At 73.8% G+C, this 57,049-nt stretch carries 48 protein-coding genes and 1 pseudogene (1 of these 49 running past the window's edge); 38 read left to right on the top strand and 11 right to left on the bottom strand.

Going from position 1 to position 57,049, the window contains the following annotated elements; translation table 11 throughout:
* The 8 genes from ACZ6EJ_RS15250 to ACZ6EJ_RS15215 all read left to right on the top strand — a co-directional run.
* Window positions 1-37: the 3' portion of a class I SAM-dependent methyltransferase gene (locus ACZ6EJ_RS15250; protein ID WP_469267480.1), read on the top strand. It extends 845 nt beyond the left edge of the window; the window shows 37 of its 882 coding nt (coding positions 846-882); its start codon lies off the left edge, out of view; its stop codon occupies window positions 35-37.
* A gap of 44 nt (window positions 38-81) precedes the next feature.
* Window positions 82-996 carry a carboxymuconolactone decarboxylase family protein gene (locus tag ACZ6EJ_RS15245; RefSeq protein ID WP_469267479.1) on the top strand — a complete coding sequence of 305 codons (915 nt, stop codon included), beginning with the start codon at window positions 82-84 and terminating at the stop codon, window positions 994-996.
* An 80-nt stretch (window positions 997-1,076) separates the two neighbouring features.
* Window positions 1,077-2,321 (top strand): cytochrome P450 family protein, encoded by a 1,245-nt coding sequence (locus ACZ6EJ_RS15240; RefSeq protein WP_469267477.1) that lies wholly within the window; start codon window positions 1,077-1,079, stop codon window positions 2,319-2,321.
* Between the two features lie 115 nt (window positions 2,322-2,436).
* Window positions 2,437-2,631: a hypothetical protein gene (locus tag ACZ6EJ_RS15235; RefSeq protein ID WP_469267475.1), complete on the top strand. Its 195-nt coding sequence runs from the start codon at window positions 2,437-2,439 to the stop codon at window positions 2,629-2,631.
* Between the two features lie 80 nt (window positions 2,632-2,711).
* A complete protein-coding gene (locus ACZ6EJ_RS15230) occupies window positions 2,712-4,958 on the top strand; it encodes a TOMM precursor leader peptide-binding protein (RefSeq protein WP_469267519.1) in 2,247 nt (748 codons plus the stop codon).
* A gap of 84 nt (window positions 4,959-5,042) precedes the next feature.
* Complete coding sequence (locus ACZ6EJ_RS15225; RefSeq protein ID WP_469267473.1) at window positions 5,043-6,272, top strand: sensor histidine kinase; 1,230 nt, start codon at window positions 5,043-5,045, stop codon at window positions 6,270-6,272.
* Between the two features lie 42 nt (window positions 6,273-6,314).
* Window positions 6,315-6,968 (top strand): response regulator transcription factor, encoded by a 654-nt coding sequence (locus ACZ6EJ_RS15220; protein WP_469267471.1) that lies wholly within the window; start codon window positions 6,315-6,317, stop codon window positions 6,966-6,968.
* A gap of 138 nt (window positions 6,969-7,106) precedes the next feature.
* Complete coding sequence (locus tag ACZ6EJ_RS15215) at window positions 7,107-8,828, top strand: hypothetical protein (protein ID WP_469267518.1); 1,722 nt, start codon at window positions 7,107-7,109, stop codon at window positions 8,826-8,828.
* A 29-nt stretch (window positions 8,829-8,857) separates the two neighbouring features.
* Here ACZ6EJ_RS15215 and ku read toward each other — a convergent pair whose 3' ends face one another.
* Entirely contained in the window at window positions 8,858-9,997 is a 1,140-nt protein-coding gene (gene ku / locus ACZ6EJ_RS15210) for a non-homologous end joining protein Ku (protein ID WP_469267469.1), read from the bottom strand.
* 59 nt (window positions 9,998-10,056) lie between these two features.
* On the opposite strand from ku, the gene ligD reads away from it, so the two are divergent.
* From ligD to ACZ6EJ_RS15165, 9 genes are all read left to right on the top strand, one after another.
* The gene (ligD, locus tag ACZ6EJ_RS15205; RefSeq protein WP_469267467.1) at window positions 10,057-10,947 is read left to right on the top strand and encodes a non-homologous end-joining DNA ligase; all 891 of its coding nucleotides are present in this window, start codon (window positions 10,057-10,059) and stop codon (window positions 10,945-10,947) included.
* A 218-nt stretch (window positions 10,948-11,165) separates the two neighbouring features.
* Window positions 11,166-13,364 (top strand): HEAT repeat domain-containing protein, encoded by a 2,199-nt coding sequence (locus ACZ6EJ_RS15200; RefSeq protein WP_469267466.1) that lies wholly within the window; start codon window positions 11,166-11,168, stop codon window positions 13,362-13,364.
* On the top strand, window positions 13,361-13,684 hold the full coding sequence (locus ACZ6EJ_RS15195; protein ID WP_469267464.1) for a zinc ribbon domain-containing protein: 324 nt from the start codon (window positions 13,361-13,363) through the stop codon (window positions 13,682-13,684). Before ACZ6EJ_RS15200 ends, ACZ6EJ_RS15195 begins: the two co-directional genes overlap by 4 nt.
* Window positions 13,685-13,839: 155 nt before the next feature.
* Window positions 13,840-14,547 carry a hypothetical protein gene (locus tag ACZ6EJ_RS15190; RefSeq protein WP_469267462.1) on the top strand — a complete coding sequence of 236 codons (708 nt, stop codon included), beginning with the start codon at window positions 13,840-13,842 and terminating at the stop codon, window positions 14,545-14,547.
* Window positions 14,544-15,848 (top strand): ATP-binding protein, encoded by a 1,305-nt coding sequence (locus ACZ6EJ_RS15185; RefSeq protein ID WP_469267460.1) that lies wholly within the window; start codon window positions 14,544-14,546, stop codon window positions 15,846-15,848. Before ACZ6EJ_RS15190 ends, ACZ6EJ_RS15185 begins: the two co-directional genes overlap by 4 nt.
* Window positions 15,849-16,015: 167 nt before the next feature.
* The gene (locus ACZ6EJ_RS15180; protein WP_469267458.1) at window positions 16,016-16,483 is read left to right on the top strand and encodes an SH3 domain-containing protein; all 468 of its coding nucleotides are present in this window, start codon (window positions 16,016-16,018) and stop codon (window positions 16,481-16,483) included.
* A gap of 139 nt (window positions 16,484-16,622) precedes the next feature.
* A complete protein-coding gene (locus ACZ6EJ_RS15175) occupies window positions 16,623-17,999 on the top strand; it encodes an FtsW/RodA/SpoVE family cell cycle protein (RefSeq protein WP_469267457.1) in 1,377 nt (458 codons plus the stop codon).
* A complete protein-coding gene (locus tag ACZ6EJ_RS15170) occupies window positions 17,996-19,483 on the top strand; it encodes a penicillin-binding transpeptidase domain-containing protein (protein WP_469267456.1) in 1,488 nt (495 codons plus the stop codon). Before ACZ6EJ_RS15175 ends, ACZ6EJ_RS15170 begins: the two co-directional genes overlap by 4 nt.
* A gap of 4 nt (window positions 19,484-19,487) precedes the next feature.
* Window positions 19,488-20,570: an amidase gene (locus tag ACZ6EJ_RS15165; RefSeq protein ID WP_469267455.1), complete on the top strand. Its 1,083-nt coding sequence runs from the start codon at window positions 19,488-19,490 to the stop codon at window positions 20,568-20,570.
* Between the two features lie 18 nt (window positions 20,571-20,588).
* On the opposite strand, the gene ACZ6EJ_RS15160 is transcribed toward ACZ6EJ_RS15165, so the two are convergent.
* On the bottom strand, window positions 20,589-21,701 hold the full coding sequence (locus tag ACZ6EJ_RS15160; protein WP_469267453.1) for a ferritin-like domain-containing protein: 1,113 nt from the start codon (window positions 21,699-21,701) through the stop codon (window positions 20,589-20,591).
* A gap of 216 nt (window positions 21,702-21,917) precedes the next feature.
* Here ACZ6EJ_RS15160 and ACZ6EJ_RS15155 point away from each other — a divergent pair, with 216 nt between their 5' ends.
* The 5 genes from ACZ6EJ_RS15155 (at window position 21,918) to ACZ6EJ_RS15135 (ending at window position 28,424) form a co-directional block, all read left to right on the top strand.
* The gene (locus ACZ6EJ_RS15155; RefSeq protein ID WP_469267452.1) at window positions 21,918-22,868 is read left to right on the top strand and encodes an AurF N-oxygenase family protein; all 951 of its coding nucleotides are present in this window, start codon (window positions 21,918-21,920) and stop codon (window positions 22,866-22,868) included.
* Between the two features lie 197 nt (window positions 22,869-23,065).
* Entirely contained in the window at window positions 23,066-23,842 is a 777-nt protein-coding gene (locus ACZ6EJ_RS15150) for a TetR/AcrR family transcriptional regulator (RefSeq protein WP_469267450.1), read from the top strand.
* A 4-nt stretch (window positions 23,843-23,846) separates the two neighbouring features.
* Window positions 23,847-24,122 (top strand): hypothetical protein, encoded by a 276-nt coding sequence (locus ACZ6EJ_RS15145; RefSeq protein ID WP_469267449.1) that lies wholly within the window; start codon window positions 23,847-23,849, stop codon window positions 24,120-24,122.
* 78 nt (window positions 24,123-24,200) lie between these two features.
* A complete protein-coding gene (locus tag ACZ6EJ_RS15140; protein ID WP_469267447.1) occupies window positions 24,201-27,041 on the top strand; it encodes an outer membrane protein assembly factor BamB family protein in 2,841 nt (946 codons plus the stop codon).
* A 162-nt stretch (window positions 27,042-27,203) separates the two neighbouring features.
* A complete protein-coding gene (locus ACZ6EJ_RS15135) occupies window positions 27,204-28,424 on the top strand; it encodes a C40 family peptidase (protein ID WP_469267445.1) in 1,221 nt (406 codons plus the stop codon).
* Between the two features lie 445 nt (window positions 28,425-28,869).
* Here ACZ6EJ_RS15135 and ACZ6EJ_RS15130 read toward each other — a convergent pair.
* Window positions 28,870-29,167, bottom strand: a pseudogene (locus ACZ6EJ_RS15130) (diaminobutyrate--2-oxoglutarate transaminase); the annotation flags it as partial.
* 550 nt (window positions 29,168-29,717) lie between these two features.
* On the opposite strand from ACZ6EJ_RS15130, the gene ACZ6EJ_RS15125 reads away from it, so the two are divergent.
* The 7 genes from ACZ6EJ_RS15125 (at window position 29,718) to ectA (ending at window position 34,677) form a co-directional block, all read left to right on the top strand.
* Window positions 29,718-30,965, top strand: a complete 1,248-nt coding sequence (locus ACZ6EJ_RS15125) for a type III PLP-dependent enzyme (protein WP_469267444.1) — start codon at window positions 29,718-29,720, stop codon at window positions 30,963-30,965.
* Between the two features lie 62 nt (window positions 30,966-31,027).
* Window positions 31,028-31,339 (top strand): holo-ACP synthase, encoded by a 312-nt coding sequence (gene acpS / locus ACZ6EJ_RS15120; protein ID WP_469267442.1) that lies wholly within the window; start codon window positions 31,028-31,030, stop codon window positions 31,337-31,339.
* Window positions 31,340-31,388: 49 nt separating this feature from the next.
* Window positions 31,389-31,856 (top strand): hotdog fold domain-containing protein, encoded by a 468-nt coding sequence (locus tag ACZ6EJ_RS15115; protein WP_469267441.1) that lies wholly within the window; start codon window positions 31,389-31,391, stop codon window positions 31,854-31,856.
* The gene (locus tag ACZ6EJ_RS15110; protein WP_469267440.1) at window positions 31,856-33,355 is read left to right on the top strand and encodes a class I adenylate-forming enzyme family protein; all 1,500 of its coding nucleotides are present in this window, start codon (window positions 31,856-31,858) and stop codon (window positions 33,353-33,355) included. The genes ACZ6EJ_RS15115 and ACZ6EJ_RS15110 overlap by 1 nt, the downstream gene beginning before the upstream one ends.
* 14 nt (window positions 33,356-33,369) lie before the next feature.
* On the top strand, window positions 33,370-33,639 hold the full coding sequence (locus ACZ6EJ_RS15105; protein WP_469267439.1) for an acyl carrier protein: 270 nt from the start codon (window positions 33,370-33,372) through the stop codon (window positions 33,637-33,639).
* Window positions 33,640-33,745: 106 nt separating this feature from the next.
* Complete coding sequence (locus ACZ6EJ_RS15100; RefSeq protein WP_469267438.1) at window positions 33,746-34,150, top strand: ectoine synthase; 405 nt, start codon at window positions 33,746-33,748, stop codon at window positions 34,148-34,150.
* Window positions 34,147-34,677, top strand: coding sequence for a diaminobutyrate acetyltransferase (gene ectA, locus ACZ6EJ_RS15095; RefSeq protein ID WP_469267436.1), 531 nt, complete (start codon window positions 34,147-34,149; stop codon window positions 34,675-34,677). Before ACZ6EJ_RS15100 ends, ectA begins: the two co-directional genes overlap by 4 nt.
* Before the next feature lie 36 nt (window positions 34,678-34,713).
* Here ectA and ACZ6EJ_RS15090 read toward each other — a convergent pair whose 3' ends face one another.
* Window positions 34,714-35,697 carry a GlxA family transcriptional regulator gene (locus ACZ6EJ_RS15090; RefSeq protein ID WP_469267435.1) on the bottom strand — a complete coding sequence of 328 codons (984 nt, stop codon included), beginning with the start codon at window positions 35,695-35,697 and terminating at the stop codon, window positions 34,714-34,716.
* 71 nt (window positions 35,698-35,768) lie between these two features.
* Between ACZ6EJ_RS15090 and ACZ6EJ_RS15085 the strand changes: the two genes are divergently transcribed.
* Window positions 35,769-37,079, top strand: coding sequence for an MFS transporter (locus tag ACZ6EJ_RS15085; protein ID WP_469267434.1), 1,311 nt, complete (start codon window positions 35,769-35,771; stop codon window positions 37,077-37,079).
* Window positions 37,080-37,194: 115 nt separating this feature from the next.
* Here ACZ6EJ_RS15085 and ACZ6EJ_RS15080 read toward each other — a convergent pair whose 3' ends face one another.
* From ACZ6EJ_RS15080 to ACZ6EJ_RS15060, 5 genes are read right to left on the bottom strand one after another with little or no spacing between them, the layout of a single operon-like run.
* A complete protein-coding gene (locus tag ACZ6EJ_RS15080; RefSeq protein WP_469267433.1) occupies window positions 37,195-38,430 on the bottom strand; it encodes a styrene monooxygenase/indole monooxygenase family protein in 1,236 nt (411 codons plus the stop codon).
* Between the two features lie 47 nt (window positions 38,431-38,477).
* Window positions 38,478-39,128 (bottom strand): GTP-binding protein, encoded by a 651-nt coding sequence (locus ACZ6EJ_RS15075; protein ID WP_469267431.1) that lies wholly within the window; start codon window positions 39,126-39,128, stop codon window positions 38,478-38,480.
* The gene (locus ACZ6EJ_RS15070; protein WP_469267430.1) at window positions 39,109-39,522 is read right to left on the bottom strand and encodes a DUF742 domain-containing protein; all 414 of its coding nucleotides are present in this window, start codon (window positions 39,520-39,522) and stop codon (window positions 39,109-39,111) included. The genes ACZ6EJ_RS15075 and ACZ6EJ_RS15070 overlap by 20 nt, the downstream gene beginning before the upstream one ends.
* Window positions 39,519-40,001, bottom strand: a complete 483-nt coding sequence (locus tag ACZ6EJ_RS15065) for a roadblock/LC7 domain-containing protein (protein ID WP_469267428.1) — start codon at window positions 39,999-40,001, stop codon at window positions 39,519-39,521. Before ACZ6EJ_RS15065 ends, ACZ6EJ_RS15070 begins: the two co-directional genes overlap by 4 nt.
* Complete coding sequence (locus ACZ6EJ_RS15060) at window positions 39,998-43,225, bottom strand: sensor histidine kinase (RefSeq protein ID WP_469267517.1); 3,228 nt, start codon at window positions 43,223-43,225, stop codon at window positions 39,998-40,000. The genes ACZ6EJ_RS15065 and ACZ6EJ_RS15060 overlap by 4 nt, the downstream gene beginning before the upstream one ends.
* A gap of 374 nt (window positions 43,226-43,599) precedes the next feature.
* Here ACZ6EJ_RS15060 and ACZ6EJ_RS15055 point away from each other — a divergent pair, with 374 nt between their 5' ends.
* Window positions 43,600-44,391: a hypothetical protein gene (locus tag ACZ6EJ_RS15055; RefSeq protein ID WP_469267426.1), complete on the top strand. Its 792-nt coding sequence runs from the start codon at window positions 43,600-43,602 to the stop codon at window positions 44,389-44,391.
* Window positions 44,392-44,394: 3 nt separating this feature from the next.
* On the opposite strand, the gene ACZ6EJ_RS15050 is transcribed toward ACZ6EJ_RS15055, so the two are convergent.
* Window positions 44,395-44,877 (bottom strand): MarR family winged helix-turn-helix transcriptional regulator, encoded by a 483-nt coding sequence (locus tag ACZ6EJ_RS15050; RefSeq protein WP_469267424.1) that lies wholly within the window; start codon window positions 44,875-44,877, stop codon window positions 44,395-44,397.
* 320 nt (window positions 44,878-45,197) lie between these two features.
* Between ACZ6EJ_RS15050 and ACZ6EJ_RS15045 the strand changes: the two genes are divergently transcribed.
* Both ACZ6EJ_RS15045 and ACZ6EJ_RS15040 read left to right on the top strand, forming a co-directional pair.
* Window positions 45,198-46,043 (top strand): lysozyme, encoded by an 846-nt coding sequence (locus tag ACZ6EJ_RS15045; RefSeq protein WP_469267423.1) that lies wholly within the window; start codon window positions 45,198-45,200, stop codon window positions 46,041-46,043.
* Window positions 46,044-46,219: 176 nt separating this feature from the next.
* Window positions 46,220-46,972 carry a polysaccharide deacetylase family protein gene (locus ACZ6EJ_RS15040; RefSeq protein WP_469267515.1) on the top strand — a complete coding sequence of 251 codons (753 nt, stop codon included), beginning with the start codon at window positions 46,220-46,222 and terminating at the stop codon, window positions 46,970-46,972.
* A 130-nt stretch (window positions 46,973-47,102) separates the two neighbouring features.
* On the opposite strand, the gene lon is transcribed toward ACZ6EJ_RS15040, so the two are convergent.
* Window positions 47,103-49,541: an endopeptidase La gene (gene lon / locus ACZ6EJ_RS15035; protein WP_469267421.1), complete on the bottom strand. Its 2,439-nt coding sequence runs from the start codon at window positions 49,539-49,541 to the stop codon at window positions 47,103-47,105.
* Between the two features lie 276 nt (window positions 49,542-49,817).
* On the opposite strand from lon, the gene ACZ6EJ_RS15030 reads away from it, so the two are divergent.
* The 5 genes from ACZ6EJ_RS15030 (at window position 49,818) to ACZ6EJ_RS15010 (ending at window position 56,945) form a co-directional block, all read left to right on the top strand.
* On the top strand, window positions 49,818-50,534 hold the full coding sequence (locus ACZ6EJ_RS15030) for a spermidine synthase (protein ID WP_469267419.1): 717 nt from the start codon (window positions 49,818-49,820) through the stop codon (window positions 50,532-50,534).
* Window positions 50,535-50,765: 231 nt separating this feature from the next.
* Complete coding sequence (locus ACZ6EJ_RS15025; RefSeq protein ID WP_469267418.1) at window positions 50,766-51,503, top strand: response regulator transcription factor; 738 nt, start codon at window positions 50,766-50,768, stop codon at window positions 51,501-51,503.
* Window positions 51,500-52,576, top strand: a complete 1,077-nt coding sequence (locus ACZ6EJ_RS15020) for a HAMP domain-containing sensor histidine kinase (RefSeq protein WP_469267416.1) — start codon at window positions 51,500-51,502, stop codon at window positions 52,574-52,576. The genes ACZ6EJ_RS15025 and ACZ6EJ_RS15020 overlap by 4 nt, the downstream gene beginning before the upstream one ends.
* 280 nt (window positions 52,577-52,856) lie before the next feature.
* Entirely contained in the window at window positions 52,857-56,669 is a 3,813-nt protein-coding gene (locus tag ACZ6EJ_RS15015; RefSeq protein ID WP_469267414.1) for a multifunctional oxoglutarate decarboxylase/oxoglutarate dehydrogenase thiamine pyrophosphate-binding subunit/dihydrolipoyllysine-residue succinyltransferase subunit, read from the top strand.
* Between the two features lie 90 nt (window positions 56,670-56,759).
* A complete protein-coding gene (locus ACZ6EJ_RS15010) occupies window positions 56,760-56,945 on the top strand; it encodes a DUF6104 family protein (RefSeq protein WP_003966321.1) in 186 nt (61 codons plus the stop codon).
* The last annotated feature ends 104 nt before the right edge of the window (window positions 56,946-57,049 follow it).

Genomic DNA, 57,049 nt, shown 5'->3' with positions numbered 1-57,049 from the left:
GCGCACGGCCCCCGCCCCCGCACACCGGACCGCCTGACCACCCGAGACACCCCGTTCCCCCCACCCATGGATGGAGTCACCATGACCGAGAACAGCAGGAACACCGCTCTCACCCGCCGCGCCACCCTCGCCGGGAGCGCCGCGGTCGGCATCGGCCTCGCGGCCCCCGCCGGCACGGCCGCCGCGTCCGCGGCCACCGCCGGGGCGGGCGGGAAGAACTCCCGGTACGCCCGCGGCCTGGCCGTGCTCCGCGCCACCTCGGGCGAGCGCGGGTCGGCGGTGGTCGAGTCGCTCAAGGACATCGCCCCGGACCTCGGCCGCTTCGTCGTCGAGTTCGCCTACGGCGACATCTACCCCCGCGCCGGGCTCAACCTGCGGGAGCGGGAGCTGGTGACGGTCGCGACGCTGACGGCCCAGGGCGACACCGCGCCGCAGCAGAACTTCCACATCGACGCCGCGCTCCACGTCGGCGTGCGCCCGGTGGAGGTCATCGAGTCGCTGATCCACCTGGTCCCCTTCGTCGGCTTCCCGCGGGTGCTCAACGCGATCACCGTCGCCCGGCAGGTCTTCGCGGACCGGAAGGTCGCCTTCGAGCCGCCGGTGATGCGCGACCCGCGCGACCGCTACGAGCGCGGGGTCGAGAAGCTGGTCGAGATCGACGGCCGCCACGGGCTGGAGGTCATCGAGTCGCTCAAGGACATCGCCCCGGACCTGGGGCGGTTCATCGTCGAGTTCACCTTCGGCGACGTCTACCACCGCCCCTGGCTCTCCCCGAAGCGCCGCCAGCTCGTCACCATCGCGGCCCTCGCGGCCCTCGGGGACACCGCCCCGCAACTGCGCGTGCACATCGGCGCGGGGCTGAACGTCGGCCTGAGCCCGGCGCAGATCGTGGAGGTCCTGATCCAGGTCGTGGCGTACTCCGGGTTCCCCCGCGCGCTCAACGCGATCGGCGTGGCCCGCGAGGTCTTCGAGAAGCGCGGCGTATCCGCCCTGTGAGACCCGGCGCGCCCGCTCCCCCGCGTCCGGGGGAGCGGGCGGCCGGTCGCCGACCAACCGCAGCAGGAGGGGCAGCCAGCATGGAAACGCGTGTCGCCGCGGACTTCGGGGCGCTCGGGGAGGAGTTCGTCCGCGATCCCCATCCGGTCTACGCCGCGCTGCGGGCGCGGGGCCCGGTGCACCGGGTGAGGGTGCCCGAGGGCGCGGACGCCTGGCTCGTGGTCGGCTACGACGCCTGCCGGGCCGCGCTCACCGACCCGGCGCTCTCCAAGTCCTGGGCTGACGCCTCCCCCGCCCTGCCGCTGGCCCGCCTCTCGGCCGGGGAGAACCTGCTCAGCTCCAACCCGCCGGACCACACCCGGCTGCGCCGGCTCGTGGCGCGGGAGTTCACCCCGCGCCGCGTCGCGGAGCTGGCGCCCCGCGTACGGGCCCTGACCGGCGAACTCCTCGACGCCCTCCTGGCCCGGCCGTCCGGGCGGGCCGATCTCGTCGAGGTGCTGGCCTTCCCGCTGTCCATGGGCGTCATCGGCGAACTCCTCGGCGTGCCGCGCCCCGACCGCGACGCCTTCCGCGGCTGGGCCGAACAGGCGCTGAGCAGCCCGGACGGGGAGGTCCGGGCGACCGCCACGGCCGCGATGACGGCCTACCTCACCGCCCTGGCCGACGCGTCACGGGCCCGCCCCAGCGGCGACCTGCTCAGCGCACTCGTCCGGGCCACCGGGGAGGAGGACGGCGGGCGGCTCTCCGCGGACGAGCTCATCGGCATGGCCTGGCTCCTGCTCGTCACCGGCTTCGAGACCACCGTCAACCTGATCGCCACCGGCGTGCTGGCGCTGCTCCTCCACCCCGACCAGCTCGCCGCGCTGCGCGCCGAGCCCGCGCTGATCGACGGGGCGGTCGAGGAGATGCTGCGCTACGAGGGCCCCGTGGAGACGACGACGTACCGCTTCACCACCGCGCCCGTCACCGTCGCCGGGACCACGATCCCCGGCGGCGGCGAGCTGGTGCTGGTCGCGCTGGCGGACGCCGACCGGGACCCGGCGCGCTTCCCCGACCCGGAGCGCTTCGACGTCCGCCGCCCGCCGGGCGGGCACATCGCCTTCGGCCACGGCATCCACTACTGCCTGGGGGCGCCGCTGGCCCGGCTGGAGGCCCGCACCGCCATCCTGGCGCTGCTGGAGCGCTGCCCCGACCTCTCTCTGGACGCCGACCCGGCGTCGCTGCCCTGGCGCACCGGCCTGCTCATCCGGGGTCCGCGGCGGCTGCCGGTGCGCTGGTCGCCGGAGGCTTCGACTCCGTTCGAAGGGCGCTCCGCGGCCATGTGAAAACTTCATCTCGCGGTGGTGACCACGGCACTGTCAGCGATCACGGCGTAGCTCGCACAATCGTCGAAGAACGGACCGAACCCGCTCCACGACGATGCAGAAGGAAACCACCACCATGATCAGCATGTCGGCCTTCGCCCGTGTCGGCTCCACCGAATCCGCACCGCTCGCCGTCGGAACCTCCAGATCCGGCCTGGTGATCGAGCACCTCGACGCCCCGTCCGAGACGTCCGCCGTCCTCTTCTCGGTCTGCGCCCAGACGCAGCTCACGGGTTCGGTGGCCGCGGCCGCCGGACGGCTGGAGGCGTGAGCCCCTCCGCACGGAGGCCGTCGGCAGCGTCGCCGGCGGCAGGCGAGTCGCTGGTGGGATTCAAGTCCCACCTGCGCCCGATGATCGTCCCCGGCGACGCCGCCTACCTGGTGTCGCGGCGCGGAGTCACCGCTCTCAACGGCAGCGAGGCCGAAGTCCTCGTCCCCCTCCTCGACGGCACCCGCACGTTCGGCGCGGTCCACCGGCAGGCGTCGCTGACGCTGGGCGCGGACAGCGCGGAAGCGGCCCTGCACGCCCTGGCCGACGCCGAGTTGATCCGCTTCACCCCTCCCCCGGACCCGGCGGCGGGCGACCGCGGCGCCGAGGCCGAGGCCTACTGGGACCTGGCCGGGCTGGACGGCGCGCTCGCCGCCGCCGACCTCTCCCGCGCCGGCGTCGCGATCGAGGCGCTCGGCGACCTGGACCCCGGCCCGGTGGCCGAGGCCTGCCGGGCGTCCGGCGTCACCGTCACCGACGACGCCTCCACCGCCGGACTCGTCCTGGTCCTGTGCGACGACTACCTCTCCCCCGCCCTGGCCGGGGCCGACGCCCGCCACCGCCGTACCGGCCGCCCGTGGGCGCCGGTCAAGCTCTGCGGGACGGATCCGTGGATCGGCCCCTTCTTCCAACCCGGCTCCGGCGGCCCCTGCTGGCACTGCCTGGCCGTGCGGCTGCGCGGCCACCGCCACTCCGAGCTGCCCGTGCGGCGGGCGCTCGGCCTGGCCGGCCCGGTGCCCCGGCCGCCCACCGGGCTGGCCGCCGGCCGGGCGCTGGCGGCCAACCTCGCCGCGCTGGAGGCCGCGAAGTGGCTGGCCGGACTGCGCCACCGGGAGCAGGGCCACATCCAGGCCCTGGACACCCTGCGGCTGCGCACCACCGCCCACCCGGTGAGCCGGCTCCCGCAGTGCGCCGTCTGCGGCGACCCCGGCCTGGTGGGCCGCCGGGTCGCGGCCCCCTTCGTCCCCGCGCCGCGCCCCAAGACCGCGGCGACCGGCGGGGGCGACCGCGCCCTGACCGCGGCGCAGATGCTGCGGACGTACGGGCACCTCGTCGACCCGGTGACCGGGGTGGTCAAGGAGATCCGCCGCGCGGCCGGGGCCCCCGACTTCCTCAGCGCCTACGTCTCCGGGCACAACCTGGCCATGGAGTCGGCCTCGTTCGCCGGGCTCCGCTCCGGACTGCGCGCGCTCAGCGGCGGCAAGGGGCGCACCGACGAGGAGGCCCGCGCCAGCGCGCTGTGCGAGGCGGTCGAGCGCTACAGCGGGACCCTGCACGGCGACGAGCCCAGCGTGCGGGACTCGCTGCGGGGCCTCGGGCCGGCGGCGGTGCACCCCAACGACTGCCAGTTGTACGACGACCGGCAGTACGCGGACCGGGAGCGCTGGAACGCGGGGCACTCCCGTTTCCACTACGTCTCGCCGCGGTTCGACGAGGAGCGCCCCACCGAGTGGACCCCGGTCTGGTCGCTCACCGAGGGCGCGCAGCGGCTGCTGCCCACCTCGATGCTGTACTTCGCGTGGGGCGGCGCACGGCCGGCGAGCACGCCCGCGGACGGGCTGTGGGCCGACTCCAACGGCAACGCGGCGGGCAGCAGCCCCGAGGACGCCGTGGTCCAGGGGTTCCTGGAGCTGGTGGAGCGGGACGCGGTGGCGCTGTGGTGGTACAACCGGACCCGCCAGCCCGCGGTGGACCTGGCGGCCTTCTCGGAGGACTGGATCGACCGGCTGCGCGAGGGGTTCGCCCGCGCGGGCCGGGAGGTGTGGGCCCTGGACCTCACCTCGGACCTGGGCATCCCGGTGGTGGCGGCGCTGTCCCGGCGCACCGACAAGCCCGAGCAGGACGTGATCTTCGGTTTCGGCGCGCACTTCGACCCGCGCGTGGCGCTGCGCCGGGCGCTGTCGGAGATGGGCCAACTGCTGCCGGCGGTGAGCGGCGTGGGGTCGGACGGAACGGGCTACCGGATCACCGATCCGGAGCCGCTGTCCTGGTGGCGCGGGGCGACCGTCGCCAATCAGCCGTATCTACGGCCTGATCCGGCCGCAGTTCCGCTGGTGCCGGGAGCCCGCCCCCCGGTGCGCAACGCCGACCTGCTCGACGACGTGCACCTGATCACCGAGCTGGTGCGGAGCCGGGGGATGGAGCTGCTGGTCCTCGACCAGAGCCGCCCCGACCTCGAACTGCCGGTGGTCAAGGTCATCGTGCCTGGTCTACGCCACTTCTGGGCCCGTTTCGCGCCAGGCCGACTCTTCGACGTACCCGTGCGCCTGGGACGGCTGGCGAAGCCCACCGCCTACGAGAACCTCAACCCCGTCCCTTTGTTCGTGTGAGTCCGCAACGTCAATCCCCGCGAAATGTTCCTCGCCTATGCTCACGCGTAGCCCGCACCACGGACACATAAATGGGGGATTGACATGCCTGACCGCCCCAAGTCCTCGGACGAGCCGGCGGAGGCGGTCCTGGCCGAGGGAATCCTGCGTCGGAGCCGGGACCTGCCCGCTCCGCGGATGGCCGGCGTCATCCTCATGGTGGCGATCCTCTGCTACGTGGGCCTGACCGCGCTGAACATCCTGAGCGCCGGCATCGAGGGCGCGGGGCTGGCGGCCGCCTTCGGCTGCCTGGGCGCGGTCTTCGCCCTCCAGCTCGTGCACTCGCGGGCGGGCGCGCGCCGGCTGCCGCTCGCCCGGCGGGTGCTGACGCTCGGGGCCCAGGCCCTGTTCACCTATCTCCCGCTCGTCGCGCTGAAGTCGCAGTGGGGGGCGATGGCGGGGTTCCTCGCGGGTTCCCTGCTGCTGCTCCTGCCGGCGCGCCTGGGCTGGACGCTGTACGGCTGCGTCGGCGTCAGTATGCTCCTGCCCCCGATCCTGGAGGGGCGCCCGGCGGTCGACAGCCTCTACCTGGCGCAGACCACGCTGCTGACCGGGCTGATCACCTTCGGGCTGACCCGGATGTCGGAGCTGGTCCGGGTGCTGCACGAGAGCCGCGACGAGCTGACCCGCGCCGCCGTCACCCGCGAACGGCTCCGCTTCGCGAGGGACCTGCACGACCTGCTCGGGTACAGCCTCTCCGCGATCCAGCTCAAGGGCGAGCTGATCCACCGCCTGATCCTGAGCCAGCCGGTGCGGGCGAAGGCCGAGATCGAGGACGTGCTGGCCATCTCCCGCCAGTCGCTGGCCGATGTGCGGCGGGTGGCGAGCGGCTACCGGGACATGTCGCTGAAGGAGGAGATCGTCTCGGCGCGATCGGTCCTGAGCGCCGCCGAGGTGGAGGCGGTGACCGACGTCCGCATGGGGACGGTCAGCTCCCTGGTGGACACGGTCCTGGCCACCGTGCTGCGGGAGGCCGTCACCAACGTGCTGCGCCACAGCCGCGCCGGGCGCTGCGAGATCACCGCCGTCGACGAGGACGGCCTGATGACGTTGTCGGTCGTCAACGACGGCGTGCTGGACGGGTACCGGGACAGCTCGCCGCACAGCGGCAGCGGGCTGGGGAACCTCGGTATGCGGCTGCACGCGGTGGGCGGCGAGCTGAACGTCGACCGGGGGCCGGGGCAGGTGTTCCGGCTGGTCGCGCGGGTGCCCGCCCACGTCGACGCGGCCCGGTCCGCCGCACCGGACGACGAACGGAGCTGGGCCGCGGCGTGACATGACGTACTTTCAGGACATTTATCGCGGGGCGGGGTTGATATGCTCACCGCACACGAGATCGACCGCGCGGACGGGGGGCCCACGGTGATCAGAATACTTCTGGCCGAGGACATGAACATGGTCCGCGGAGCGCTGGTCGCTCTGCTGGACCTGGAGGACGACCTGCAGGTCGTCAGCGAGTTGGAGCGGGGCGACGAGATCCTCGCCGCCGCCCTCGACGTCAAGCCGGACATCGCGATCATCGACATCGACCTGCCGGGGCTCGACGGGCTGAGCGCCGCGATGCAGATCCACGAGCACCTGCCCGAGTGCCGGACGCTGATGCTCACCAGCCTCGGCCGCCCCGGCACCCTGCGCCGGGCCCTGTCGGCGCAGGTCTCCGGATACCTCCTCAAGGACGAGTCCCCGAGGGAGCTGGCCAGTGCCGTGCGGCGGGTGGTGGCCGGGCAGCGCGTCATCGGCTCGCAGTTGGCCGTGGCCGCCTGGAGCGGACTGGAGAGCCCGCTGACCGTCCGGGAGACCGAGGTGCTGCGGATGGCCGCCCAGGGGTCGGAGGCGACGGAGATCGCCGGGGAGCTGCACCTGTCCACCGGCACCGTGCGCAACTACCTCACGACCGTCGTGGTGAAGCTGAACGCGCGCAACCGGGTCGACGCCATCCGGATCGCCCGCGACGCGGGCTGGCTGGTCTGAGCGCCGGGCGGGAAGCGGTCCGCTCCCGCCCGGAGAACGGCTGAAATACCGTACGCCCAGGGGCCGTTCGCGCGTGGACGGCGCCCGCCGCGGGTAGGGTCGCGGGGATGTGTGCGGCTCGACGGTGGGGGGACCGTGATGGAGTCCGGTGACGGGAACGCGACGGGTGGCGACGGCGCCGCGAGAGACGGCCGGGAGGCGGCGGGTCCACCGGCCCGCCCCGACTTCCCACCGCCGTCCGGACCTCCGTCCCCCGGCCCCCGACCGTCCGCGCAGCCGCCCCGGTTCGGGCCGCTGACGCCGTCCCGTACGCCGGACGCGGGGCCGCCGGTTCCCGGCGCGGCACTGCGCGCGGTCGCGGCGGCCCTGCTCAACCTGACGGGTCTCGGCCTCGGTTACGCCCTGCTGGGGCGCTGGGGTCGGGCCGCGGCGTGCTGGGCGGCCACGGCGGCGCTGCTGTGGGCGGCGCTGCCCGCCGATCCGGACGGGGCGCCCGCGGCCGTGCTCGTCGGCTACGCGGCGGTGCTCGCGGCCGCCGCCGCGGACGGGGCGCGGATCGCCCGGCGTTCGGCGCTGGGCGGGTCGTGGCGGCCGGTGGTGGCGGCCGCTTTGGGCGTGCTGCTGCTGGCCGTGCCGATGGGCGGGGCCGCGGTGTACGGCTCCGCGCGGGACGAGGCCCGCGAGCGGATGCTGCTGGACCGGTTGGCGGCCGGGGACGAACGGGTCGCGGCCGCCGCGGGCCGGCCGTTCGACGCGGCCCGCCAGGAGTACGAGCAGGCGCTCGACGTCTACCGCGCGCTCGACGAGGACCACCCCCGCTCACGGGCGGCGAAGCTCGTCCCGGACCGCCTGAAGGCGTACTACGAGGCCGTCTCCACCCCGTACCGGGCGAAGCGGCCCTGCGAGGCCGTCGAGCCGCTGACGTATCTGCGCACCCTGCCCGGCTCGGTCGACCGCGGGCTCCTGGGCTCCCTGGCCGCCTGGCCCGACGCGCCGCTCGCCGAGTCGCTGTACGGGTGCGGCGTCTCACGCCTGGGGGCCTCGGCCGGGGGCGGCGCGGAGCTGGGCGAACTGCTGCGCACCTTCCCCGGCTCGGCACGGGCCCGGCAGGTGGGCCCGGCCATCGGCGAGCGGATCAGGGCCCAGGCCGCGGCGGTGCGGGGGGACGAGCCGTGCGCGGCCACCCAGGTGCTGCGCGGCCTCGGCGCCACGGCGTCCGAGCTGCCCGCCGACGACGTGAAGGAGCTGCGCGCGGACGCCGACCGGGGCGTGGTGGACGGGGAGTACGCCTGCGGGGTCGACCAGTTCGGGGAGGGGAAGTTCGGGGCGGCGCGCACCACGCTGACCGACTTCGCCCGGAAGCACCGGGGCGACCGGAGGGTGCGGCAGGCGCGGGACATCGCCATCGCCGCGGAGATCGCCGCCGACCGCCCGGAGGCGGGCAGGCGGCTGCCGCCGTCCCGGCGGCCCGGCGGGGCCCGGATGGAGCTGGTGATCAGCAATGACGCACCGAACACGGTCGAGGTGCTCTACACCGGGCCGGTCACCGGCGCCGTCACCCTGAAGGCCTGTGCCGGCTGCGAGCGGTACGGCGCGGCGGAGGGCCCCCGCCGCGCCTGCAAGGCGACCGGCAGGGACTACCCGAAGGCGCGGCTGAGCCTGCCCGCCGGGGACTACCACTTCCTGTACAAGCACGGCACGGGCGCGTCCTCCCGTGTGGACAGCTACTCCTCCGGGTCGCGGGTGCGGCCCGGTTACGCCTACACGAGCTGCACGTACGTCGTGGGGCGCAGGGCGCCGGGGCTCGACCTGCCCTCGATACCGGGGCCGGTCGATCCGGCGTCGGCCCGGCGGGGCTGACCCCCTTCCTCCCCGGGCGGGCGGCGTGCTCAGGCGGAGGCCCGCCGGCGGGAGGAGGTCTTCTTCGCACCGCCGTCGCCGGAGGCGGCCTGCTTCTTCGTCGCGGTCTTCTTCGCCGAGGTCTTCCTCGCCGCCGTGCCGCCGCCGGTCTTCCCGGCCGCGGAGGTGGACTTCTTCGCTCCGGTGGACTTGGGGGACGCCTTTTTGGCGGCCCGCCCGGACGCCTTCTCCGTCCCCTTGCCGTCCGACGCCTTCTCCGTCCCCTTGCCGTCCGCCGCCTTCTCCGCCGCCTTCCGGGAGGACTGCCCGCTCCGCCCGGACGCCTTCCGGATCGGGTGCACGTCGGCCATGTCGTCCTCGCCGCCGCCCTCCGCCGCGGCCGCGGCCTCCCCGCGGGACTCCTTGGCGGCGCGGACGCTGTTCTCCAGGGCCGCGAGCAGGTCGATGACCTTGCCGCCGCCGCCGTCCCCGGACGCCGCGGGCGCCACCGTCCCGCCGGCGGCCTTCGCGGCGATCAGCTCCTCCACCGCCTCCCGGTAGTCGTCGTGGAGGCTGTCCATGTCCACCTCGCCGAGGGTGTCCATCAGCGCGTCCGCCAGGTCCAGTTCGGCGTCGCGGACCGTGACGTCGACCTCCGGGGCCACGCCCTCGGGGGCGCGGATCTCGTCGGGCCACAGGAGGCCGTGCATGGCGATCACGTCGTCGACGACGCGGAGCATCCCGAGCCGCTCCCGGCCGCGCAGGGCGTACTTGGCGACGGCGACCTTGTTGCTGCGCTTGAGGGCCTCGCGCAGCAGGGTGTACGGCTTGGCGGCCGGGACGCCGTTGGCGGAGAGGTAGTACGCCGCGTCCATCTGGAGCGGGTCGATCTGGTCGGCGGGGACGAAGGCGACGATCTCGATGGTCTTCGCCGTGGGCAGCGGGAGCTGGGCGAGGTCCTCGTCGGTGATCGGGATCATGGCGCCGTCGGCGTCCTCGTAGGCCTTGCCGATCTCGCCGGCCGACACCTCCTCCTCGTCCAGTTCGCAGACCTTGCGGTACCGGACCCGGCCCCCGTCGGCGAGATGGATCTGCCGGAAGTGGATCGAGTGGTTCTCCGTGGCGTTGACCAGCTTGATCGGGATGCTGACCAGCCCGAAGGAGATCGCGCCGTTCCAGATGGACCTCACCGTTCACCCCTTATGACCGTCAAGGACGCTTGGGCAGGTTTTCGTGTGATTCTTATCGTATGACGCCGATCACCGAGGTGGACGGGCGGCGGGTGCCGCTCAGCAATCTCGACAAGGTGCTGTATCCGGCCACCGGAACGACCAAGGGCGAGGTGCTGCACTACTACGCGGCCACCGTCGCGGAGGTGATCCTGCCCCATCTGCGGGACCGGCCGGTCTCCTTCCTGCGCTATCCGGACGGGCCCGGCGGGCAGCTCTTCTTCACCAAGAACCCGCCGCCCGGTACGCCCGCCTGGGTGGCCTCGGCCCCCGTCCCCCGGCACGAGGACCGGGCCGCCCGGCAGGTGGTGCTCCAGGACCTGGCCTCGCTGGTGTGGGCGGCCAACCTGGTGGTGGAGTTCCACACCCCGCAGTGGCGGACGGACGCCCCCGCCGTCGCCGACCGGCTGGTCCTCGACCTGGACCCCGGTCCCCCCGCGACGGTCGTCCAGTGCTGCGCGGTGGCGCTCTGGCTGCGGGAGCGGCTGGCGGCCGACGGGCTGGCCGCGTACGCGAAGACGTCCGGGTCCAAGGGGCTGCATCTGCTGGTCCCGCTGGAGCCGGCCCCCTCCGCCGAGGCCTCCGCGTACGCGAGGCGGCTCGCCGTCGAGGCGGAACAGGCCCTCGCGGGGCTGGCCCTGCACCGCATGACGCGCGCCCTGCGGCCGGGGAAGGTCTTCGTGGACTTCAGCCAGAACGCGGCGGCGAAGACGACCGCGACGCCCTACACCCTGCGGGCCCGGCCCGAGCCGACCGTGTCCGCGCCCGTCACCTGGGAGGAGATCGAGGACTGCCGCGACGCCGGGTCCCTGGTCTTCCGGGCGCGGGACATGGCCGCCCGGCTGGCCGCGCACGGGGATCTGCTCGCGCCGCTGAACGACCCGGAACGGGCCCGCCCCCTCCCGGCCTGACCCCCGCGCGCGCGGCGCCGCCCGGCCGGTCCGTCGCGACCCCGTCATGACCTGGTCACGGGCCGAGGAAAGGCCACAAGTGGCGGGTGGATTGTCAGACCCGTGGTGCACACTCTGCGCAGGCGCTTTCTACGGGGTGTGCCGCAGGGGTGCGGCGGACCGGCGCGCCGCGAGGGCGCGCCGGTCCCGGCGCCGCCGTGACGTGGGGAGGGGATGGCGTGTTCTCGGGGATCGATGAGGTCGACTGGGCCTCGATGGATCATGCCTACGGGCCTGCCGACGATGTGCCCGAGCTGCTGCGGGGGCTCGCCTCCGAGGACCCGACCGAGCGGGAGGCGGCGCTGGACGGCATGTACGACGCCGTGCACCACCAGGGCGACGTCTACGCCTGCACGCTCGCGTGCATCCCCTTCCTGTTCGAGCTGGCGGTGCATCCGGGCGTGCACGACCGGGGCAGCGTCGTCGAGCTGCTCACCAGCATCGGCGGCTTCGACCTCGACGAGGACGACGAGGACGAGATCGGCGAGGACGAGATCGAGGGCGCGGCCAACTACGCGATGGCGGCGGCCGCGGTCACCGCGGGCGCGGGGGTCTTCTTCGACCTGGTCGCCGACGAGGACCGCGGGGTGCGGCTCGCGGCCCCGCTGGCGCTCGCCACGCTGCACCGGCACCCGGTGCGGGTCCTGGCGCTGCTGCGGGAGCGGTTGCCGGTGGAGCCGGACGAGGAGGTGCGGCTCGCGCTCGTCGAGGCCGCCGGGCGGATCGCCCTGCGCCACCGGCCGCTGGCGGGCCGGGTCGCGCAGTGGCTGCACGGCTTGGCGGCCCGCGCGCCCGCGCCGGGCCTGCGCCTGGCGGCCCTGGCCCAACTGGCGCGCTGCTCCCCCGACGTCCTGCCCGGCGACGTCGTCCCGGTCGTCTCGGGGCTGCTGCGCGAGATGCGCTCCGCGCCGGGCGCGGACGCGGCGGACGCCGGGCAGCCCCCGGCCGACCGGGAGGCGGCGGCGGAGCCGGCCGTCGTCCCGGAGCCGGACGCGGAGGGGGCGGTCGGCCCGGTCGCGGACCCCGAGCCGGTGGCCGTCCGGGGCGACCCGATCGCCTCCCCCACGCTCGTGGGGCAGGTGCGGGCCCTGTCCGCCCAGGAGGGCGCCGGGCGCGGCTCCCCGTGGGCCGCCGATCTGCTGCGCACCCTGCACGTCGGCCTCGACGACCGGGTGGGCGACCGCACCGCGCTGCTCGCCGACCAGTTGCGCAGCCCGGACCGGTGGCAGCGCATCGACGCCGTGCGGATGAGCGGCGGGCTGATACGGGCCTGGCGCGGCTCGTACGACGAGCTGGTGGCGCTCGTCGGCGTCCAGTTGTCCGACCCCGACCCCCGGCTGGCCGAGTCCGCGTCCCATGTCCTGGAAGGGCTGTTCCGCCTCGCCGCGCCGGCCGCCGACGCGCTGGCCGCCCGGCTGGAGGCCGACCCCGCCGGCTGGGTCAGGAGCTGGGCCGGCGGCCCGCCCCGCCTCGGCTCCACCGCGAAGGCCCTGGCCCGTCTCGGCGACCCCCGCGTGGTCTCGGCGCTCGCGGCGGCGCTGGAGCTGCCCCAGGTGCCGAACGACGTGGGCTCCGCCGTCCGCCGGCTCGGGGCGGCGGCCCGTCCGCTCGCCGGGGCGCTGCGGCGCAGGCTGGCCGAGGTGCCGTTGGACGAGGGGGCGTACGACCGGGCGAACCCGCTGCTGGCCGGGTTGACCGGGCTGCGCGCGGGCGAGGCGGCGCCCGAGGTGCTGCGGGTGCTGCGCGGGGCGCCGGAGTACCGGGGCGAGTGGCTGCGCACGGCGGCCCTGCGGGCGCTGGGCTCGTTCGGGCCCGCGGCGCGGGAGGCGGTCCCGGAGCTGCTGCGGATGATCCGCCGTCCGGGGACGGCCGCGGCGACGGAGGCGGCCGTGGCGCTGTGGGCGATCGCCGGGGACGCCGAGGCGGTGCTGCCGGTGCTGATCGAGGGCCTGCACGCGGACCAGGTGCCCGACCGGCGGGCGGCGGTGGCGGCGCTGGGGGCCCTGGGCCCGCGCGCCGCGGTGGTCGCGCCCCGGCTGCGGGGGCTGCTGGCCCATGAGGAGCCGGGGCTGCGGGTGGACGCGGCGATCGCCCTGCGGGAGGTGTCCGGGCGGCCGCAGGAGGCCACCGAGGCGCTGCTGGAGGCCTGGGAGCAGACCCGCCATGTACGGCTCAAGGTGGCAGAATGCCTGGCGCGGATGGGGCCGGTCCCCGACGGATCGGCCGCGGCACACGTCCTGCACACCGAACTCGCCTCCGTGCGCCGTCACAACGCGCTGGGCGGCGGGTCCGGCAGCCATGACGTCCACGAGGACGAGAAGCTCCTGGCACTGTGCCGACAGGCACTCCGGGGGACGGGGAGAGGGAGCGCGACATGATCATTTTCGGCACCAGGGGATACCTCCACCAACTGGCCGTGCTCACGCTGGTGTGCGGTTGGTGCGGCAACCCGGCGGCGCACGCGCTGCGCAAGCGGGTCACCAAGTTCACGCTGTTCTTCGTGCCGCTGTTCCCGTTCTCCACGAAGTACGCGACGCAGTGCACGTTCTGCGGCGGGGAGCAGCAGATATCCGCGGAGCAGGCCCACGGGCTGCTCGCCCAGCAGGCGGCCGGGCCGGACGGCGCCCCGTTCGGCCCGGCCGCTCACCAGCCCGGCTTCACCCCGCCCGGCCAGGGCGGCAACCCGTACCAGCGCTGACCGCCCGCCGGAGCGCTCGGGGCACGCGGGCGGACGAAACGGGCAGGACGGGCGGTTCCCGGCCTAGGGTGTGAGGCGCCCCGCCCGTGCGGCCCGGCGCCCGTCGTGCGCGCGGCCCGGCCGTCCGCGCGGCCCCGACCGAGAGGAGGCCAGGCGTGCGCCCGCTCCGCACCCCGACGGGGGCCCGCGCCGCCGTGCGGGCCGCCGCCGCGCTCGCCCTGCTGTCCGGCTGCGGTGCGGCCGGCGGCCTGGAGAGCGCCGGGAGGACCCCGTCGGCCGTCGGGCCCGCACGCCTGTGGCCCGAGCTGCCGCCCGCCTCCTCCGCGCCGTACGACTACGGGGAGGGCCAGACGGCCCGCGTCCCCGGCGTCCGGGTGCCCGGCGGCGAGGTGCGCCGACTGGACCCGGTGGCCGTGGCGCGGGCCGCGCTGGCGGCGAGGACCGACCGGGGCGGCGTGGACGAGCTGCCCGAGGCGACGGTGCGCCGGATCCGGGCCTGCCGGACGGCGCCGGACGCCTGCCCGGTCCTCGCCCCGCACTACCGGGACCTGACCGGCGACGGCCGGGCCGAGCTGGTGCTCGGGGTCGAGATGCCCGACCGGCAGCTCGCGGTGGGCGTCTACATGCCGGACCGGGGCGGGCTGACCCGGATCATGTCCACCCGCGACGCCGTGCTCAGCGTGGAGCTGGCGGGCCGGGACGTGATCGTGCGGGCCCCGTCGGTGATCCGCGGGTACGAGTACCGCACCGCGTGGTCCTGGGACGACCGGCAGCGCGCGATGCTGCCGACGCGGGACGAGATCCTGCGGACCCCCGAGCGCCGCGGGACCCCGGCCGGGACGCCCGCCCCGGAGGCCCCGTGAGGCGGCGGCCGCGCTCCCCGGCGTGGACCGCGAGCCTCGCCTGGAAGTCCGCGGTCTTCCTGACCGCGATGTGCTGCACCCTCGCCGCCCTCCTCGGCGTCCTGGTGCACACCGCCGTCACCCGGCAGACGGTCGGCCACGCCCGCGAGAAGGCGCTGGACCGGCTGGCGGCCGTCACCGACGCGTACGAGGCCGGGGGGCCGCTGCCGCCGGGGTCCGGCATCGACCCGCCGCACCTGCCCGCCTCCCTGCGCTCGCTGGCCGTGCGCGGCGAGCGGGGCACGCTCGTGGCGGACGGCCCGCGCCGCCCGGACGGGCGCGGCGGGCCCGCCATGTGGGCGGCGGGTCCGGCGGACGGGCGGGCGCTGGCCACCTGGACGGACTACGGCCCCAGCGCCCGCACCATCGGCGGGCTCGACCGGGCGATCCTCGGCTCCTCGCTGCTGGCCATCGCCGCCACCCTGCTCGTCGGGCTGTTCGCCGTCCGGCGGGTCACCCGCAGGCTGCACCAGAGCGCGCGGGTGGCCCGCCGGATCAGCGCGGGGGATCTCGACGCCCGCGTGGACGACCCCCGTACCGCCCGCCCGGTCCGCGCGCAGGACGAGGTGGCGATCGTGGCGGGCGCGCTCGACACCATGGCCTCCACCCTCCAGAGCAAGCTCCAGGCCGAGCAGCGCTTCACCGCCGACGTGGCGCACGAGCTGCGCACCCCGCTGACGGGCCTGTCGGCCGCCGCCGAGCTGCTGCCGCCGGGCCGCCCGGCGGAGCTGGTGCGCGACCGGGTGCGGGCCATGCGGGCGCTGACCGAGGACCTGCTGGAGATCTCCCGCCTGGACGCGCGGACCGAGCGCGTCGACCTCGCCGTGCACGATCTCGCGCCGCTGGCGGAGCGGGCGGTGCTGGCCGCCGGGTCCGACGCCGAGGTGCGGGTCTCCTCCTCGGCGCGGGTGGAGACCGACCGCAGGCGGCTGGAGCGGGTGATCGGCAACCTGGTCGCCAACGCCCACCGGCACGGCGGCCCGCCGGTGGTGCTGAGGGTGGACGGCCCGGTGGTCTCCGTACGCGACCACGGCCCCGGATTCCCCGGCTATCTGCTGGAGGCCGGGCCGCAGCGGTTCCGCACGGACGGCGCGGGCCGGGGCCACGGGCTGGGGCTGACCATCGCCGCCGGGCAGGCCCGCGTCATCGGCGCGCGGCTGGAGTTCGCCAACCCGCCGGAGGGCGGAGCGCTGGCCCGCGTGACCCTTCCGGAGTACGCGGACCCCGGCGGCGGCGGGGCGGTCGGGGAATCCGGCGGATGACCTGGGCCGGGAGGCCGGGCCGGAGGCGGCACAACCACCCGAACGGCCCACACGCCGGGGGCCCTCACCCCCCGTGACTCCTTGTGGACCCTGGGTGACGGACCTAGCGTGGCCGACGCGAGCCCCGCTCGCACCCCCACGGCCCTTCCCCTTCGCATGGAGGCAGCATGTCCCCCCTGTCCCGCCCCTCGCGCTCCCGCCGGCTCGGCCTGTGCGTCGCCGCCGGAGCCCTCGCGGTGCTCACGGCCGCCGCCCCCACGGCCCTGGCCGCGGACCCCCGGCCCGCCGGGCCGCGCGCCGAGGCCGCCGCCGCGGACCCCTCGTCCGACGAGCTGTCCGCGTCGGCCCTGCAGCGCGAGCACGAGGCCCGCCAGGAGGGCCAGGCGCAGGCGCCGCGGCAGAACTACCGGGGCCGGGTCATCGCCAAGCCGTACCTCCTGCTCCGCGACCGGCCGACCCGCAGCAGCCGGATCGTCGGCTCGGTCGACTACGGCACGGTCGTCGACATCTTCTGCAAGACCAGGGGTGACGACGTCGACGGCAACGACCGCTGGTACCTGCTGACCGACGGCACCTGGGCGTGGGGGTCGGCCCGCTACATCGAGAACATCGGCGCCGCGCCGCACTGGTGCTGACCGCCCCCGCCGGCAGACCCGTCCGCCCGTGGAGCCCGGCCCCAGCGCCGCGGGCTCCACGGGCGGACGCGTCGCGGGGGGACAGCAAGAAGACGGGGCATAAGGGAAATACGGCACGCCTCTTGCTACGTTGCGGGGCATGACCGCAACGACGGCGGACGCTCCCCCGCCCGAGCTCCGCCTGCCCAGACGGCGCGGGGTGGAGCTCGCCCTCCTCGTCGGGGCCGTGCTCGTCCCCGTCTACGGCTACGCGGCGGTCGGCTTCACCCGCGACGGCGCCGTACCGCCCGACGTCGCCGGATACGGCGCCGGGCTCGGGACGCTCGCCCTGCTCGCCCATGCCGCGGTCCGCTTCCGGGCCGCGTACGCCGATCCGCTGCTGCTGCCGATCGCCGTCCTGCTCAACGGGCTGGGCCTGGTGCTGATCTACCGGCTCGACCTGGAGACTCCGGGGGACCGGGCCGCGCCCACCCAGCTCGTCTGGTCCACGCTCGGCGTGGCGCTGTTCATCGCCGTCGTCGTGCTGCTGCGGGACCACCGGGTGCTCCAGCGGTACGCCTACCTCTCGGTGGCCGCCGCGCTCGCCCTGCTGATCGTGCCGATCTTCTTCCCGGCGGTGAACGGGGCGAAGATCTGGATCAGGGTCGGCGGACTCTCCTTCCAGCCCGGCGAGTTCGCGAAGATCCTGCTCGCGGTGTTCTTCGCCGCCTACCTGGCCGCCAACCGCAACGCCCTCGCGTACACCGGCCGCACGGTCGGGAGGCTGCAACTGCCCACCGGGCGGGTGCTGGGCCCGATCGCGGCGATCTGGCTGCTGAGCGTGGGCGTCCTGGTGCTGGAGCGCGACCTCGGCACCTCGCTGCTCTTCTTCGGCCTCTTCGTCATCATGCTGTACGTGGCGACCGGCCGGACCGGCTGGATCGCGGTCGGGCTGCTCCTGGCCGGGGCGGGGGCCTTCGTCGTCGGCTCGTTCGAACCGCACGTCCACAGCCGGGTGCAGGACTGGCTGGACCCGTTCGCCTCGATCGAGGCGGGCCGGGGTCCGGGCCAGCTCGCCCAGTCGCTGTTCGCGTTCGCCGCGGGCGGGATGCTCGGCACCGGGCTCGGCGCGGGCCACTCGGTGCTGATCGGCTTCGCCGCCAAGTCCGACTTCATCCTGGCCACGGCCGGCGAGGAGTTGGGGCTGAGCGGGCTGACCGCCGTCTTCCTGCTGTACGCGCTGCTCGTGGCGCGCGGCTACCGGGCGGGGCTCGCGCTGCGCGACCCGTTCGGGCGGCTGCTCGCCATCGGCCTGGCCTCGATCCTGGCCCTCCAGGTGTTCGTGATCGCGGGCGGGGTGATGGGACTGATCCCGCTGACCGGGATGGCCATGCCCTTCCTCGCCCAGGGCGGTTCGTCGGTCGTCACCAACTGGATCATCGTCGCCCTGCTCATCCGGCTCAGCGACGTCGCCCGCCGGCCCCGCCCGGACCGGGCGGAGGCCGGGGCCGCCGCGCCGGCGGTGGAGGACCGGTGATCCGCTGCATCCGCCGGGCCGCCGCGCTGTGCCTGCTGCTGCTCGCGGCCCTGCTCGTCAACGCCGCCCGCGTCCAGCTCTTCCAGGCCGACGCGCTGAACGACGACCCGGCCAACCGCCGCAACGCCATCGCCCGGCACGAGAGGCCGCGCGGCGACATCCTGGTCGACGGCCGGCCGGTCACCGGGAGCCGGAGGACGGGCGGGCAGCTCGCGTACGAACGCACCTACCGGCACGGCCCGCTCTACGCCCCGGTGACCGGATACGCCTCGCAGACGTACGGCGCCACGCTCCTGGAGAACGCCGAGGACTCCGTCCTGTCCGGCAGCGACCCGCTGCTGGCGCCGCTGCCCTTCTGGAACGACCTCACGCGGAGCCGGCAGCCCGGCGGCGACGTCGCCACCACCGTCAGGGCGGCGGTCCAGCGCGCCGCGTACGACGGGCTCAGCGGGCGGCGGGGCGCGGTCGCCGCCCTGGAGCCGACCACGGGCGCGGTCCTGGCCCTGGTCTCGACCCCGTCCTACGACCCCGAGCGGCTGTCGGGGACCGGTGCGCGGGCGACGGACGCGTGGACCCGGCTGAACGCGGCCGAGGACCTGCCGATGCTCAACCGGGCCATCCGGCAGACCTATCCGCCGGGCTCCACGTTCAAGATCGTGACGGCGGCGGCGGCCCTGGACGCCCGTGTGGTGACCGACCCCGACGCGCCCACCGACACCCCGTCGCCGTACGTCCTGCCGGGGACGGCGACCGAGCTGCCCGACGAGGCGGAGGGCTGCGCCGGGGCGTCGCTGGCCGAGGCGATCCGGATCTCCTGCAACTCGGTGATGGCCCGGCTCGGGGTGGAGGTGGGGCCGGCCGGCATGGTGGAGGCGGCACGGCGGTTCGGCTTCAACGACGCCGGGCTGCGCATCCCGTCCGGGGTGGCGAGGAGCAACTTCGACACCGGGATGAGCGACGACCAGGTGGCGCTCTCCTCGATCGGGCAGTTCGACACGACCGCGACCCCCCTCCAGATGGCGATGGTCGCCGCGGCGGTGGCCAACGGCGGGGACCTGCGCCGCCCGCACCTGGTGGACCGGGTCACCACGCACGACGGGGACACGGTCCGCCAGGAGGGCCCCCGCTCCTACGCACGGGCGATGACCCCGTCCACGGCCGTGCGGCTCCAGCGGATGATGGTGGACGCGGTGGAGAACGGCACCGGGACGAACGCGGCGATCGACGGCGTACGGGTCGGCGGCAAGACCGGCACCGCCCAGCACGGCGTCGGCAACTCCGGTACGCCGTACGCCTGGTTCGTCTCCTGGGCCGAGTCCCCCGCCACCGGGCGCCCGGCCGTCGCGGTCGCCGTCGTCGTGGAGGACGCCGCCGCCCGCCGGGCCGACGTCAGCGGCGGCGGCAGCGCGGCCCCGATCGCGCGGGCCGTGATGGAAGCCGCACTGGACGAGGGGGACGGCGGCGCGGGCGCGGCGGCAGACTGACCCCATGACGCAGACGCCGACCGCCGTGGCGCGGGCTCTGGAACGGATCGAGCGGCTGGACCCCGCACTGCACGCGTTCACCGAGGTCTGGCCCGAGCGGGCGCTGGCCCAGGAGTCCTCGGCGCGCCGACTCCCCCTGGGCGGGCTGCCGTTCGCCGTCAAGGGCCCCTCCGGCATCCGCTCCTTCGCGGCCCGCAGGCTGGTCGCGGCGGGCGGCGTCCCCGTCGGCGCGACCTCGGTGCCCCGTCCGGGGACGTACTGGCAGACCTGGGGGCAGGGCGCGCACGGCCGCACGGTCAACCCGTGGCGGGCGGACCGGACGCCGGGCGGTTCGTCGGCGGGCTCGGCGGTCGCGGTGGCGGCGGGCATGGTGGAGCTGGCGACCGGCAGCGACGGGGCCGGGTCGGTCCGCATCCCGGCCGCCTGGTGCGGGGTGTTCGGGCTGAAGACGACGAACGGGCTGCTCCCCTCCCCCGACCGGTCCGGGCTGGCGTCGGCCGGGGTGCTCGCCCGGTCGGCGGCCGGGGCGGAGCGGTATCTGCGCCATGTGCTGGACGGCTACGCGCCGCACCCGCCCCCCGCCCTGCCGCTGCCCGCCGTCTACAGCGGCGACCTCGGGTACGCGGACGTGGACGAGGAGGTCGCGGACGTCGTCCGCGCGGCGGTGGACCGGCTCGTCGCGGCCGGGACCGTCACCCTGCTGGACGCCGGCTGCGCCCTGCTCGACCCGGTGCGGGCGTGGCAGGCGATACGGGGCGGGTCGCCCGAGGACCCGGAGGCGGTCCGGGTCCGGCGGGCCAACGACGCACGCCTCGACGCCCTCTTCGCCGGCGCGCCCCTGCTGCTGACCCCGGCCACGCCCAACCGGCCGCACGGCCACGAGGGGCCGGGCCGGCTCTACTCGACGGCGCTGACGTGGCCGTTCAACCTGAGCGGGCACCCGGCGGCGAGCGTGCCGGCCGGGTTCACGCGGGACGGCTGCCCCGTCGGGCTCCAACTGGTCGCGCCGCGCGGGGCCGACGCGGCGCTGCTGGCCATGGCCCGCGCGGTGCAGGACGCGCTGCCCGCGGCGGTCCCGGCGCGCTGAGCGGGTCGGCCCCCGTCCTCAGGCCGCCGCCGCGCCGCCCTCCTCGATCGCGTCGGCCACCTCCGCCACCCGCGCCCGCTCCTCGGCGGCGAAGCGCTCGCGGTCCAGCTCCTCGGCCAGCTCCTCGTCCTGGGACATGAGCAGGTCGAGGTCGGAGTCGCCCAGTTCGAGGACGCCCATGTCCACGTAGGCCCGCTGGAGCCGTTCGCCCCACAGCCCGATGTCCTTGACGCACGGGACGATCCGGCTGAACAGCAGCTTGCGGAACAGCCGCAGGTACTCCGAGTGCTCGACCAGCTCGCGCGCCTCACGGCCGCCGATGCCGAAGTTCTCCAGGACCTCGACGCCGCTGAGCCGGTCGCGCATCAGGTAGCAGCCCTCGATGACGAACTCCTCGCGCTCGCGGCGTTCGGCGTCCCCGAGCTGCCGGTAGTAGTCGCGCAGCGCCATCCGCCCGAAGGCCACGTGCCGGGCCTCGTCCTGCATGATGTAGGCGAGGATCTGCTTGGGCAGCGGCTTGGTCGTGGTGTCGCGGATCATGCCGAAGGCGGCGAGCGCCAGGCCCTCTATCAGCACCTGCATCCCGAGGTAGGGCATGTCCCAGCGGGAGTCGCGCAGGGTGTCGCCGAGCAGTCCCTGGAGGCTGTCGTTGACGGGGTAGAGCATTCCGAGCTTCTCGTGCAGGAAGCGGCTGTAGATCTCGGCGTGCCGGGCCTCGTCCATGGTCTGGGTGGCGGAGTAGAACTTGGCGTCGAGGTCGGGGACGGACTCCACGATCCTCGCCGCGCAGACCATCGCGCCCTGCTCGCCGTGGAGGAACTGGCTGAACTGCCAGGAGGTGTAGTGCTTGCGCAGCTCGCCCCGGTCCCGCTCCGTCATCTTCGCCCAGTGCGGGGTGCCGTACAGCGGCAGCGCCTCGTCGGGGGTGCCGAGCGGGTCGGCGGGGTCGACCTCCAGGGACCAGTCGATGCGCCGGTCGCCGTCCCACTGCTTGTCCTTGCCCTTGCGGTAGAGGGCGAGGAGGCGCTCGCGGCCTTCGTCGTACTCCCAGGTGAAGCGGGCCGCCCCGGTGGCGGGGACCTGCCAGCGCGGTGCGGACGGCGGGCTGGTGTAGAGGTCATGCGTGGACACGGACGTCTCCTTCGCCTCGACTGGCTCGACAGGTCCCGTGGCGCCGGAGGCGGTCCGGCGAGGTCGCCGAACGCCTCCACGGGCAGGTTCACACGTTGTTGACACCGGGTCAACAAGTCGCGCACGAGGGATTGACGCCCTTGCTGACGCGGAGTCTCATAAGAGGTGACCGCCGGTAACCCCTGTTCCCTCCGCCCTGTGAGAGGTGCTCCCGCCATGACGACCGCAACCGATCGCCCCGCGCCCGAGCGCGGCGCGCGCGTGCTCCACGACGCGCTCGGACCGCTCCGCGACCGCGAGCAGATCGCCGTGCGCCTGCTCGAGGCCTCCGCCAAGCACTCCTTCGACCCCGACACCGACCTGAACTGGGCCTCGGCCGTCGAGGAGGGCAAGTGGTTCTGGCCGCCGGAGCTGCTCTCGCTCTACGCCACCCCCACCTGGGACCGGATGTCCCCGGAGCAGCGCCTGGACCTCTCCCGGCACGAGGCGGCCGCGCTGACCTCGCTCGGCATCTGGTTCGAGGTGATCCTGATGCAACTGCTGGTGCGCCACGTCTACGACAAGCCGCTGACCAGCAACCACGTCCGCTACGCGCTCACCGAGATAGCCGACGAGTGCCGGCACTCGATGATGTTCGGCCGCATGATCGACTGGAGCGGCGCCCCGACGTACGCGGTGCCGCGCGTCTACCACAACCTGGCGCGCGTCCTGAAGACCGTCTCCACCACCCCCGGCTCGTTCGCCGCGACGCTGCTCGGCGAGGAGATCCTGGACTGGATGCAGCGCCTGACCTTCCCCGACGACCGCGTCCAGACGCTGGTCCGCGGAGTCACCCGCATCCACGTGATCGAGGAGGCCCGGCACGTGCGGTACGCCCGCGAGGAGCTGCGCCGCCAGATGGTGACCGCCCCCCGCTGGGAGCGCGAGCTGACCCGCGTGAGCTGTGGCGAGGCGGCCCGCGTCTTCTCCGTCTGCTTCGTCAACCCGCAGGTGTACGAGAACGTCGGCCTGGACCGCCGGGCCGCCGTGGCCGAGGTGCGGGCGAGCGGCCACCGCGCCGAGGTGATGCAGACCGGCGCGAAGCGGCTGACCGACTTCTTCGAGGACATCGGCCTGCTGAACGGCGTCGGCCGCAGGCTCTGGCGCCGCTCCGGCCTGCTGGCCTGACCGTGCCGGGCGGAACAGCCGGACCCCGCCCCGGCCCCGAGAACCCCGCCGCGCCCCCCGGCGGCCGCGCGGCGACGGCCCCGGCGTCCCGCCGCGCGTCCGGAACGGGCGCGTACGCCCGGTCCGCCGACGTCCCCGCGCCGGGCGCCGTGCGGCGACCTGACGGCGTGCGCGGCGCAGCCCTTAGGCTCGGTGCCATGACCTCCACCGCCGCGGCCCCGCCGCCGCCCCGCGCGTACCGCAGGCTCAGCGTCGGGGAGCGGCGCGCCCAACTCCTCCTCGCCGCGCTGGGCCTGTTCGCCCATCGGGCCCCCGACGAGGTGTCGCTCGACGAGGTGGCGGTGGCGGCCGGGGTCTCCCGACCGCTGGTCTACCGCTACTTCCCGGGCGGGCGGCAGCAGTTGTACGAGGCCGCGCTCGGCTCGGCCGCCGACGAGCTGACGCTGTGCTTCACCGAGCCGCAGGTGGGCCCGCCCACCGAGCGGGTCGCCCGCGTCCTGGACCGCTACCTCCGCTTCGTCGACGAGCACGCCACCGGGTTCAGCGCCCTGCTGCGCGGCGGCAGCGTCGCCGAGACGTCCCGGACGACGACGATCGTGGACGGCGTGCGCCGCGCGGCGGCCGAGGAGATCCTGCGCCACCTCGGCCGGGTCGGCGCGGTCGAGGGGACGCCTCCGGGGCCCAGGCTGCGGATGATGGTGCGCAGTTGGATCGCCTCCGTGGAGGCCGCGTCGCTGATCTGGCTGGACGAGCGGAAGCAGCCCGCGGCGGCCGAGCTGCGCGGCTGGCTGGTCGACCACCTCATGGCCCTGCTCACGGCGACCGCCGCCACCGACCCGGAGACCGCGACGGTGGTGAAGAACCTGCTGTCCCTGGAGCGGGCCCAGGGCCCGGCCGGGCAGCTCGCGGAGCGGATCATTCCGGTGGTCGCCGATGCGGCGCACCTGCTGCCCGCGCCCGCTGCGTCAGACTGACCGGGTGAAGAGCGAGAACACCCCTTTCCAGGGCGGCCCGCTGGACGGCCGGGTCCTGCCGGTCCTGCTGGGCCCGACCGGCCACCCCCCGAAGTGGTACGAGGTCCCGGTGCCCTCCCCGGACGGCGGCCCCGCCACCGTCCACGCCTACCGGCGCGTCCCGGCCGCTCCCACCGGGCGGCTCGGTCTGCACCGCGGCTGGGTGTACGCCTACGCCCCCGGCGGGCGCGAGCGCCGCAAGCCCAAGTGGCCCTGGTCCAGGCCCGCGAACGGCGGCTGAGCGGCGGGCGGGGCGGGCGGCGGCCGAGGCCCTAGGATCGGCGGTCACACCGAGGGACGGTCACAAGGGGGGTGCGCCATGGAGGCGCCGCGTCAGGACGATCCACGCCGCTTCGGCCGCTTCGCCGTGCTGGCCCGCCTCGGCGAAGGGGCCGGCGCCGTGCGGTACGCGGCCCGCGACACCGCCTCCGGCGAACCGGCCGTGATCACCGCGGCGCGCCCCGGCCTCGCCGTCGTACCGGCCTTCCGGCGCCGCTTCCAGGCGGAGGCGCGTACCGCCGAACGCCTCGCGGGCGGCTGGGTGGCCCCGCTCCTGGACGGCGGCGACGCGACCGGCCCGGGCTCCGCCGAGCCGGGACCCCTGTGGACGGCGACGCGCTACGTCCCCGCGCTGCCGCTGGCCGAGGCCGTCGGGATCGCCGGTCCGCTCCGCGAACGCGCGCTGCGGGTCCTGGGCGCGGGCGTCGCCGAGGTCCTGGCGCGGGTGCACGCCACCGGGTCGGCGCTCCAGGGCCTGGCCCCCGGCACGGTGCTCCTGGCCGCTGACGGCCCCCGGCTGACCGCGTTCGGCCCGCTGGGCGCGGCGGCGGAGGCGGAGGCCGGGCCGGGCGGCCAACTCTCGGTGCGACTGGGCTATCTGACGCCCGAACAGATCGCGGGCGAGGAGGTGTCCGGCGCGTCCGACGTGTTCGTCCTGGGGCTGCTGCTGGCCTACGCGGCGACCGGCACGACTCCGTTCACGCGGGGCCCGGCCGACCAGGCGGCCCACCGGATCGCCAGGGACGAACCGGCGCTGGACGCGGTGCCGGACGCGGTGCGCGGCCTGATCGCGCGCTGCCTGGCGAAGGACCCGGCCGAGCGCCCCGCCGCGGGCGCGGTCGCCGCCGAACTGGCCCTGGAGGGGGCGGCGGCCCTGGCGCGGGGCGGCTGGCTGCCGCAGAGCCTGCTCGCCGCGATCGCGGACCAGGAGGCCGCGTTCCGCGCGCTGGAGGAGCCTCGGGAGGACGCGGGCGCACCGGCCGCCGGGGAGGGCGGGGGCCCGGCGCACGTCCTCGCCACCGGACCTGGGCCCGCCGGGACGGACCGCCCGACCACCCGGCCCGCCCTCCCGCCGTCGATGACCGCACGGCCGGAGGGCGACAGCGCGGTGGCGGAGGCCGGTAGCGCGCCCGGCGCGCCCGGAGTACCGGAGAACGGCAGCGAACCCGCCGCCCCCGTACCGCCGGACGCCTCCCGCGCCGCCCCCGCACCCGCGCTGCCCGAGGCCGGTAACGCGCCCGCCGCGCCCGCGCTGCCCGAGGCCCCCCGCGCGTCCCACGCCCCCGCCCCGCCGCTCGCCTCGTCCACCGCCACCACCACCGCACCCGCGCTGCCCGCGCCCCGGAGCGCGTCCACGCCCGCGCCGCCGGAGACCCGGAGCGCGGCCACCGCGTCCGCGCCGCCCGCGCTGCCCGCCGCCGTCGGCCCCCGGCCGGGCCGCGCGCACGGCGGCCCCGCCCCGTACCCGGCCGCGGCGCTCCCCGGCCCCGCGGGGCCGGGCGGGCGGGGCGGGGGCCCGATGGTGTCGCTGCCGCTGCCTCCCGCCCCGGACCCGGCGCGGGACGCCGCCCTCGGCCGCCGGACCCTGCTGACCGCCGCGGCCGCCGCCGTCGGCGGCCTGGTCGTGGGCGGGGGCGCGGTCGCCGCGTTCGGTTCCGGGGACACCGTCGTCGTCGCGGACGAGAAGCCCGCGCCGAGGCCCCGCCGTACGCTGCCGGGGCAGGCCCCCGAGCCGCGCTGGACCTACCGGCACCCGGAATCCGAGGCTCCCCCGCTGACCACCGCGCTGTGGCGGGACGAACTGCTCGTGGTGACCAGCGAGAGCCGCGCCGGCGCCGTGGACCTGCGGACCGGCAGGCGGCTGTGGCAGCGCCCCGACGCCGCGAACGGGCAGGCGGCGCTGGCCGCGGGCGACCTGTGCTTCGTGGCGGGCCCCACGGAGTTCCTGTGGCTGTCGCCGAAGGACGGCACGGTCGTCCATCGGCTGCGGTACACCGACGGCTTCGCCGACCTGCCCGGCCTGGCGGTGGGGCGGCTGGCCGGGAGTTCCGGGCCGGTGATCTGGTTCACCGGTGCGCACACGGTCACCGTGAAGGCCCCGAAGCCGAAGAAGGGCAAGAAGCAGGCCCCGGACCGCAAGGTCGTCCAGGCGTACTTCTTCGCGTACGACATCGTGGGGCGCAGGGAGCTGTGGCGTACGCCGGTGCCCGCGGGCCGCGCCCCCGGCACGCCCGCGTACCGGGTGGTCGCCGTGCGCGCCGCCGACGTCCTCGTACGGCAGGAGGCGGTCACCCTCACGGCGGCCGAGGTGCGGGCGGCCAAGGGGAAGGGGTTCGTCCGCTCGTTCGACCGCAGGACCGGCAAGGCGCTGTGGACCAGGCAGTACGGCACGGCCTCCCCCGTCGCGGGCATCGCGGGCGACGAGGTCGGAACGCTGTACGCGGCGGTCGGCGCGGACCTCCAGGCGTTCGAGGCGGACACCACCAAGCCGCTCTGGCGGGTCGCGGGCGGCGCCGGTTCGTTCTTCGGCACCCCGGTCGTCGCCGGAGGGCTGGTGCACACCACCGAGCGCACCCAGCAGGTCGGCGCGGTGGACCGGAAGAGCGGCCGCCTCCTGTGGCGGCGCTCCACGGAGGTGCCGGGCATCGGCGACGCCCCGGCCCTCACGGTGAGCGGCGGCGGGAAGACGCTCATCGCCGCCGACGCCGTCCAGGTCACGGCGTTCTCGGCGGCCGACGGGCAGCGGCTGTGGAAGTTCCAGGACATCGGGGCGGCCGCCCCCGAGGGCCCGACCGTCAGCGCCCCGTACCGGACGCTCGCGGTCGGCGGGATGGTCGTCGTCCAGCGGGGCAGGGCCTTCTACGCCTTCCCGGCGGTCTGAGGCCCCCGACACGCCCGCAGCGCACCGCCGTCCGGGGGAGCCCCCGGACGGCACGCGGTGCGGTGCTTGCATCCCGTGACGCCAAGTGACCGGATTAATCAGATTCGCTCACTTATCGACGAGCCCGTTGCCGGGCTCCGTCTCCGTCACGGAGGTGTTGTCGTGTCAGGCAGACTCCTGCGCGCGGTCTGCACGGCCGCGCTCGCCGCGGCGCTCACGGTCTCCCCCGCCGTCGCCGCACCGGCCGCGCCGGACCCCGCCCCGTCCGGGGAGGCCGACGGCCGGACCGAGGAGGGCGACGAGGCGGAGGTGGACGCCGAGACCGCTCTCGCCGCGCCCGGGGCGCCCGCCGGCGTCGCCGCCCTGCTCCGCGAGTTGCAGGCCCGGTACCAGGAGGCCGAGGAGGCGAGCGAGACCTACAACGCCACCGCCGAGAAGCTGAAGGAGCAGACCGCGCGGGCGAAGAAGGCGGCCTCGGACCTGGTCGAGGCGCGGGCCGCGCTGGAGGCGGGCCGCGCGGACGCCGGGCGGCTGGCGCGGGACCAGTACCAGGGGCGCACCGAGTTCTCCGCGTACCTGCGCCTCCTCCTCGCCCGCGACCCCCAGCACGCCCTGGACCAGGCCCACGTCATCGAGCGCCTGACCGCGGGCCGGGCGGCGACGGTGGACCGGCTGACCGCCGCCGCCCGCCGCGCCGACACCCTGGCCGCCGCGTCCCGCAAGGCGCTGGACCGGCAGAAGAAGCTGGCCGCCCGCCAGAAGAAGCAGCGCGACACCGTGCGCGGCAAGCTGAGGGAGGTCGAGGACCTGCTGGCCACGCTCTCCGACGACCAACTGGCCGAGCTGGGGGCGCTGGAGCAGCGGGGCGTGGACGCGGCCCAGCGCGAACTGGTCGCCTCCGGAGCGCTCAGCTCCACCCGTACGCCCACCCGGCAGGGCGGCGCCGCCGTCGCGTACGCGGTCCGGCAGATCGGCAAACCGTACGTGTGGGGGGCGCAGGGCCCCGACTCCTTCGACTGCTCCGGGCTCACCTCCCGCGCCTGGGCGGCGGCGGGCCGGGCGATCCCGCGGACCTCGCAGGAGCAGTGGCGGCAGCTCCGGAAGGTCCCGGTCGCCTCGCTGCGCCCCGGCGACCTGGTGATCTACTTCCCGAAGGCGACCCATGTGGCGCTGTACATCGGCAACGGCCTGGTGGTGCAGGCCCCCCGCCCCGGCACGAGGGTGAAGGTCTCCCCGCTGGCCTCCAACCCCCTGCTGGGAGCGGTCCGCCCCGACCCGGAGGGCGCACCCCTGCGCTCCTACCGGCCCCCGGCCCTGCCCAAGGGCGCCATGAGCGGCTCCGACACGGGCTACAGCTCCGGCGCGGCCCCGAGCCGCCGCTGAGCCGGACACGCGGCGGCCGGGTCGGCGACACGGGCCCGGCCGCCGGGGCGGCGGGCGTCTTCCGCCGAGCCCGCCCAGCCCCGACCGCGGAGGCGCGCCCCCGCCGCCGCCCTCACCCCGGAAAGGCGACGCCGAAGACGCTCAGGGACCTGTTTCCCGCACGGCCCGGTCGAGAGGGCGAAGGCCCTCGTCCAGCTCGTCGGGGGTGATCGTGAGCGCGGGGAGCAAGGCGACGGCCTCCTTCCGCGGGCCGGACGTCTCGATGAGCAGGCCACGGCCGAAGCCCCGGCGGGCGACCCGGCCCGCCCGCCACTCGTCGCGGAACTCCAGGCCGCGGCCGCGGTACTCCCTGACGTGCGGGCGGTGCTCGGCAGTGATCCGGGGCAGCGCCGATCTGGAGGCCGCGGGCCAGGGTCCGGTTCTCCAGCGCGTCGCCGTCGGACCAGTAGGTCTCCAGGAAGGCGCGTTTGGCCGTCGTCGACATGTCGAGGCCGTGGGCGACACCGTCCCGCTCCAGGCAGTCGAGCAGGGCGCGCTTGAGCACGGGGTTGTTGTGGCCGCAGTTCAGGGAGCCCGCGCCGGCGAAGAAGTCGAGGTGGCCACGGCCCTCCTCGTCATACAGGTGACTGCCCCGGGCGCGGTCGAACACGGTGGGCCAGCCCCGGCAGCCAGCCCCGGCAGCAGCTGCGGACCTCGGACTCCAGGGACTCGAAGACGGTCAGGTCGGACTGGATGATGGTCATCTGCACGCTCCTCCACGGGCCTTGGGCGACCGCTGTCGGCGGGGCTGATCAGTGTCCTGGGCATCGCTGGGCCGGTGGCTGCGGCTGCGGGCACGTGCGATGGCTGAAAGGCCCCCTGGGCGCTGGTGGGCGCCGTTGGCGCGGAGGGAAGCCGCCCCTGCTCCGCTGACACGCAATGCCCACGCACCAGGCGTATACGCCTAGGTGATGGCGCACCCCGAACCAGTTTCGATCAGTTCTGGCCACACTTCGGATCGGTTCTGCGACAGGATTTGCCTCACATACCCCTCCCGTCCCCTTCGGCGACTTTGCCGGGAGGGTGCCCAAATCGCTTGTGGCGTCAATCACACATGGAGCGCGGGAGTGCATAACTCAACGAACCCCGGAGATATGGAGATGCTTGCACGCTCCCCCGCCTGCGCAAGCTGGCCGATTCGCCGATCAGTCGCGTGACGTCTCGCCGCTCTGTCCCCTACGGTTTTGGAACGCGATCGAAGGGCGGGAGGATCAGTTGCCAGAAAATCAGGCGAAACACCTGCAGGGGCTCGCGGTGGAGGACATCGCGGAAGAATTCGGAACCCCTCTGTTCGTGTATGACGCCCAGGCCCTCGAAGGGCAGTTGCACAAGATTTCCGACGCCTTGCCCACCGGCGTGGACGTCTTCTACTCGCTGAAAGCGAATCCGAATATCAGTGTGTGCGGCCTGCTCGGCAGCAGGGGCGCAGGGGCGGAGGTCTCCTCGCTCACGGAGCTCATCACCGCCCTCCGGGCGGGAGTGGACCCGGCCGACGTCATCTTCCTCGGGCCGGGGAAGGGCAGAGCCGATCTCGAAGCCTGCGTCTCGGCCGGCATCTCTGCCGTGGTCTGCGAGTCACTTGCTGAACTCCAGCTCCTGGACGACGTGGCCGCCGCTCGGGGAGCGGCCCGGTTCCCGGTCGTGCTGCGGGTCAACCCCGGCTTCCCCAGCAAGGGGTCCGGACTGTCGATGGGGGGCAAGCCGCGGCAGTTCGGCATCGACGAACAAGAGGTCCGCGAGGCAGGCGCCCTCCTCCACTCCCTGAAGCACGTCGAGGTCAAGGGATTCCACGCCTATATGGGAACCAGATTCCTTGATCACCGAGATGTCGCGGTGAACACACTGAACATCCTGGCCATGGCGGAAGACCTCGCCGCGACCTTGGGCATAGAGCTTTCCGTCGTGGACTTCGGCGGGGGCCTGGGCGTGGCCTACTTCGAGAACGAATCGGAGATCGACACAACCGAACTCGGGAAGGGTCTGGAAGGACCGGTGAGTGATTTCCGTGCACGCCACCCCGGCTGCAGGCTCATCATGGAACTCGGTCGATTCCTCACGGCCGACGCCGGCACCTATGTGACACGGGCGCTCTACGTGAAGGAGTCCATGGGCGAATCATTCGTGGTAGCGGACGGCGGCACCAATCACCATATGGCAGCCGTGGGGATAGGAAGTTTCGTCAAGCGGAACTTTCCCGTCGTCCACCTGGGACGCCCTGGCGCCCGCCCTACGCACACCTACACAGTCACCGGGCCGTTGTGCACGCCGAACGACACCATCGCCAAGAAGGTGAGGCTCCCCGAGGTTCGCCCCGGCGACCTGCTCGGGGTCGAACGCTCCGGCGCCTACGGTCCGACGGCCTCGCCCGGACTCTTCCTCAGCCATGGCTATCCCGCCGAGGTCCTCGTGCACGACGGACTCGCCACTCTCGTGCGCGAGCGGGACACACCCGACGACATGCTCTCCCGCCAGCATCTGGCGGTCTTCGAGGACCCCTCGTGACCCCCGGCGCTCCTCCGGGTATAGGTCTGGACGTTCTCGGGCGCGATGAACTGGCCTGCCTGGTGACGCGCGACTGGTTCATGCGGTACTGCTACGCCCCCGAGGAGATCCAGCAGGCGCGGACCCTCGGGCAGGAGAGGCGCCTGGAGTACCTCGCCGGACGCTTCGCCGCCAAAGAGGCCGTCCTGAAGGCGCTGGGCAAAGGCCTGTTCCAGGGCATCACACCACGCAACATCCGCATCAGTCGTGCGGCCGATGGATCACCACGCGTAGAACTGCGCGCCGAAGCCGCCGAGGCGGCGTCCGGGCAGACCGTGCGGGTCTCGATCACCCACAAGGACAACGTGGTCGCCGCCGTGGCCCTCGTCTCCTGATGCGGCCCACCCTGCCGTTGTCGGCGACGGAAGAAAGGATGACGCATCCATGACTTCTCCTCCCGAGGGTGACGCGAATGCCGTCACAGCGCACCTGCGCATCAGAATCGGTCAGGAAGAGGCCCACTACGGCGGGGAACTCGTCGACGGCGCACGACTCCTGCGCCTGTTCGGGGACCTCGTCACCGAAATCACCATCCGTACTGACGGCGACGAGGGGCTGCTCGCCGCGTACTCCGACGTCCGCTTCACGGCCCCCGTCCGCCCCGGAGACTACATCGAAGCCACGGGCCGGCTCGTACGGAGCACCAAGCTGCGCCGCTTCGTGGCCCTGGAAGCCCGGAAGGTCATCGCCTCCTCCCACACGAGTCCCAGCGCGGCCCAGTCGCTGGCCGAGCCCCTCACGGTGTGCACGGCGAACGCGGTGACCGTCGTTCCCAAGCCGGGGCGGTCCGGGTCGCCCGACGGCGGACGGCGCCGGAGCGCGATGGACTCCGTGCTGACAGGAGGACGGTAGTGCCCCAGCATCCGACCCTTCACTCCCTGCTCGACGAGGCGGCCGCAGCGCACCGGGACCGGTGTGCCATGAGCACCGCCTCGGAGGCGATCACCTACGAGAACCTGGCGCGGGCCTCTCGCCATGCCGCGCATCTCCTGCGCGCGCACGGTGTCCGGCGCGGTGACCGGGTCGTCGTCTCCTCACCCGACGCGATCGCCGTCGCGGTCGCGGTTCACGCCGCCTCCCGAGCGGGCGCGATGTTCAGCGTGCTGCACGAGGACGTGCGGGACAGCCCGCTCCAGCATGTGCTGCGGGATTGCGAACCCGCTGTGGTCGTGACCGACGATCCAGGTGTCTCCGCCACAGCACGAGCACACGACGTGCGGGTCCTCTCCTCCCGGAAACTGCGCGACGCTCCAGCACCCGCGGAGGGCTCGCGCCTGCCGGACCCTCCACTCGGAGTCGACGGCGCGTGCCTGATCTACACCTCGGGCACCACGTCACTGCCCAAGGCGGTGGTCAGCACCCACCAGCAGATGCTCTTCGCCGCCCATGCCATCCAGGCCTGTCTCGCCTACCGTGCCGACGACATCGTCTACAGCCCTCTCCCCCTGTCCTTCGACTACGGCATGTACCAGATGTTCCTGACGTTTCAGGCCGGTGCGCAGTTGCGGGTGGGCCATGTAGCAGAGGTCGGTCCGCCGCTCCTGCGCGCCCTGCGGGACAGCCGGGCCACCGTGCTCGCCGGCGTGCCCTCCGTCTCCGACCGCCTGGCCTGGCTGGTGCGCAGGGCGAAGAACAAGCCCGCTCTACGTCTCCTGACCAACACCGGCGCCGCTCTCTCCGAGAAGACCATCAGCGACCTGCGCGAGGCGATGCCCACCCTGCGCGTGCAGTTGATGTACGGGCTCACGGAATGCAAGCGGGCCACCATCATGCCGCCGGACGGCGACCTCCGGCGGCCCGGCTCGTCCGGGAAGGCGCTCCCCGGCACCGAGGTCTTGACCGTCGATGACGACGGCGAGCGTCTGCCGGCAGGAGAGGTCGGCCAGTTGGTCGTCCGCGGCCCTCACGTCATGGCCGGGTACTGGCGGCGCCCGGAGATGACCGCCGAGCGCTTCCACCGGCGCGACGGCCTCTTCCCGGAACTGCGCACCGGCGACTACGGCTGGATGGACGACGAAGGCTACTTCTATTTCTCGGGGCGCCGTGACGACCTCTACAAGGAACGCGGATTCCGCGTCAGCGCCACCGAGGTGGAGGCCGCAGCCCGCCGTGTCGAAGGCGTCGACTCGGCAGCCGTGCTGCCGCCCGGCCCGAGGGCCGGGCACACCGCGGTACTGGCTGTGGTGACGCACCTGGACGGGCCCGAGGTGCTGGACCGTATGCACGGCCTCATCGAGGACTACAAGATCCCGCGCCGCTGCGTCCCGGTTCCAGGTCTCCCCACCAACCACAACGGAAAGGTCGACCGACACGCCCTGGCCGACCTCGTCCACGACCCCGCGAACGCATGAGAGGAGCAGGTTCGATGAGCCTCAACCGCACAGACGTGACCACCGCCATGGAGACGGCCCTGAGCAAAGTGCTGGACCGGCCGATGACCGAGCTCTCCGGACGGACCAGGCTCTTCGACGACCTTCACCTGGACTCCACCACGATGCTCGAGATGCTCATGGAACTCGAGGACTCCCTGGGCCTCGAGGTGGACCCCGAGGAACTCGAAGCCGACGACTTCGAGACCGTCGACACCTTCACCGACTTCGCCCTCGCCCAGCTCGAGACGCGCGACGCGGCCTGAACAACGCACGGGCGGGCCACCACAGGCCCCCGGCCGGACCGCCGAGCCCGCGCGGTCCGCGCGGTCCGCCGTACACGCAATCCGACACGAGCCCGAGGAGGCAGCCATGATCGTTCGCTCGTTCAAGGACATCGAAGGCACTGACCGGCACGTCAAGTCCCGCTCCGGAACGTGGGAGAGCAAGCGCATCGTCCTCGCAAAGGAAGGAGTCGGCTTCTCCCTGCACGAGACGACCGTCTACGCCGGCACGGAGACCACCATGTGGTACGCCAACCACATCGAGGCCGTCCTCTGCGTCGAGGGCGAGACGGAGCTCACCAACGAGGAGACCGGCGAGAAGCATCTCATCACCCCCGGCACCATGTACCTGCTGGACGGTCACGAGAAGCACACGCTGCGCCCCACCGTGGACTCCCGCTTCGTCTGCGTGTTCAACCCCCCGGTCACCGGCCGCGAGGATCACGACGAGGACGGCGTCTACCCGCTGCTCATCGAGGAGGCCACCGCGTGACCGCGCCGGCTGCCCTCTCCACCGCCCGCCGGGCCCGCCCCGAGTACCGGACCCCCCGTGTCGAGGACGCGCGGGCGATATGGCAGATGGTGCACGAGTCGGACGAACTCGACGACAACAGCCCGTACTACTACACGCTGTGGTGCCGCGACTTCGCCGAGACCTCCCTCGTGGCATCACTCGGCGACGACGTCGTCGGCTTCCTGACCGGCTACTTCCGCCCGGACCAGCCCGATACCTATCTGGTGTGGCAGGAGGCCGTGAAGCCGCGCCATGGCATCCCCATGCTCGGGGTGCAGTTGTTCGAGCAGGCCGCCGAACGTGCGGTGGGCAACGGCGCCCGCTACATCGAGGCGACCGTGTCGGCCGACAACAAGGCCATCATCATGGTGCTGAGGAAGTGCGCCAAGCGGTACCGGGCCCCCATCCACTCCGAGGTGCTGTTCCCTGCCTCGCTCTTCCCCGATGAGCACCACGATGAGGTGCTCTACCGAATCGGGCCCATCGAGTCGACGCCTGAACCCTGACGGCCCGCCTGGTGCGGTGTCACCACACGCGTACCCTCACCGTGCTCCGCGGAAGGTGCCGCGGTAGGCGCGTGGTGACACCCCCAGTGCTTCACGGAAGTGCTGGCGCATCGCGGTCCCCGTCCCGTAGCCGGCCGCGGCGGCGATGCGGTCCACAGGTTCGTCCGTGCGTTCCAGCAACCGGCGGGCGTACTGCAGGCGCTGCTGGCCGAGCCACCGCATCGGCGTCATGCCGGTCTCCTGACGGAACCGGCGGGTCAGCGTGCGCACGCTCGTCGAGGCTTGGCGGGCCAGGTCCTGCAGGGTCAGGGCCTCGTCGAGGTGTTCCACGGCCCAGGCGCGGGCGGCGGCGGTGAAGCTGTCGTCGCCATCGGGTACGGGACGGTCGATGTACTGGGCCTGGCCTCCTTCCCGGTGAGGCGGCACCACCGTGCCGCGGGCGACGGTGTTGGCGATGTCGGCGCCGTGGTCGCTGCGGATCATGTGCAGACACAGGTCGATTCCCGCGGCGACGCCCGCGGACGTCAAGACCCCCGCGTCATCGGTGTACAGCACGTCGGGGTCGACATCGATCTCCGGGTAGAGGGAGGCCAGTTCGGGGCATGACTTCCAGTGCGTCGTCGCTCGCCGACCCGCGAGCAGGCCCGCTGCCGCCAGGACGAACGAGCCGGTGCAGATGGAAGCCAGACGCGCTGTCGTCGGCACCTCCGTGAGAGCCGCCGCGACCGGCGGGCTCAGCAGGCCCCGCTGCTGCGGCCCGTAGTCCTCGACCGCGGCCGGCACGATCACCGTGTCCGCGTCGCGCAGGGCCCGCGGTCCCGTCGGCACGTTGACCGTGAAGTCGGCGTCGGTGGACACCTCGCCCGGTTCCACAGCGCAGGTCACGACCGAGTACAGGCGTCGCCCGGCTCCGCTCACCGCCGTGCCGAACAGTCGGTGCACGATCCCCAGCTCCATGGGCAGCAGGCCGTGACGGACCAGGACAACGACTTTGTGCACGGAATCGTCACTCAGTGTCATGGCCAGATTCTTGCACTACCTGTCCAAAGGGCCAGTGGTTTCCCGCCCCGCACTCACCGAAGGATGAAGACATGCACGACATCACTGGCCACCGCACCAAAGCCGCCGGGCGCCGCGCCTGGTGGGTAGCCGCCGTCACCGGAGTGGCGATCGTCGCCGCCGGGGCCTTCTCCACCATGCCGGGCATCCTGCAGGACCCCCTGCGGCAGGAGTTCCACTGGTCCCGCGGCTCCATCAGCCTGGCGGCCTCGGTGAACATGGTCCTCTACGGCCTCACGGCCCCCTACGCCGCCGCCCTGATGGACCGTTTCGGCATCCGCCGGATCGTCGTCGCCGCCCTGGGAGCCGTCGCCGCCGGAGCACTGCTCACCACCACGATGACCGCCGCCTGGCAGTTCACGCTCTTCTGGGGCTTCCTCGTCGGCCTGGGCACCGGATCGCTCTCCATGACCCTCGGCACCACCGTCACCAACCGCTGGTTCACCACCCGGCGCGGCCTGGTGACCGGCATCCTCTCCTCCGGCAGCGTCCTCGGCCAGATGGTCTTCCTGCCCGCCCTCTCCTGGACCATCGCCCACTACGGCTGGCGGCCCGCCCTCGTCAGCCTCGCTCTCGCCGCTCTGGGGGTCGCCCCGCTGATCCACCTCGTCGTGCGCGACCACCCCGCCGACGTCGGACGACGCCCCTACGGCAGCGACACCTTCATCCCGCGCCCCGCACCCGTTCCCGGCGCCGCCCGCCGCACCGTGACCGTCCTGCGCGGCGCTGCCCGAACCGGTCCGTTCTGGCTGCTCGCCGGTGCGTTCGCCATCTGCGGGGCGTCCACCAACGGCATCATGTGGACCCACTTCGCCCCGGCGGCTCACGACCACGGGATGCCCGTCACCGAGGCGTCGACGCTGCTGGCGCTCATCGGCGTCTTCAACGTGGTCGGCACCATCGCCTCCGGATGGCTCACCGACCGCGTGGACGCCCGCCGGCTCCTCGCCGTCTACTTCATCGTGCGCGGCCTGCTGATGATCAGCCTGCCTCTGATCATGACGGCCACGGTCAGCGTGCCGATGCTCGCCTTCGTCGTCGTCTTCGGCCTCCTCGACCTGGCGACCGTGCCGCCCGTCATCGCCCTGTGCCGGACCTTCTACGGTGACGACAGCGCCATCGTCTTCGGCTGGACCAACGCGGCACACCAGATCGGCGCCGCCTCCGCCTCTTTGCTCGGCGGCGTCGCCCGTGACGCGTTCGGCAGCTACGACCCGGTCTGGTTCGCTCTCGCGGCCCTCTGCGCGACCGCCGCCATGCTGTCCCTGGTCATCCGTCTCCGTCCTGCCGGCGCAGCCGAATCCGACGAGGAGGCCTGTGCGTCGCCCGCCATGAGGGGGTGACTGCGCACCCGGCCCGGCGAAGGCAGGCCGTGAACCGCCTGTGGGCCGTCGAAGGACGGCCCGCAGGCGTCGGCGTTCTCCAACGCTGACCGCCGCACCGCGGGTCGGGCGCTTATCAGGCTCCGGAGACCGAGGCCAGGTACGCGTTCGTCTTCTCCGGCTCGTAGAAGAAGTTCTCGAAGTCGGAGGGGTCGTTGAACCCGTTGGCGAAGCGGTCCGCGACCGGCTGGAGCTGTCCGGCGGCGCCGATCAGGTTCAGCACGTGCTCCGGCGGGGCGCCGAGCATCGCGTTGGTCCACTTCACGACGTGCTGCGCGGTCTCCCAGTAGCGGTCGAAGGCGGACTGCATCCACGCCGCGTCGAACTCCGCGTCACCGTGCTCGACGATCGAGTCGAGGTAGGAGTTCGCGCACTTGGACGCCGAGTTGGAGCCCTGGCCGGTGATCGGGTCGTTGGCGACCACCACGTCCGCGACGCCGAGGACGAGACCGCCGCCGGGGAGGCGGCCGATCGGCTTGCGGACGGTGGGGGCGTAGCGGCCGGCGAGCGTTCCGTTGGCGTCGGTCAGCTCGACCTTGGTGGCGCGGGCGTACTCCCACGGCGTGAACCGCTCCATCAGCTCCAGCGTCATCGCCAGGTGCTCGGAGGGGTCCCTGATGCCCTGGAAGGCGTCCAGCGGGCCGCCCGGTATGCCCTCCCAGAACAGGATGTCGGCGCGGCCGGAGGTGGTCAGGGTCGGCATCACGAAGAGTTCCCCGACGCCCGGCACCAGGTTGCAGCGGACCGCGTCGAACTCGGGGTGCTCGGGACGGGGGCCCATGCCGTGGACGTACGCGACGGCCAGGGCCCGCTGCGGGGCGTCGAACGGCGAACGGGCGGCGTCCCGGCCGAACATGGAGACCAGCTCGCCCTTGCCGGCCGAGACCAGCACCAGGTCGTAGGTGCGGGAGAAGTAGTCCAGGTCGGAGACGGCCGCCCCGTGGATGACGAGCTGTCCGCCGCGCTGGGCGAAGGTCTCCATCCAGCCGGCCATCTTCACCCGCTGGTCGACGGACTGGGCGAAGCCGTCCAGCCTGCCGACCCAGTCGACGGCGCGGGAGGAGTCGGGGGCGGCGACGGAGACGCCGAGGCCCTCGATCCTCGGGGCCTGCGACTCCCAGAAGTCGAGCTGGTAGTCCCGCTCGTACTGGAGCGCGGTGTGAAACATGCACTGCGTCGACATGACCCGGCCGGTGCGGATCTCCTCGGCGGTGCGGTTGGACATGAGGGTGACTTCGTAGCCCTTGGACTGGAGTCCCAGGGCGAGCTGGAGACCGGACTGCCCGGCTCCGACTATGAGTATCTTCCGCATCGCGGCTCTCCGTTGTGTGTGATCAGGGCGGTCCGGGGGCGCGGCTTTCAGGCCGGGGTGTGGGCGAGGGCGTGGCCCACCAGGGCCAGCAGCGACTCGACGACCGCGATCCTGTTGCGCGCGTCCATGATCACAACAGGCACGTGCGGGGGGACGGACAGGGCCTCCCTGACGTCCTCCACCTCGTAGCGGGGTGTGCCCTCGAAGTGGTTGACGGCCACGATGTACGGCAGCCCGCAGCTCTCGAAGTAGTCGAGGGCGGGGAAGCAGTCGGCGAGCCGCCGGGTGTCGGCGAGGACCACCGCGCCGATCGCCCCGCGCACCAGGTCGTCCCACATGAACCAGAAGCGCTGCTGGCCGGGGGTGCCGAAGACGTACAGGACGAGGTCGTCCTCCAGCGTGAGCCGGCCGAAGTCCATCGCCACGGTGGTGGTGGTCTTCTCGGGCGTCGCGGAGAGGTCGTCCGTCTCCTCGCTGGCCTGGGTCATCAGCGCTTCGGTCCGGAGCGGCGTGATCTCGGAGACCGAGCCGACGAACGTCGTCTTGCCGACGCCGAACCCGCCCGCCACCACGATCTTGGTGGCGATGGGGGCCCGTGTGTGGTCGAGCTGCCAGGCCTGGACGGATTCCTCCGTCCGCTCCCGGCGCTCCGGCTGACGCGGGGCGAAGAGCGGCGCCTCAGAGACGGCGGAGTCCATTGAGCACCCTTTCGAGCAGTGCGCGGTCGGGCTGACCGGTGCCGTGACCGGTTCCGTAGACGCGGATCTTTCCCTGGTCGGCCAAGTCGCTGAGCAGCACCCGGACGACTCCGAGCGGCATCTGCAACAGGGCCGAGATCTCCGCGACGGTACGCATCCGGCGGCAGAGTTCGACGATGGCCTGCAACTCCGGCATGACGCGCGTGGCGAGGTTGCCGTTGGCCAGCTCGCGGCGCTCGTCGGGCGCTTCGAGGGCCGCCACGAACGTCTCGACCAGCAGGACGTGCCCGAAGCGGGTGCGGCCGCCCGTGAGGGAGTACGGGCGGACCCGTGCCGGACGCTTGTCGGCCCCCCGGACGGGGAGCCTGGGGGCGGGTTCGGCGGCGGTGGTCACTGGGCGCTCTCCATCGACGTTCGCAGCTCGCTGCGGAGTTCGGGGGTGAGGACGTGACCGGCCCGGCCGACGAAGAGGGCCATGTGGTAGGCGACGACGCCGGTGTCGCAGTCCGGTGCGGCGTGCACGCCGAGCAGGGAGCCGTCGCTGATCGACATGACGAAGACGCTGCCCTCGTCCATGGCGACCATCGTCTGCCGGACGCCGCCGCCGTCCATCAGCTTCGCCGCTCCGAGGGTCAGCGAGCCGATCCCGGAGACGATGGTGGCCAGATCGGCGCTGGAGCCCCGGGGGCCGCCCGATGCGCCGGGCTCCGCCGAGGCGGTCAGGTGGCCGGGGTCGGAGGAGAGCAGCATCAGGCCGTCCGACGAGACGACGGTGACCGAGTGGACCCCTGGCACCTCCTCCACGAGATTGCTCAGCAGCCAGTGAAGGTTCCGGGCCTCGGTGCTCAGCCCGAACGTGCTGGGCGCAGTCAACTGCGTGCCTCCTCGACTGTGTCCCCCGTCTCTTCGTTCCGGCCGTCCGCGCGGTCGCCGGTGCGGCGGGTCCGCGCGTCGTGTGCGGTGCTCGTCTCGTGCCCCGTCGGGGCGGTGGGTACGCCTGCGCGGTCGGCGTCACCGGTGCTCCCGGAGATCTCCGCCTCGACGTCGCGCCGGCCCGCGCGGGCCGCCTCCTGGAAGCTGCCGAGCCGGCGGCGCAGGTCGTCCCGGTCCAGGCTGCCGGTGCGCCCGGCGGCGGGCTGGTCGTCGAGCCGGACGATCTTGGGGGTGCGCTTCGGCAGCCCCTTCCCGGTGAGCCGCTCGCCCTCGGGGCGGCGGGGGCCGGGCACGGTCTCGGCGGTGGCCGTCTCGGCGCGGGGGGCGGGGCGGGCGGCGGGCCGGTCCGGGTCCTGCTCCCCCCGGCCGCTCTCCGCCGGGCGCTCGTGGCGGTCGGGGCCGATGGCGTACGGGTCGGGCTGCGGGGCCGTGGCCGCCTCGGGGGCCGCCGGGGGCTTCGGCAGCCGGACCTGGAGGGTGATCTCCGGGTCCGACGCGGTGTCGCCCCCGGTCCCGGCCTGGGAGTCCGACGCGCTCTCGCCCCCCGTCCCGGCCTGCGGGTCCGACGTGCCGTCACCGTCCGTCCCGGCCTCGGGGGCGTGCGGCTGCGGCGGTACGGCGGTGGCTCCGGGAGCCTCGGGGGCCGCGTCCGGGGCGGGGGCGTCGGCCGCTGCGGCGTTCTCCCGGATCGCGCGCTCGGCGGCGGCGATCATGGGGTCGACGGCGGGCCCGGCCGCGTCGGCACGGTCGGACCCGGTGGTCCGGTCCGCTGCCGGCGCCGGCTCGGGCTCGACGGCCCGCTCGGGCGCGTCGCCCGCGGCGGCCTCGGGCGTCGCGGCGGCCCCAAGCGTCTCTTCGAGCGCCGCGGTCTCGGGCTGCGGCGTCCGCTCGGACTCGGTCCCGGACCCGGCGGGCGGCGCGGAGTCGGAGGCCGCGGGCAGGTCCGGTGACCGGCCGGGCAGGGAGTTGGAGTTGGCCTCGGCCACCGAGCCCGGCAGGCTGAGCGTCGGCTGCCCCTCGCCGGGCAACCGCACGGCGGGCGGCGTGGCGGCGGGCAGCGCGTTGGGCAGCAGGGCCTGCGGCAGGACGACGACGACCGTGACGCCGCTGCCCTTCTGCTCCCGCATCTGGACCCGCACCCCGTGCCGCGCGGCCAGCAGCGATGCCACCTGGAGGCCGAGTCCGGCGCCGGCCGCGTCGGCGTGCCGGTCCTCCGGCGCGGCGGAGGCCGGGTCGGCCAGCCTGGCGTTGAGCTCCTCCATCCGGGCCGCCGAGATGCCGATGCCCGCGTCCGACACAGAGAGCATCACCTCGCCGTTCTCCAGCAGCCACCCGGACAGCTCGACCGTGGAGTCCGGCGGCGAGAAGGCGGTGGCGTTCTCCAGGAGTTCGGCGAGCAGGTGGCTGAGGTCGTCGGCGGCGAACCCGGCGATCTGGGCGTGCGCCGGCAGGGACTGGATGGTGACCCGCTCGTACCGCTCGATCTCGCTGACGGCCGCGCGTGCGACGTCGACCAGCGGGATCGGCCCGACGTGGCCGTGGCCGTGCTCGGCCCCGGCGAGGACGAGCATGTTCTCGCTGTGGCGGCGCATGACCGTGGCCATGTGGTCGAGCTTGAACAGCGTGGCCAGGCGCTCCGGGTCCTGCTCGCGCTCCTCCAGGCTCTCGATGACGCCGAGCTGGCGCTCGACGAGGCCCAGGGAGCGCAGCGAGAGATTGACGAAGGTGTGCTGGACCGTGTTCCGCGACCGCTCCAACTGCGCGGTCACCTCGGCGACCCGGGCCTGGAGTTCGGCGCGCTGGAGAGCGAGGGCCTCGCGGTCGGCGGCCGGCTCGTCGCGGTCGGCGGCCAGGCTCTCCCCGTGGTCGGCGTACTCCTCGTACAGGGTGGTGAACTTGTCGTGCAGGGTGTTCATCGACCGTACGACCTGGGCGTACTCGTCGTTGCGGCCGGTGTAGCGGACCGGTTCGGCGCTCTCCGGCTCCTCCGCGAGGCGGGCGGCGCCGATGCGCAGGACGGCGAGCGGCTGGGTCAGGGTGCGGGCGACGGCGGTGGAGACGCCGACGGCGAGCAGGAAGCAGCCGCCGAGCAGGGCGATGGCCAGTTCGAGGGCGGTGACGTCGTCGTCGCGCAGCCCCTCCAGGCTGCGCACCTGGGCGGCGGAGAGGGCCGACTCGACGCTGCGCATCCGGTCGACGCGGGCCGAGAGCGCGGCTTCCAGCTTCTCGGGGGAGACCCGGCGCTCCGCCTCGGACAGCTCGGGGCGGTCGGTGAAGCGGGTGAGGTACTTCTCCGCGCTGTTGACCTCGGGGCCGGTGACGGTGGCGGCGAGCCGGTCGCGGGCGGTGGGGCTCGCGGCCAGGTCGAAGTCGGCGAGCGAGGCCAGTTCGCGTACGCGGGCCTGCTGGGCGGCGGCGCTCAGCTCGTCGCGCTCGCGGTCGGCCCGGCTGTCGCCCTCGTCCTGGGTCCGCACGGGCAGACCGGTGAAGGGGTCGGTCCGCGGGGCGGCGGGCTCCGTGCCGGGCACGGCGAGCGCCGCGAGGAGGAGCCCGCGCGTCGCGGAGGCCTGCTCGGCGGCGGCGCCGAGGGCGAGCGGGGCACGGGTGGCGTCGGCGGCGCGCGGCGGGGTCTTCTGGGCCAGCTCGGCGGCGATGCCGTGGAGCTTGGCGATGACGTCGGCGTACGCCTGGTGCGCCTGCCGGGCCGTGCCCTTGCCGCTGAGCGCGTCCCGGCGCAGGGCGGGGACGGTGGAGAGGTCGCGGCGCAGGGCGGCGGGGGCCGCGTCGTGGATCTCGTCGATCTGCTGGTCGACGCGGGTGGCGCGGGCCGCGCGGTTGCGCGCGCCCTCCCTGTCGTCCTCCTCACGGCCGTCGGCGATGTACGCGGTGACCGCGTCGCGCTCGTCGGCGAGGGAGTGGGCGAGGGTGACGGCCTGCTGGTTCAGCTCGGCGAGGGTGACCAGCCGCTGGGACTCGCTCAGGTCGGCGGAGGCGCCGAGGACGGCGGGCGCGCCCGCCGCCACGACGATGACGCCGACGACCGCTACTCCGGCGACCAGCCGGCTGCGGACGCGTACCCTCCGCTTGCCGCCGCCCGGTGCCGGTGGCGTCGCCCCGGACCCGTCGCGCGTCGTGCCTTCGCTCCGCGGCCGCTTCTTCTGCACCGGTGCTCGCAATCTTGACTCGTCCACCCTTGAAGCAGAGGTGACGCACGGTCACGTAGAGGGCGCCCCCGCTCCTGGTACGGCTTCCGACCATTCCAGCGCCGTCGAGGGGGAGGCGCGCATCAACCGCTCCGCCACTTGAACGAGTGAACATCCTCCTGAGTTGACGAACAAGTCTCCCCCGGTCCGTCCCTGACCATGCATCGGCTCCGGGGTGGAACTTCCGGTCCGGCTTTGGCAGGATGCCCGCCCGCACCCGGCGGGCGGCCCCGCCGCCGCCCCGCCCCGCCTCGTTGACCTGCTGTTATCGGCCAAGGGTCACCTCCGTACGGGACGTGCGGGGGCCTCGGGCGGGCCTCCGGCAGACTGAGGCCATGCGCATCGAACTGGCCACCGCCCCCGGCCGTCCCGAACGCCCCAACGAGGACTGGGTCTCCGCCGTCCTCCCCGCGTCGGGGCAGGGTGGTGCGCTCGTGCTGCTCGACGGCGTCACCCCGCCCGCGGAGGACCACGGGTGCGCGCACCCCGTCCCGTGGTTCACCGCGCGTCTGGGCGGCGCGCTGGTGGAGCTGTCCGGTGCGCGGCTTGATCTGGCCCTGCCCGAGGTGCTGGCCGAGGCCGTGTCCCGTACCGCCGACGCCCACCGGGCCACCTGTGACCTTTCTCACGTCCGTACGCCCCAGGCGACGGTGGCGCTGGCGCGGTGGGGCGAACACGAGATCGAGTACCTGGTGCTCTCCGACTCCGTGCTGCTGCTGGAGGCCCCGGACGGCACGGTCCGGGCGGTCCTCGACGACCGGCTGGACCGGCTGCCGCCGGGGTCGCTCGCCTCCGCGGCGATCGCCGACGCGACGGTGCGCAACAAGGAGGGCGGCTTCTTCACCGCCGCCGCCGACCCCTCGGTGGCGCTGCGCGCGGTGACCGGCCGCGAGCCCGTCTCCGGCGTACGGGCCCTCGCGGCGCTCACGGACGGGGCGGCCCGCTGGACGGAGGTGTTCGGGCAGGGCGACTGGCGGGACGCGCTGGGGGCGCTGCGCACGGCGGGGCCGCGGGGGCTGATCGACCGGGTGCGGGAGCTGGAGGACGCCGACGCGGGCGCCGGGCGCCCACGGCTGCGGCGCGCCAAGACGCACGACGACGCCACGGCGGTCCTGGTGGAGCTGTAGCGGTCAGCCCTCGGCGCGGGCGTTGAGCTGGCGCAGCAGCCGGGCCAGCTCGGCGACCTCGGCCCGGTCCCAGTCCGCCAGCTTGTGCACGTAGCGCCCCCGGCGGGCGTCCCGGACGCGGCGGAAGCGGGCCAGCCCCTCGTCGGTGAGGCGGACCAGCCAGGCGCGCCCGTCCGCCGGGTCGGGCTCACGGGTGACGAGGCCCAGGTCCTCCAGGGAGCGCAGTTGGCGGCTCACGGTGGCCTTGCCGACGCCGAAGTAGGCGGCCAGGTCGGTGGCGCGCTGCCGGCCCTCCGCCTCCAGTCGGGCGAGCAGGCCGTAGGCGGCGGGCTCCAGGTCGGGGTGGACCTCTCGGGCCATCTCGCCCGAGCTGGCCCGCGCCCGGCGCAGGAACACGGCCAGCTCGCGCTCAAGGGCCAGGAAAACGTGGTCCCCGCCTCCTTCGGCGGCCGTCCGCGCCTCCGGCCCGCCTTCGCTCCCGTGCACGTCAGCACCCCTCGTACGGTTTCCTGTCGGTGAAATTCTCCGCCGCGTTCACCCAACGCCGCAGTTGGGTCAGTATTTCGCAGGAGTAGACCAACGGCGGCTGCCCGACCCCCTTTCGCACCACGGGTCTACGTGCGTAGCGTTCCCCCTGGAGCGAGTGACATGGACACACCATGTGCACCGCGGGCGCCCGCGTGCCCGCCATGGGTCCGTGCGCTCCGGCACCGCGTTCCGCACGACGTCCCGACCCGCGCCCGGCACCGCACTCCCGCCGCTCCGCACCACCGGCACCGCCCCCCCTACGCCCCGGAGGCGCCCCCATGTCCGTCATACCCGCGACCAAGCGCAGATCCGCCCCGTCCCGTCTCCCCCGCCTGGCCGGCGCGGGGAGCCTGCTCGCCGCCCTGGCCCTGGTCCTGACCCTGCCCGGCGCGGCCGCCGCCGGCGCCGGTGACGCGCCGGCGCGCGGCACCGCCCGGATGGGCCAGGGCGTCGTCGAGCACGACGGGCAGGGCGGCCTGCCGCGCGAGTCCCGCGCCGTGCAGACCGAAGGCGTGGACGTCAGCAGCCACCAGGGCAACGTGGCCTGGCAGACCCTGTGGAACAGCGGAGTGAAGTGGGCCTACGTCAAGGCCACCGAGGGGACGTACTACAAGAACCCCTACTTCCCGCAGCAGTACAACGGCTCCTACAACGTGGGCATGATCCGCGGCGCGTACCACTTCGCCACCCCGAACACGACGAGCGGCGCGGCCCAGGCGCACTACTTCGTGGACAACGGGGGCGGCTGGTCGCGCGACGGGCGGACGCTGCCCGGCGTGCTCGACATCGAGTGGAACCCGTACGGCTCCCAGTGCTACGGGCTCAGCCAGGCGGCGATGGTGAACTGGATCCGGGACTTCACCACCACCTACCGGGCCCGCACCGGCCGGGACGCGGTGATCTACACCGCGACGAGCTGGTGGCGGGACTGCACCGGCAACAACGCGAGCTTCGGCTCCACCAACCCGCTGTGGGTGGCCCGGTACAACACCACGGTCGGCGAGCTGCCCGCGGGCTGGCCCGTCTACACGATGTGGCAGTACACCTCGTCCGGCCCGACGGTCGGCGACCACAACCGCTTCAACGGCGCCCTCGACCGCGTACGGGCGCTGGCCACCGGCTGAGCCGTCGCCGCCCGCCCCGCCCCGGTGCGCCCGCTTCGGGCCGCCGGGGCACCGCGCCCCACCGCACCGCACCCCCTATAAACTCCGTGTATACACAACACGTATAGTCCTCGGAGCACCGCACACCTGTGCGGAAGTCCCCGCCCCGAGGAGTGTGGTCCGTCGTGTCCGAGAAGATGCCGTCGCCCGGCAAGTGGTTGACCGCGGCGCTGGTGACAGCGCTCACACTGACCCTGGGCGGCTGCTCGATGGAGACGACCGCCCCCGCCTCGGCCCGCGGAGAGGCGGCCGCCGACGCCAAGGGCTCGTTCGGGCCCGTGGACTGCCGCAAGGCCAAGTGCATCGCGTTGACGTTCGACGCCGGGCCCGGCGCGTACACGCCGAAGCTGCTGGACGTCCTCAAGGAGAAGAAGGTGCACGCCACCTTCTTCCTGCTGGGCAAGCACCACGTCGTCGAACACCCCGAGATGGTGCGGCGCCTGGAGGACGAGGGGCACGAGGTCGCCAACCACACCTGGACGCACAAGATCCTCACCGACCAGGAGCCGGACGAGATACGGGCCGAGCTGGAGAAGACCCAGTCGGCGATCGAGAAGATCACCGGCAAGAAGCCCCGGCTGATGCGCCCGCCGCAGGGCCGCACCGACGACGAGGTCTCCCGGATCAGCAAGGAGCTGGGGCTCTCGCAGGTCCTGTGGAACGCCACCGCCAAGGACTACTCCACGAACGACTCGGCCCTGATCCGCAAGCGCATCCTGGACCAGGCGACCAAGGACGGCATCATCCTGCTCCACGACATCTACAAGGGCACCGTGCCCGCCGTGCCGGGCATCATCGACGCGCTCCACGAGGACGGGTACACCTTCGTCACCGTCCCCGAGCTGATGGCCCCGGCCGAGCCGCAGCCGGGCACGATCTACCGCCCCTGACCCGCCGGTCCCCCTCGGCACCGGACCCGGACGGACCGTAGCCTCGGGAACGCGGACGGCCCGCACCCGACGACGCGGGGGCGGGCCGTCCGGGCCGGTCGCTCAGGACCGGCCGTCCGGGTCCGGCCGCTCAGGCCGCGGCCGGGGTCCTCTCCTCCGCCGGAGCCGAGGCCGGGGCTCCGGCCGTGGCCGGGGCGAGGGCGATCTCCAGCACCTGGCGGACGTCGGTGACCGGGCGGACGTCCAGCTTCTCCAGCACCTCGGCCGGGACGTCGTCCAGATCGGCCTCGTTGCGCTGGGGGATCACCACCGTGGTGACGCCCGCGCGGTGCGCGGCCAGCAGCTTCTGCTTCAGGCCGCCGATCGGCAGGACCCGCCCGGTCAGCGACACCTCGCCGGTCATCGCCACGTCCGTGCGGACCAGCCGCCCGGAGAGCAGCGAGGCCAGCGCGGTCGTCAGGGTGATGCCGGCGCTGGGGCCGTCCTTGGGGACCGCGCCCGCGGGGAAGTGGATGTGCACGCCCCGGTCCTTCAGGTCGGCCACCGGCAGCTCCAGCTCCGCGCCGTGCGACCGCAGGAAGCTCAGCGCGATCTGCGCCGACTCCTTCATGACGTCCCCGAGCTGCCCGGTCAGGGTCAGCCCGGCGGCCCCGGTCTCCGGGTCGGCCAACGACGCCTCCACGAAGAGGACGTCGCCGCCCGCCCCGGTCACCGCGAGCCCGGTGGCCACGCCCGGCACCGCGGTGCGGCGCTCGGCCGGGTCCTGGGCGGACTCGGGCACGTGGTGCGGGCGGCCGATCAGACCGCGCAGGTCGCCCTCGACCACCGTGAACGGCAGCTCGCGGTCGCCCAGCTCGTGCTCGGCCGCGATCTTGCGGAGCAGTCGCGCGACGGACCTCTCCAGGTTCCGCACCCCGGCCTCACGGGTGTACTCGCCGGCCAGCTTGCGCAGCGCCGACTCCTCCAGGACGACCTCGTCCTGCTCCAGACCGGCCCGCTCACGCTGGCGCGGCACCAGGTGGTCGCGCGCGATGACGACCTTCTCGTCCTCGGTGTAGCCGTCGAGGCGGACCAGCTCCATGCGGTCGCGGAGGGCCTCGGGGATGGCTTCGAGCACGTTGGCGGTGGCCAGGAAGACGACGTCGCTGAGGTCCAGCTCGACTTCCAGGTAGTGGTCGCGGAAGGTGTGGTTCTGCGCCGGGTCGAGGACTTCGAGGAGGGCCGCGGCCGGGTCGCCCCGGAAGTCGGAGCCGACCTTGTCGATCTCGTCGAGCAGGACGACCGGGTTCATCGAGCCGGCCTCCTTGATCGCCCGCACGATGCGACCGGGGAGCGCGCCCACGTACGTACGCCGGTGGCCGCGGATCTCCGCCTCGTCCCGTACGCCGCCGAGCGCGACGCGGACGAACGAACGGCCCATGGCGTGCGCGACGGACTCCCCGAGCGAGGTCTTGCCGACGCCGGGCGGGCCGACCAGGGCCAGCACCGCGCCGCCGCGTCGCCCGCCGACGACGCCCAGGCCCCGGTCGGCGCGCCGCTTGCGCACCGCGAGGTACTCGGTGATGCGCTCCTTCACGTCCGCGAGCCCGGCGTGCTCGGCGTCCAGGACCTCCCGCGCGCCGCGGATGTCGTAGGAGTCCTCGGTCCGCTCGTTCCAGGGCAGCTCGAGGACGGTGTCCAGCCAGGTGCGGATCCAGGAGCCCTCGGGCGACTGGTCGCTGGCGCGCTCCAGCTTCTCGACCTCCTTGAGCGCGGCCGCGCGGACGTGCTCGGGGAGGTCGGCGGCCTCGACGCGGGCCCGGTAGTCGTCGGACTCGTCCTCCGGGTCGCCGTTCAGCTCGGACAGCTCCTTGCGGACGGCGTCGAGCTGGCGGCGCAGCAGGAACTCGCGCTGCTGCTTGTCGACGCCCTCCTGGACGTCCTTGGCGATGGACTCGGCGACGTCCTGCTCGGCCAGGTGCTCGCCGAGCCACTGGACGGCGAGCTTCAGCCGGGCGACGGGCTCGGCGGTCTCCAGGAGCTGGACCTTCTGCGCGGTGGTCAGGAACGGCGAGTACCCGGAGTTGTCCGCGAGGGCGGAGACGTCCTCGATCTGCTGGACGCGGTCCACGACCTGCCAGGCGCCGCGCTTCTTCAGCCAGGTGGTGGCGAGCGCCTTGTACTCCCTGACGAGCTCGGCGACGGCGCCGGGCAGGGGGTCGGGGGCGGCGGTGTCGACCACGACGCCCTCGACCCAGAGCGCCCGGCCGGGCCCGCTGGTCCCGGCGCCGATGCGGACCCGGTCGCGGGCGCGGATGAGCGCGCCCGGATCGCCGTCGACGAGGCGTCCGACCTGCTCGACGGTGCCGAGGACGCCCGTCCCCGTGTACGTCCCGTCGATCCGCGGCACCAGCAGCACCTCGGGCTTGCCGCCGCCGGAGCGGGCGGCGGCCTGCGCCGCCTCGACGGCGGCGCGCACCTCGGCGTCCGACAGGTCGAGCGGCACCACCATGCCGGGCAGCACGACCTCGTCGTCGAGCGGCAGCACGGGCAGGTCGATCGGTGTGGACGCCTGGGACTCGTGAGTCATGATCTCCCCTTCGGCAGGCAAGTTGAGCTATGTGGACTCAATGCTCCTGAGCGGCCGGATGTTCCCCGACGCATGTTCGCTCTCAGCGATCAGCCGGGCCGCCGCGCCGGGAGCCCTCGGCACGGCGCACGCGCCGGTCGGCCGCGCGGCAGCCGGGTCGGCGCGGGAACCGGCCGGCCGGGGGGCGGATCGGCGGAAGGCGCTGGCTTCGGCACGGGCGGCGGGACAGGATGTGCGGGCACCGACCGTTCCGCCCGGAGACCGGAGAGCCCAGCCATGTCCGCCGCCCTGTCCGCCCCCCGCCCGACCCCCTCGCCGTCCGCGGCCGACCGCCCCGTCACCCTGGACCGGCGCGACGGCCCGTTCGGCGAGGTCGTGCTGCGGGAACGCGGGGAGCACTTCGAGATCATCGCCAACGGCTGCTTCCTGATGGACACCTCCGACGGGCGCTCGGAGCGGCTGCTGGTCGACGCCGCGCTGGCCGCGCTGCCCGCGGGGCGGACGGACCCCTCGGTGCTGATCGGCGGCCTGGGCGTCGGCTTCTCGCTGGTGCGGGCCGCCGAGGAGGCGCGCTGGGGGCGGATCACGGTCGTGGAGCGGGAACAGGCGATCGTGGACTGGCACCGGGGCGGGCCGCTGGAGCGGATCTCCGGGGCCGCGCTCGCCGACCCCCGTACGGAGGTGCTGCGCACGGACCTGGTGGCCCACCTCCGTACGGCCACGGAGCGTTACGACGCCCTCTGCCTGGACATCGACAACGGGCCCGACTGGACCGTCACGGAGGACAACGGCAGCCTCTACTCCCCCGCCGGCCTGGCGTGCTGCCTCGACCGGCTGACCCCCGGCGGCGTCCTCGCCGTCTGGTCCGCGCAGCCGTCGCCGGCCTTCGAGGAAGCACTGCGGAATGCCGGGTTCAGCAGGGTTCGGACCGAAGAGGTGGCCGTTGCCCGAGGTGTGCCGGACGTGGTCCATCTCGCGCTCCGGCCCGCTTGAGGGGCCCTTTCCGGGCCCGCTCCCGAGCACCGGTGCGGGCCAACCGGCACAAGGCCGACGATCCGCCCGCCGGACGCCCTCGTCCCGGCGCCGGAGGAACACCCTGCGTAGCCGGAAGCCCTCCGCTGCCTTTACGCTGCTGAGCGGCACACGCGATCACTGACGTATACACGAGCGAAGACCGTGCCTTTCGGAGGAATGGCCTCCGTGAGAACGGGCAGGGGCGGGGCGATGGAACAGACACACACCACCCACAACGGCGTCGCGGCCACCCCCGGAGCCCAGCGCCGGGTGCTGGTGGTCGAGGACGACGCCACGATCGTGGAGGCCATTTCCGCCCGGCTGCGGGCGGAGGGCTTTCTGGTGCAGACCGCGCTGGACGGCCCGGCGGCCGTGGACGCGGCCGAGGCGTGGCAACCCGATCTGATGGTGCTCGACATCATGCTTCCCGGCTTCGACGGGCTGGAGGTCTGCCGCCGGGTGCAGGCGCAGCGCCCGGTGCCGGTGCTGATGCTGACGGCGCGGGACGACGAGACGGACATGCTCGTCGGGCTCGGCGTCGGCGCCGACGACTACATGACCAAGCCGTTCTCCATGCGGGAGCTGGCCGCCCGCGTCCATGTGCTGCTGCGCCGGGTGGAGCGGGCCGCGCTGGCCGCCGTCACGCCGCGCAGCGGCATACTGCGCCTGGGCGAGCTGGAGATCGACCACGCCCAGCGCCGGGTCCGGGTGCGCACGGAGGACGTCCACCTGACGCCGACCGAGTTCGACCTGCTGGTCTGCCTCGCCAACACCCCGCGCGCGGTGCTCTCGCGGGAGCAGTTGCTGGCGGAGGTGTGGGACTGGGCCGACGCCTCGGGGACCCGTACGGTCGACAGCCACATCAAGGCGCTCCGCCGGAAGATCGGCGCCGAGCGCATCCGCACCGTGCACGGTGTGGGGTACGCCCTGGAGACCCCCGCGCCATGACCCGGCCGGGGTCCGGGCTGCGGCCCTTCTCGATCAAGGCCAAGCTCGGCACGCTCGTGGTGGTCTCGGTGTTCATCACCACGGGGCTGCTGATCGTCGCGCTGCGGACGCGGACGGAGTTCCGCTTCATCACGGTGTTCTCGGTGATCGCCACGCTGCTGATCACCCAGTTCGTGGCGCACGGGCTGACCGCGCCGCTGGACGAGATGAGGGCGGTGGCCCGGTCCATCTCGCACGGCGACTACACGCGCCGGGTGAGCGGCGCCGGGCGGCGGGACGAGCTGGGCGACCTGGCCCAGACGATCAACCGCATGGCGGACGACCTGGAGGCGGAGGACCGGCACCGCAAGGAGCTGGTCGCCAACGTCAGCCATGAGCTGCGCACCCCCATCGCGGCGTTGAGAGCCGTGCTGGAGAACGTGGTGGACGGGGTGTCCGCCGCCGACCCCGAGACGATGCGCACGGCGCTGAAGCAGACGGAGCGGCTCGGCCGGCTGGTGGAGACGCTGCTGGACCTGTCGCGGCTGGACAACGGGGTGGTGACGCTCAAGGCCCGCCGCTTCGAGGTGTGGCCGTACCTCTCGGGCGTCCTGAAGGAGGCCAACCTCGCCTCCTCGCAGCGCCCCCTGTCGTCGGGCTCGGGCAACCACTCCCGTACGGACGTCCATCTGCACCTGGACGTCTCGCCGCCGGAGCTGACCGCGTACGCGGACGCCGAGCGGCTCCACCAGGTGGTCGCCAACCTCATCGACAACGCGGTCAAGCACAGCCCGCCGCACGGCCGGGTCACCGTGCTGGCGCGGCGGGGGGCGCACTCCGAGTCGCTGGTGCTGGAGGTGATCGACGAGGGGCCGGGCATTCCGGAGGCGGAGCGCCACCGGGTGTTCGAGCGGTTCAACCGGGGGCAGGCGCCCTCCCCGCACGGGCCGGGCAGCGACGGCGGCACGGGGTTGGGGCTGGCGATCGCCCGCTGGGCGGTGGATCTGCACGGCGGCCGGATCAGAGTGGCCGAATCCGAGCGGGGCTGCCGCATCCAGGTCACCCTTCCGGGTGCTTCCGAGCCGCGCGGTTGACGATGCGGTTGACATAGGGTTCGAAGGGGAGGAAGACGTTCGACGTCTTTCTCCGAAGGGGATCTCCCGAGGTCGCGGCCAGCGGGCCGCGACCGTGGTCCCGCGTACCGAAGTGCAGCGGAACCTCGCTTGTTTCCCGCCATTTCACGCACCGAAACCCGTGCTCCGATGTGATGTGCACGACGAAGCACCGGCCCGGTCTGCACGGAACGGTTGGGGGGGCGTAGCCTTGATTTCCGCTGTCCATCACCTTGTGAAGCGGAAGAGGGCGGTTGCCGCCGTGTCGTCTCAGTCCCCCAGTAACTCAAGCGTCTCGACCGACCAAGCCGGCTCGGGCATCAACCCGGCCGCCGCGTTCGGCGCCAACGAATGGCTCGTCGACGAGATCTACCAGCAGTACCTCCAGGACCCCAGTTCGGTCGATCGCGCCTGGTGGGACTTCTTCGCCGACTACAAGCCGGGCGCGTCCGGCACGGCGGACAAGCCCGCTCCGGGCGCCGCGGCCCCGGTGACCGAGGCCCCGGCCTCCGCCGCCCCGGCACAGGCCCCCGCCGAAGCCCCGGCGAAGGCGGAGGCCCCGGCCAAGCCCGCCCCCGCCGCCGAGGCGAAGGCGGCCCCGACCGAGGCGAAGGCGGCCCCCGCCCCGGCCCCGGCCCCGGCGAAGCCCGCCGCGGCCAAGCCCGCCGCCGCGCCCGCCAAGGCGGACGCCGCGACCGAGGCCCCCGCCGGCCCCGAGTACGTGACGCTGCGCGGCCCCTCGGCCGCCGTCGCGAAGAACATGAACGCCTCCCTGGAGCTGCCGACGGCCACGTCCGTCCGCGCGGTCCCGGTGAAGCTGCTCTTCGACAACCGCATCGTCATCAACAACCACCTCAAGCGCGCCCGCGGCGGGAAGATCTCCTTCACCCACCTCATCGGGTACGCGATGGTGCAGGCCCTCAAGGCCATGCCGTCGATGAACCACTCCTTCGCGGAGAAGGACGGCAAGCCGACGCTGGTCAAGCCGGAGCACGTCAACCTCGGCCTCGCCATCGACCTGGTGAAGCCGAACGGCGACCGCCAGCTCGTCGTCGCGGCCATCAAGAAGGCCGAGACGCTCAACTTCTTCGAGTTCTGGCAGGCGTACGAGGACATCGTCCGGCGCGCCCGCATCGGCAAGCTCGGCATGGACGACTTCACCGGCGTCACCGCCTCGCTGACCAACCCCGGCGGCATCGGCACCGTCCACTCGGTGCCCCGCCTGATGCCCGGTCAGGGCCTCATCATGGGCGTCGGCGCGATGGACTACCCGGCGGAGTTCCAGGGCACCTCGCAGGACACCCTGAACAAGCTGGGCATCTCGAAGGTCATGACGCTGACCTCGACCTACGACCACCGGGTCATCCAGGGCGCCGCCTCGGGCGAGTTCCTGCGGGTCGTCTCCCAGCTCCTGCTGGGCGAGGACGAGTTCTACGACGAGATCTTCAAGGCGCTGCGCATCCCCTACGAGCCGGTCCGCTGGCTCAAGGACATCGACGCCTCGCACGACGACGACGTCACCAAGGCCGCGCGGGTCTTCGAGCTGATCCACTCCTACCGGGTCCGCGGCCACGTCATGGCCGACACCGACCCGCTGGAGTACCACCAGCGCAAGCACCCCGACCTGGACATCACCGAGCACGGCCTCACCCTGTGGGACCTGGAGCGGGAGTTCGCGGTCGGCGGGTTCGCCGGCAAGACGATGATGAAGCTCCGCGACATCCTCGGCGTGCTCCGCGAGTCGTACTGCCGCACCACCGGCATCGAGTTCATGCACATCCAGGACCCGAAGCAGCGCAAGTGGCTCCAGGACCGGGTGGAGCGCCCGCGCCCCAAGCCCGAGCGCGAGGAGCAGCTGCGCATCCTGCGCCGGCTGAACGCGGCCGAGGCGTTCGAGACGTTCCTGCAGACCAAGTACGTCGGGCAGAAGCGGTTCTCGCTGGAGGGCGGCGAGTCCGTCATCCCGCTGCTCGACGCGGTCATCGACTCCGCCGCCGAGGCCCGCCTCGACGAGGTCGTCATCGGCATGGCCCACCGCGGCCGCCTGAACGTGCTGGCGAACATCGTCGGCAAGTCGTACGCGCAGATCTTCCGCGAGTTCGAGGGCAACCTCGACCCGCGCTCCATGCACGGCTCCGGCGACGTCAAGTACCACCTGGGCGCCGAGGGCACCTTCACCGGTCTGGACGGCGAGCAGATCAAGGTCTCGCTGGCCGCCAACCCCTCGCACCTGGAGGCGGTCGACCCGGTCCTGGAGGGCATCGCCCGCGCCAAGCAGGACATCATCAACAAGGGCGGCACGGACTTCACGGTCCTGCCGATCGCGCTCCACGGCGACGCGGCCTTCGCGGGCCAGGGCGTCGTCGCCGAGACGCTGAACATGTCGCAGCTCCGCGGCTACCGCACCGGCGGCACCGTGCACGTGGTGATCAACAACCAGGTCGGCTTCACCGCCGCCCCGGAGTCCTCGCGCTCCTCGATGTACGCCACCGACGTGGCGCGCATGATCGAGGCGCCGATCATCCACGTCAACGGCGACGACCCGGAGGCCGTGGTCCGCGTGGCGCGGCTCGCCTTCGAGTTCCGCCAGGCGTTCAACAAGGACGTCGTGATCGACCTCATCTGCTACCGCCGCCGCGGCCACAACGAGGGCGACAACCCCGAGTTCACCAACCCGCAGATGTACACCCTGATCGACAAGAAGCGCTCGGTGCGCAAGCTCTACACCGAGTCGCTCATCGGCCGCGGCGACATCACGCTGGAAGAGGCCGAGCAGGCGCTCCAGGACTTCCAGGGCCAGTTGGAGAAGGTCTTCGCCGAGGTGCGCGAGGCCACGTCGCAGCCGGCCGCCCCGCACGTGCCCGAGCCGCAGGCCGCCTTCCCGGTGGCCGTGGAGACGGCGGTCTCCGCCGAGGTCGTCAAGCGGATCGCCGAGTCCCAGGTCAACATCCCCGAGTCGATCACCGTCCACCCGCGCCTGATGCCGCAGATGCAGCGCCGCGCGGCCTCGGTGGAGAACGGCACGATCGACTGGGGCATGGGCGAGACGCTGGCCATCGGCTCGCTGCTGATGGAGGGCACCCCCGTCCGGCTCGCCGGGCAGGACACCCGCCGCGGCACGTTCGGCCAGCGCCACGCGGTCCTGGTCGACCAGGTCACCGGCGAGGACTACACCCCGCTGCTGTACCTGACCGAGGACCAGGCCCGGTACAACGTCTACGACTCGCTGCTCTCGGAGTACGCGGCGATGGGCTTCGAGTACGGCTACTCCCTGGCCCGTCCGGAGTCGCTGGTCATCTGGGAGGCCCAGTTCGGCGACTTCGTCAACGGCGCGCAGACCGTCGTGGACGAGTTCATCTCCTCGGCCGAGCAGAAGTGGGGCCAGACCTCCGGCGTCACGCTGCTGCTGCCGCACGGCTACGAGGGCCAGGGCCCGGACCACAGCTCCGCGCGCCCCGAGCGCTTCCTGCAGATGTGCGCGCAGGACAACATGACCGTCGCCATGCCGACCCTCCCGTCGAACTACTTCCACCTGCTGCGCTGGCAGGTGCACAACCCGCACCACAAGCCGCTCATCGTCTTCACCCCGAAGTCGATGCTGCGTCTGAAGGCCGCGGCGTCGACGATCGAGGAGTTCACCACCGGCGGCTTCCGCCCGGTGATCGGCGACTCGACGGTCAAGGCCGAGAACGTCCGCAAGGTCGTCTTCTGCGCGGGCAAGCTCTTCTACGACCTGGACGCCGAGCGCGAGAAGCGGGGCGACACGGAGACCGCGATCATCCGGCTGGAGCGGCTGTACCCGCTGCCGGGCGCGGAGATCCAGGCCGAGATCGCGAAGTACCCGAACGCCGAGAAGTACCTCTGGGCCCAGGAGGAGCCGGCCAACCAGGGTGCGTGGCCGTTCATCGCGCTCAACCTGATCGACCACCTGGACCTCGCGGTCGGCGCGGACGTGCCGCACGGCGAGCGCCTGCGCCGCATCTCGCGGCCGCACGGCTCGTCCCCGGCGGTCGGCTCGGCCAAGCGCCACCAGGCGGAGCAGACGCAGCTCGTCGACGAGGTCTTCGAGGCCTGAGGACCGCTGCCGCACCGCCGCCGGGGACCCGGTTCCGCGCTCCGCGCGGGGCCGGGTCCCCGGCGTTCGGGGCCTCGTTATCCTGGGCGCATGTACTTCACGGACCGTGGCATCGAGGAACTGGAGAAGCGGCGCGGCGAGGAGGAGGTCACCTTCGAGTGGCTCGCCGAGCAGTTGCGGACGTTCGTCGACCTCAACCCCGACTTCGAGGTGCCGGTCGAGCGCCTGGCGACCTGGCTGGCCCGGCTGGACGACGAGGACGACGAGGACGCCTGACGGTGTGAGGGGGGGGGGGGGGGGGCCGCGGCCCCCCCCCCCACCCCCCCCCGCCCCCCCCCCCTCCCCCCCCCCCCCCGGCCCGTGGTGCCCTAGCCCCAAGC

It is taken from the genome of Streptomyces sp. NPDC041970, from assembly GCF_055588985.1.
This window is presented reverse-complemented; position numbering and strand designations above follow the sequence as displayed.

Excerpts from the sequence above, each read along its gene's own strand:
- ACZ6EJ_RS15245 (WP_469267479.1), top strand. The coding sequence starts at position 82 with ATGACCGAGAACAGCAGGAACACCGCTCTCACCCGCCGCGCCACCCTC.
- ACZ6EJ_RS15240 (WP_469267477.1), top strand. The coding sequence starts at position 1,077 with ATGGAAACGCGTGTCGCCGCGGACTTCGGGGCGCTCGGGGAGGAGTTC.
- ACZ6EJ_RS15235 (WP_469267475.1), top strand. The coding sequence starts at position 2,437 with ATGATCAGCATGTCGGCCTTCGCCCGTGTCGGCTCCACCGAATCCGCA.
- ACZ6EJ_RS15230 (WP_469267519.1), top strand. The coding sequence starts at position 2,712 with ATGATCGTCCCCGGCGACGCCGCCTACCTGGTGTCGCGGCGCGGAGTC.
- ACZ6EJ_RS15225 (WP_469267473.1), top strand. The coding sequence starts at position 5,043 with ATGCCTGACCGCCCCAAGTCCTCGGACGAGCCGGCGGAGGCGGTCCTG.
- ACZ6EJ_RS15220 (WP_469267471.1), top strand. The coding sequence starts at position 6,315 with ATGCTCACCGCACACGAGATCGACCGCGCGGACGGGGGGCCCACGGTG.
- ACZ6EJ_RS15215 (WP_469267518.1), top strand. The coding sequence starts at position 7,107 with ATGGAGTCCGGTGACGGGAACGCGACGGGTGGCGACGGCGCCGCGAGA.
- ligD (WP_469267467.1), top strand. The coding sequence starts at position 10,057 with ATGACGCCGATCACCGAGGTGGACGGGCGGCGGGTGCCGCTCAGCAAT.
- ACZ6EJ_RS15195 (WP_469267464.1), top strand. The coding sequence starts at position 13,361 with ATGATCATTTTCGGCACCAGGGGATACCTCCACCAACTGGCCGTGCTC.
- ACZ6EJ_RS15180 (WP_469267458.1), top strand. The coding sequence starts at position 16,016 with ATGTCCCCCCTGTCCCGCCCCTCGCGCTCCCGCCGGCTCGGCCTGTGC.
- ACZ6EJ_RS15175 (WP_469267457.1), top strand. The coding sequence starts at position 16,623 with ATGACCGCAACGACGGCGGACGCTCCCCCGCCCGAGCTCCGCCTGCCC.
- ACZ6EJ_RS15165 (WP_469267455.1), top strand. The coding sequence starts at position 19,488 with ATGACGCAGACGCCGACCGCCGTGGCGCGGGCTCTGGAACGGATCGAG.
- ACZ6EJ_RS15155 (WP_469267452.1), top strand. The coding sequence starts at position 21,918 with ATGACGACCGCAACCGATCGCCCCGCGCCCGAGCGCGGCGCGCGCGTG.
- ACZ6EJ_RS15150 (WP_469267450.1), top strand. The coding sequence starts at position 23,066 with ATGACCTCCACCGCCGCGGCCCCGCCGCCGCCCCGCGCGTACCGCAGG.
- ACZ6EJ_RS15140 (WP_469267447.1), top strand. The coding sequence starts at position 24,201 with ATGGAGGCGCCGCGTCAGGACGATCCACGCCGCTTCGGCCGCTTCGCC.
- ACZ6EJ_RS15115 (WP_469267441.1), top strand. The coding sequence starts at position 31,389 with ATGACTTCTCCTCCCGAGGGTGACGCGAATGCCGTCACAGCGCACCTG.
- ACZ6EJ_RS15105 (WP_469267439.1), top strand. The coding sequence starts at position 33,370 with ATGAGCCTCAACCGCACAGACGTGACCACCGCCATGGAGACGGCCCTG.
- ACZ6EJ_RS15100 (WP_469267438.1), top strand. The coding sequence starts at position 33,746 with ATGATCGTTCGCTCGTTCAAGGACATCGAAGGCACTGACCGGCACGTC.
- ACZ6EJ_RS15090 (WP_469267435.1), bottom strand. The coding sequence starts at position 35,697 with ATGACACTGAGTGACGATTCCGTGCACAAAGTCGTTGTCCTGGTCCGT.
- ACZ6EJ_RS15085 (WP_469267434.1), top strand. The coding sequence starts at position 35,769 with ATGCACGACATCACTGGCCACCGCACCAAAGCCGCCGGGCGCCGCGCC.
- ACZ6EJ_RS15080 (WP_469267433.1), bottom strand. The coding sequence starts at position 38,430 with ATGCGGAAGATACTCATAGTCGGAGCCGGGCAGTCCGGTCTCCAGCTC.
- ACZ6EJ_RS15075 (WP_469267431.1), bottom strand. The coding sequence starts at position 39,128 with ATGGACTCCGCCGTCTCTGAGGCGCCGCTCTTCGCCCCGCGTCAGCCG.
- ACZ6EJ_RS15055 (WP_469267426.1), top strand. The coding sequence starts at position 43,600 with ATGCGCATCGAACTGGCCACCGCCCCCGGCCGTCCCGAACGCCCCAAC.
- ACZ6EJ_RS15045 (WP_469267423.1), top strand. The coding sequence starts at position 45,198 with ATGTCCGTCATACCCGCGACCAAGCGCAGATCCGCCCCGTCCCGTCTC.
- ACZ6EJ_RS15040 (WP_469267515.1), top strand. The coding sequence starts at position 46,220 with ATGCCGTCGCCCGGCAAGTGGTTGACCGCGGCGCTGGTGACAGCGCTC.
- lon (WP_469267421.1), bottom strand. The coding sequence starts at position 49,541 with ATGACTCACGAGTCCCAGGCGTCCACACCGATCGACCTGCCCGTGCTG.
- ACZ6EJ_RS15030 (WP_469267419.1), top strand. The coding sequence starts at position 49,818 with ATGTCCGCCGCCCTGTCCGCCCCCCGCCCGACCCCCTCGCCGTCCGCG.
- ACZ6EJ_RS15025 (WP_469267418.1), top strand. The coding sequence starts at position 50,766 with ATGGAACAGACACACACCACCCACAACGGCGTCGCGGCCACCCCCGGA.
- ACZ6EJ_RS15020 (WP_469267416.1), top strand. The coding sequence starts at position 51,500 with ATGACCCGGCCGGGGTCCGGGCTGCGGCCCTTCTCGATCAAGGCCAAG.
- ACZ6EJ_RS15010 (WP_003966321.1), top strand. The coding sequence starts at position 56,760 with ATGTACTTCACGGACCGTGGCATCGAGGAACTGGAGAAGCGGCGCGGC.